General features: G+C 70.4%; 59 protein-coding genes (1 of these 59 running past the window's edge). 29 read left to right on the top strand and 30 right to left on the bottom strand.

Annotation, left to right across the window (positions count from 1 at the left end; all coding sequences use genetic code 11):
- Both murA and EER30_RS15910 read left to right on the top strand, forming a co-directional pair.
- A protein-coding gene (murA, locus tag EER30_RS15915; RefSeq protein WP_127501236.1) for a UDP-N-acetylglucosamine 1-carboxyvinyltransferase crosses the window boundary here: on the top strand, positions 1 to 535 show its 3' end. Its footprint begins 824 nt before the window's first position; 535 of the gene's 1,359 nt are visible here — the last part of the coding sequence; the start codon falls outside the window, past its left edge; it ends in the stop codon at positions 533 to 535.
- A 102-nt stretch (positions 536 to 637) separates the two neighbouring features.
- Positions 638 to 1,261 (top strand): DUF3043 domain-containing protein, encoded by a 624-nt coding sequence (locus tag EER30_RS15910; RefSeq protein WP_127501235.1) that lies wholly within the window; start codon positions 638 to 640, stop codon positions 1,259 to 1,261.
- A gap of 4 nt (positions 1,262 to 1,265) precedes the next feature.
- On the opposite strand, the gene EER30_RS15905 is transcribed toward EER30_RS15910, so the two are convergent.
- Positions 1,266 to 1,823 (bottom strand): helix-turn-helix domain-containing protein, encoded by a 558-nt coding sequence (locus tag EER30_RS15905; protein WP_127501234.1) that lies wholly within the window; start codon positions 1,821 to 1,823, stop codon positions 1,266 to 1,268.
- Positions 1,824 to 1,870: 47 nt separating this feature from the next.
- Between EER30_RS15905 and EER30_RS15900 the strand changes: the two genes are divergently transcribed.
- Positions 1,871 to 2,656, top strand: coding sequence for a class I SAM-dependent methyltransferase (locus EER30_RS15900; RefSeq protein WP_127501233.1), 786 nt, complete (start codon positions 1,871 to 1,873; stop codon positions 2,654 to 2,656).
- A gap of 3 nt (positions 2,657 to 2,659) precedes the next feature.
- Here EER30_RS15900 and EER30_RS15895 read toward each other — a convergent pair whose 3' ends face one another.
- Both EER30_RS15895 and EER30_RS15890 read right to left on the bottom strand, forming a co-directional pair.
- Positions 2,660 to 2,968, bottom strand: a complete 309-nt coding sequence (locus tag EER30_RS15895) for an AzlD domain-containing protein (protein WP_127501232.1) — start codon at positions 2,966 to 2,968, stop codon at positions 2,660 to 2,662.
- Positions 2,968 to 3,651, bottom strand: coding sequence for an AzlC family ABC transporter permease (locus EER30_RS15890; RefSeq protein ID WP_127501231.1), 684 nt, complete (start codon positions 3,649 to 3,651; stop codon positions 2,968 to 2,970). The genes EER30_RS15895 and EER30_RS15890 overlap by 1 nt, the downstream gene beginning before the upstream one ends.
- 66 nt (positions 3,652 to 3,717) lie before the next feature.
- On the opposite strand from EER30_RS15890, the gene EER30_RS15885 reads away from it, so the two are divergent.
- The 3 genes from EER30_RS15885 (at position 3,718) to EER30_RS15875 (ending at position 10,247) form a co-directional block, all read left to right on the top strand.
- The gene (locus EER30_RS15885; protein ID WP_127501230.1) at positions 3,718 to 4,272 is read left to right on the top strand and encodes a helix-turn-helix domain-containing protein; all 555 of its coding nucleotides are present in this window, start codon (positions 3,718 to 3,720) and stop codon (positions 4,270 to 4,272) included.
- 243 nt (positions 4,273 to 4,515) lie between these two features.
- The gene (locus EER30_RS15880) at positions 4,516 to 9,180 is read left to right on the top strand and encodes a WG repeat-containing protein (protein WP_127501229.1); all 4,665 of its coding nucleotides are present in this window, start codon (positions 4,516 to 4,518) and stop codon (positions 9,178 to 9,180) included.
- Between the two features lie 68 nt (positions 9,181 to 9,248).
- Positions 9,249 to 10,247, top strand: coding sequence for an aldo/keto reductase family protein (locus tag EER30_RS15875; protein ID WP_127501228.1), 999 nt, complete (start codon positions 9,249 to 9,251; stop codon positions 10,245 to 10,247).
- A 136-nt stretch (positions 10,248 to 10,383) separates the two neighbouring features.
- Here the strand turns inward: EER30_RS15875 and EER30_RS15870 are convergent, their stop codons facing one another.
- The gene (locus EER30_RS15870; protein WP_127501550.1) at positions 10,384 to 11,202 is read right to left on the bottom strand and encodes a site-2 protease family protein; all 819 of its coding nucleotides are present in this window, start codon (positions 11,200 to 11,202) and stop codon (positions 10,384 to 10,386) included.
- Positions 11,203 to 11,213: 11 nt separating this feature from the next.
- Positions 11,214 to 11,411, bottom strand: coding sequence for a hypothetical protein (locus EER30_RS15865; RefSeq protein WP_127501227.1), 198 nt, complete (start codon positions 11,409 to 11,411; stop codon positions 11,214 to 11,216).
- Positions 11,412 to 11,488: 77 nt separating this feature from the next.
- Here EER30_RS15865 and EER30_RS15860 point away from each other — a divergent pair, with 77 nt between their 5' ends.
- Both EER30_RS15860 and EER30_RS15855 read left to right on the top strand, forming a co-directional pair.
- Positions 11,489 to 13,369 (top strand): bifunctional adenosylcobinamide kinase/adenosylcobinamide-phosphate guanylyltransferase, encoded by a 1,881-nt coding sequence (locus tag EER30_RS15860; protein ID WP_127501226.1) that lies wholly within the window; start codon positions 11,489 to 11,491, stop codon positions 13,367 to 13,369.
- Positions 13,366 to 14,106, top strand: coding sequence for an adenosylcobinamide-GDP ribazoletransferase (locus EER30_RS15855; RefSeq protein ID WP_127501225.1), 741 nt, complete (start codon positions 13,366 to 13,368; stop codon positions 14,104 to 14,106). The genes EER30_RS15860 and EER30_RS15855 overlap by 4 nt, the downstream gene beginning before the upstream one ends.
- On the opposite strand, the gene gcvT is transcribed toward EER30_RS15855, so the two are convergent.
- Entirely contained in the window at positions 14,103 to 15,206 is a 1,104-nt protein-coding gene (gene gcvT, locus EER30_RS15850) for a glycine cleavage system aminomethyltransferase GcvT (protein WP_127501224.1), read from the bottom strand. The genes EER30_RS15855 and gcvT overlap by 4 nt on opposite strands.
- Before the next feature lie 140 nt (positions 15,207 to 15,346).
- Here gcvT and EER30_RS15845 point away from each other — a divergent pair, with 140 nt between their 5' ends.
- A complete protein-coding gene (locus EER30_RS15845; RefSeq protein ID WP_127501223.1) occupies positions 15,347 to 16,882 on the top strand; it encodes a leucyl aminopeptidase in 1,536 nt (511 codons plus the stop codon).
- 20 nt (positions 16,883 to 16,902) lie between these two features.
- On the opposite strand, the gene EER30_RS15840 is transcribed toward EER30_RS15845, so the two are convergent.
- Positions 16,903 to 17,220: a hypothetical protein gene (locus EER30_RS15840; protein ID WP_127501222.1), complete on the bottom strand. Its 318-nt coding sequence runs from the start codon at positions 17,218 to 17,220 to the stop codon at positions 16,903 to 16,905.
- A gap of 164 nt (positions 17,221 to 17,384) precedes the next feature.
- Here EER30_RS15840 and lpdA point away from each other — a divergent pair, with 164 nt between their 5' ends.
- The 6 genes from lpdA to EER30_RS15810 all read left to right on the top strand — a co-directional run bounded on the left by lpdA (position 17,385) and on the right by EER30_RS15810 (position 24,326).
- Complete coding sequence (gene lpdA, locus EER30_RS15835; protein WP_127501221.1) at positions 17,385 to 18,773, top strand: dihydrolipoyl dehydrogenase; 1,389 nt, start codon at positions 17,385 to 17,387, stop codon at positions 18,771 to 18,773.
- Between the two features lie 33 nt (positions 18,774 to 18,806).
- Positions 18,807 to 20,633 carry a 2-oxoglutarate dehydrogenase, E2 component, dihydrolipoamide succinyltransferase gene (gene sucB / locus EER30_RS15830; protein WP_127501220.1) on the top strand — a complete coding sequence of 609 codons (1,827 nt, stop codon included), beginning with the start codon at positions 18,807 to 18,809 and terminating at the stop codon, positions 20,631 to 20,633.
- A gap of 84 nt (positions 20,634 to 20,717) precedes the next feature.
- The gene (locus EER30_RS15825; RefSeq protein WP_127501219.1) at positions 20,718 to 21,626 is read left to right on the top strand and encodes a TIGR01777 family oxidoreductase; all 909 of its coding nucleotides are present in this window, start codon (positions 20,718 to 20,720) and stop codon (positions 21,624 to 21,626) included.
- A 30-nt stretch (positions 21,627 to 21,656) separates the two neighbouring features.
- Positions 21,657 to 23,504 (top strand): DUF6311 domain-containing protein, encoded by a 1,848-nt coding sequence (locus EER30_RS15820; RefSeq protein WP_240670048.1) that lies wholly within the window; start codon positions 21,657 to 21,659, stop codon positions 23,502 to 23,504.
- A 22-nt stretch (positions 23,505 to 23,526) separates the two neighbouring features.
- Positions 23,527 to 24,162, top strand: a complete 636-nt coding sequence (gene lipB / locus EER30_RS15815) for a lipoyl(octanoyl) transferase LipB (protein ID WP_127501218.1) — start codon at positions 23,527 to 23,529, stop codon at positions 24,160 to 24,162.
- The gene (locus EER30_RS15810; RefSeq protein ID WP_127501217.1) at positions 24,162 to 24,326 is read left to right on the top strand and encodes a DUF5808 domain-containing protein; all 165 of its coding nucleotides are present in this window, start codon (positions 24,162 to 24,164) and stop codon (positions 24,324 to 24,326) included. The genes lipB and EER30_RS15810 overlap by 1 nt, the downstream gene beginning before the upstream one ends.
- On the opposite strand, the gene EER30_RS15805 is transcribed toward EER30_RS15810, so the two are convergent.
- Complete coding sequence (locus tag EER30_RS15805) at positions 24,323 to 25,441, bottom strand: outer membrane protein assembly factor BamB family protein (protein WP_127501216.1); 1,119 nt, start codon at positions 25,439 to 25,441, stop codon at positions 24,323 to 24,325. The genes EER30_RS15810 and EER30_RS15805 overlap by 4 nt on opposite strands.
- A 29-nt stretch (positions 25,442 to 25,470) precedes the next feature.
- Positions 25,471 to 26,736 (bottom strand): aspartate--tRNA(Asn) ligase, encoded by a 1,266-nt coding sequence (gene aspS / locus EER30_RS15800; RefSeq protein ID WP_127501215.1) that lies wholly within the window; start codon positions 26,734 to 26,736, stop codon positions 25,471 to 25,473.
- A gap of 398 nt (positions 26,737 to 27,134) precedes the next feature.
- Between aspS and lipA the strand changes: the two genes are divergently transcribed.
- The 3 genes from lipA to EER30_RS15785 all read left to right on the top strand — a co-directional run bounded on the left by lipA (position 27,135) and on the right by EER30_RS15785 (position 29,462).
- Positions 27,135 to 28,031, top strand: a complete 897-nt coding sequence (lipA, locus tag EER30_RS15795; protein ID WP_127501548.1) for a lipoyl synthase — start codon at positions 27,135 to 27,137, stop codon at positions 28,029 to 28,031.
- Positions 28,032 to 28,204: 173 nt separating this feature from the next.
- On the top strand, positions 28,205 to 29,206 hold the full coding sequence (locus tag EER30_RS15790; protein WP_127501214.1) for a hypothetical protein: 1,002 nt from the start codon (positions 28,205 to 28,207) through the stop codon (positions 29,204 to 29,206).
- Positions 29,207 to 29,240: 34 nt separating this feature from the next.
- A complete protein-coding gene (locus tag EER30_RS15785; RefSeq protein WP_127501213.1) occupies positions 29,241 to 29,462 on the top strand; it encodes a hypothetical protein in 222 nt (73 codons plus the stop codon).
- A 352-nt stretch (positions 29,463 to 29,814) separates the two neighbouring features.
- Here the strand turns inward: EER30_RS15785 and EER30_RS49610 are convergent, their stop codons facing one another.
- Positions 29,815 to 32,772, bottom strand: coding sequence for a helix-turn-helix transcriptional regulator (locus tag EER30_RS49610; RefSeq protein ID WP_284699707.1), 2,958 nt, complete (start codon positions 32,770 to 32,772; stop codon positions 29,815 to 29,817).
- Between the two features lie 53 nt (positions 32,773 to 32,825).
- Entirely contained in the window at positions 32,826 to 33,011 is a 186-nt protein-coding gene (locus EER30_RS15775; protein ID WP_127501212.1) for a hypothetical protein, read from the bottom strand.
- Between the two features lie 180 nt (positions 33,012 to 33,191).
- On the opposite strand from EER30_RS15775, the gene EER30_RS15770 reads away from it, so the two are divergent.
- The gene (locus EER30_RS15770; RefSeq protein ID WP_127501211.1) at positions 33,192 to 33,884 is read left to right on the top strand and encodes a DUF4191 domain-containing protein; all 693 of its coding nucleotides are present in this window, start codon (positions 33,192 to 33,194) and stop codon (positions 33,882 to 33,884) included.
- Between the two features lie 155 nt (positions 33,885 to 34,039).
- Here the strand turns inward: EER30_RS15770 and EER30_RS15765 are convergent, their stop codons facing one another.
- Entirely contained in the window at positions 34,040 to 34,432 is a 393-nt protein-coding gene (locus EER30_RS15765; RefSeq protein ID WP_127501210.1) for an RDD family protein, read from the bottom strand.
- Between the two features lie 233 nt (positions 34,433 to 34,665).
- On the opposite strand from EER30_RS15765, the gene glnA reads away from it, so the two are divergent.
- On the top strand, positions 34,666 to 36,090 hold the full coding sequence (gene glnA, locus EER30_RS15760) for a type I glutamate--ammonia ligase (protein ID WP_127501546.1): 1,425 nt from the start codon (positions 34,666 to 34,668) through the stop codon (positions 36,088 to 36,090).
- A gap of 81 nt (positions 36,091 to 36,171) precedes the next feature.
- Here glnA and EER30_RS15755 read toward each other — a convergent pair whose 3' ends face one another.
- The 14 genes from EER30_RS15755 to EER30_RS15690 all read right to left on the bottom strand — a co-directional run bounded on the left by EER30_RS15755 (position 36,172) and on the right by EER30_RS15690 (position 45,938).
- On the bottom strand, positions 36,172 to 37,374 hold the full coding sequence (locus tag EER30_RS15755) for a tyrosine-type recombinase/integrase (RefSeq protein ID WP_127501209.1): 1,203 nt from the start codon (positions 37,372 to 37,374) through the stop codon (positions 36,172 to 36,174).
- The gene (locus tag EER30_RS15750) at positions 37,374 to 37,559 is read right to left on the bottom strand and encodes a helix-turn-helix transcriptional regulator (RefSeq protein ID WP_127501208.1); all 186 of its coding nucleotides are present in this window, start codon (positions 37,557 to 37,559) and stop codon (positions 37,374 to 37,376) included. The genes EER30_RS15755 and EER30_RS15750 overlap by 1 nt, the downstream gene beginning before the upstream one ends.
- The gene (locus EER30_RS15745) at positions 37,552 to 37,755 is read right to left on the bottom strand and encodes a hypothetical protein (RefSeq protein ID WP_127501207.1); all 204 of its coding nucleotides are present in this window, start codon (positions 37,753 to 37,755) and stop codon (positions 37,552 to 37,554) included. The genes EER30_RS15750 and EER30_RS15745 overlap by 8 nt, the downstream gene beginning before the upstream one ends.
- A 132-nt stretch (positions 37,756 to 37,887) precedes the next feature.
- Complete coding sequence (locus EER30_RS15740; protein WP_432417544.1) at positions 37,888 to 39,498, bottom strand: replication initiator; 1,611 nt, start codon at positions 39,496 to 39,498, stop codon at positions 37,888 to 37,890.
- 11 nt (positions 39,499 to 39,509) lie between these two features.
- Positions 39,510 to 40,532, bottom strand: coding sequence for a hypothetical protein (locus EER30_RS15735; protein WP_432417543.1), 1,023 nt, complete (start codon positions 40,530 to 40,532; stop codon positions 39,510 to 39,512).
- Complete coding sequence (locus EER30_RS15730; protein ID WP_127501206.1) at positions 40,529 to 41,011, bottom strand: Pycsar system effector family protein; 483 nt, start codon at positions 41,009 to 41,011, stop codon at positions 40,529 to 40,531. The genes EER30_RS15735 and EER30_RS15730 overlap by 4 nt, the downstream gene beginning before the upstream one ends.
- Positions 41,011 to 41,286 (bottom strand): hypothetical protein, encoded by a 276-nt coding sequence (locus EER30_RS15725; RefSeq protein ID WP_127501205.1) that lies wholly within the window; start codon positions 41,284 to 41,286, stop codon positions 41,011 to 41,013. The genes EER30_RS15730 and EER30_RS15725 overlap by 1 nt, the downstream gene beginning before the upstream one ends.
- Positions 41,283 to 41,963 carry a hypothetical protein gene (locus EER30_RS49690; RefSeq protein WP_349290872.1) on the bottom strand — a complete coding sequence of 227 codons (681 nt, stop codon included), beginning with the start codon at positions 41,961 to 41,963 and terminating at the stop codon, positions 41,283 to 41,285. Before EER30_RS49690 ends, EER30_RS15725 begins: the two co-directional genes overlap by 4 nt.
- On the bottom strand, positions 41,960 to 42,991 hold the full coding sequence (locus tag EER30_RS15715; protein WP_127501204.1) for a DUF6197 family protein: 1,032 nt from the start codon (positions 42,989 to 42,991) through the stop codon (positions 41,960 to 41,962). The genes EER30_RS49690 and EER30_RS15715 overlap by 4 nt, the downstream gene beginning before the upstream one ends.
- Before the next feature lie 119 nt (positions 42,992 to 43,110).
- Positions 43,111 to 43,500: a hypothetical protein gene (locus tag EER30_RS15710; RefSeq protein ID WP_127501203.1), complete on the bottom strand. Its 390-nt coding sequence runs from the start codon at positions 43,498 to 43,500 to the stop codon at positions 43,111 to 43,113.
- A 64-nt stretch (positions 43,501 to 43,564) separates the two neighbouring features.
- Positions 43,565 to 44,437 carry an FtsK/SpoIIIE domain-containing protein gene (locus EER30_RS15705; protein WP_205650258.1) on the bottom strand — a complete coding sequence of 291 codons (873 nt, stop codon included), beginning with the start codon at positions 44,435 to 44,437 and terminating at the stop codon, positions 43,565 to 43,567.
- A 14-nt stretch (positions 44,438 to 44,451) separates the two neighbouring features.
- Positions 44,452 to 44,892, bottom strand: a complete 441-nt coding sequence (locus EER30_RS15700) for a single-stranded DNA-binding protein (RefSeq protein ID WP_127501202.1) — start codon at positions 44,890 to 44,892, stop codon at positions 44,452 to 44,454.
- Positions 44,893 to 44,898: 6 nt separating this feature from the next.
- Complete coding sequence (locus EER30_RS15695) at positions 44,899 to 45,102, bottom strand: hypothetical protein (RefSeq protein ID WP_127501201.1); 204 nt, start codon at positions 45,100 to 45,102, stop codon at positions 44,899 to 44,901.
- Positions 45,102 to 45,938 (bottom strand): hypothetical protein, encoded by an 837-nt coding sequence (locus tag EER30_RS15690; RefSeq protein ID WP_127501200.1) that lies wholly within the window; start codon positions 45,936 to 45,938, stop codon positions 45,102 to 45,104. The genes EER30_RS15695 and EER30_RS15690 overlap by 1 nt, the downstream gene beginning before the upstream one ends.
- Positions 45,939 to 46,097: 159 nt before the next feature.
- Between EER30_RS15690 and EER30_RS15685 the strand changes: the two genes are divergently transcribed.
- A complete protein-coding gene (locus EER30_RS15685; RefSeq protein ID WP_205650257.1) occupies positions 46,098 to 46,808 on the top strand; it encodes a helix-turn-helix transcriptional regulator in 711 nt (236 codons plus the stop codon).
- Entirely contained in the window at positions 46,798 to 47,121 is a 324-nt protein-coding gene (gene cutA / locus EER30_RS15680) for a divalent-cation tolerance protein CutA (RefSeq protein WP_127501199.1), read from the top strand. Before EER30_RS15685 ends, cutA begins: the two co-directional genes overlap by 11 nt.
- 310 nt (positions 47,122 to 47,431) lie before the next feature.
- On the opposite strand, the gene EER30_RS15675 is transcribed toward cutA, so the two are convergent.
- The 3 genes from EER30_RS15675 to EER30_RS15665 form a co-directional block, all read right to left on the bottom strand.
- Positions 47,432 to 47,911 (bottom strand): helix-turn-helix domain-containing protein, encoded by a 480-nt coding sequence (locus tag EER30_RS15675; protein ID WP_127501198.1) that lies wholly within the window; start codon positions 47,909 to 47,911, stop codon positions 47,432 to 47,434.
- Positions 47,912 to 48,922: 1,011 nt separating this feature from the next.
- On the bottom strand, positions 48,923 to 49,330 hold the full coding sequence (locus EER30_RS15670) for a YkvA family protein (RefSeq protein WP_127501197.1): 408 nt from the start codon (positions 49,328 to 49,330) through the stop codon (positions 48,923 to 48,925).
- A gap of 37 nt (positions 49,331 to 49,367) precedes the next feature.
- Positions 49,368 to 49,673 (bottom strand): DUF4241 domain-containing protein, encoded by a 306-nt coding sequence (locus tag EER30_RS15665; RefSeq protein ID WP_240670047.1) that lies wholly within the window; start codon positions 49,671 to 49,673, stop codon positions 49,368 to 49,370.
- A gap of 78 nt (positions 49,674 to 49,751) precedes the next feature.
- Here EER30_RS15665 and EER30_RS15660 point away from each other — a divergent pair, with 78 nt between their 5' ends.
- The 4 genes from EER30_RS15660 to EER30_RS15645 are packed head-to-tail and all read left to right on the top strand — an operon-like array spanning position 49,752 to position 52,721.
- Entirely contained in the window at positions 49,752 to 50,396 is a 645-nt protein-coding gene (locus EER30_RS15660; protein ID WP_127501195.1) for a hypothetical protein, read from the top strand.
- Positions 50,397 to 50,438: 42 nt separating this feature from the next.
- A complete protein-coding gene (locus EER30_RS15655) occupies positions 50,439 to 51,047 on the top strand; it encodes a hypothetical protein (RefSeq protein ID WP_127501194.1) in 609 nt (202 codons plus the stop codon).
- Positions 51,044 to 51,988 (top strand): alpha/beta hydrolase, encoded by a 945-nt coding sequence (locus EER30_RS15650; RefSeq protein ID WP_127501193.1) that lies wholly within the window; start codon positions 51,044 to 51,046, stop codon positions 51,986 to 51,988. Before EER30_RS15655 ends, EER30_RS15650 begins: the two co-directional genes overlap by 4 nt.
- Positions 51,989 to 52,010: 22 nt before the next feature.
- Entirely contained in the window at positions 52,011 to 52,721 is a 711-nt protein-coding gene (locus tag EER30_RS15645; protein WP_127501192.1) for a DUF427 domain-containing protein, read from the top strand.
- Positions 52,722 to 52,728: 7 nt separating this feature from the next.
- Here the strand turns inward: EER30_RS15645 and EER30_RS15640 are convergent, their stop codons facing one another.
- The gene (locus tag EER30_RS15640) at positions 52,729 to 53,031 is read right to left on the bottom strand and encodes a GNAT family N-acetyltransferase (RefSeq protein ID WP_127501191.1); all 303 of its coding nucleotides are present in this window, start codon (positions 53,029 to 53,031) and stop codon (positions 52,729 to 52,731) included.
- Between the two features lie 119 nt (positions 53,032 to 53,150).
- On the opposite strand from EER30_RS15640, the gene EER30_RS15635 reads away from it, so the two are divergent.
- Genes EER30_RS15635 through EER30_RS15625 form a run of 3 tightly spaced genes read left to right on the top strand, consistent with a single transcriptional unit; the run spans position 53,151 to position 55,018 of the window.
- The gene (locus EER30_RS15635) at positions 53,151 to 53,930 is read left to right on the top strand and encodes a GNAT family N-acetyltransferase (RefSeq protein ID WP_127501190.1); all 780 of its coding nucleotides are present in this window, start codon (positions 53,151 to 53,153) and stop codon (positions 53,928 to 53,930) included.
- Positions 53,931 to 53,961: 31 nt separating this feature from the next.
- A complete protein-coding gene (locus EER30_RS15630) occupies positions 53,962 to 54,525 on the top strand; it encodes an ATP-binding protein (protein WP_127501189.1) in 564 nt (187 codons plus the stop codon).
- The gene (locus EER30_RS15625) at positions 54,500 to 55,018 is read left to right on the top strand and encodes a hypothetical protein (RefSeq protein ID WP_127501188.1); all 519 of its coding nucleotides are present in this window, start codon (positions 54,500 to 54,502) and stop codon (positions 55,016 to 55,018) included. The genes EER30_RS15630 and EER30_RS15625 overlap by 26 nt, the downstream gene beginning before the upstream one ends.
- Positions 55,019 to 55,100 lie beyond the last annotated feature (82 nt).

Below are 55,100 nucleotides of genomic sequence, written 5' to 3'. Positions count from 1 at the left end.
GATCGGCGGCGAGTGCGAGATCACCGACGAGCGGGTGGCCCGCCCGGGCGTGACCGCGGCCGAGGGCGGCATCAAGTTCTGGCACCCCGGCCACGAGCTGCAGGCGGTCGCGCTCGAGACCGACGTGCACCCGGGCTTCATGACCGACTGGCAGCAGCCGCTGGTGGTCGCGCTGACCCAGGCCCGCGGGCTGTCGATCATGCACGAGACCGTGTACGAGCAGCGGCTCGGCTACACCGACGCGCTCAACCAGATGGGCGCCACCATCCAGGTCTACCGGGACTGCCTCGGTGGCACGCCGTGCCGGTTCGGCCGCCGCAACTTCATGCACTCCGCGGTGATCGCCGGCCCGTCCAAGCTGCACGCGGCCGACCTGGTCATCCCCGACCTGCGGGCCGGTTTCGCCCACCTGATCGCGGCGCTCGCGGCCGAGGGCACCTCGCGGGTCTACGGCGTCGACCTGATCAACCGCGGCTATGAGGACTTCGAGGGCAAGCTGGCCGCCCTGGGCGCCCACGTCGAGCGGCTGGGCTAGCCGCAGCGGAAAACCGATGTAAAACCGTCGGAACCCTTTCCTTTTCATCACTATCAGCGGCGCGGTGTCATAGACATCGCGCCGCTTGGCTACTCTTCTGGGGTGCCCTCGCTTTTTCGCCGCAGCAAGACCGACGACGCCACTCCCGAGGTCCTCGAGGAGGAGGTGACGTCGGCCGAGCCGCGCCCCAAGGGCTACACCCCGAGCAAGCGGGAGCTCGGCGTGACCACGCCGAAGCGCTCGAACACCGGCCGCAAGGTCGGCACCGAGCCCGCCCCGGCCAACCGCCGCGAGCACATGAAGCAGATGCGCGAGCGTCAGCGGCAGGAACGCGCCGAGGCCTCCGCGGGCATGAAGGCCGGCGACGAGCGCTACCTGCTGGCCCGTGACCGCGGCGCCGAGCGGGGCCTGGTGCGCGACATCGTCGACAGCCGCCGCACCGTGGGCACCTGGTTCTTCGGCGGCGCCCTGATCGTGCTGATCGGCTCGACCGTGCGCATCCCGGCCGTGCAGCTCGCCAGCAACCTGCTCTGGCTGGTCCTCGCGGTCGGCGTGGTGGTCGACAGCGTGCTCATCGCCCGCAAGGTCAAGCGCCTGGTCAAGGAGCGCTACCCCAAGACCGAGCAGCGCCTCGGCTCGCTGCAGATCTACGGCGTGATGCGCGGTCTCACCTTCCGCCGCATGCGGGTGCCGAAGCCGAAGGTCGAGCTCGGCCAGAAAATCTGAGAGCTCAGCTCTCCGGGCCCAGGTGGCTGCGTCCACCCTCGTGATCGAGGATGCACAGCACCTCGGCCGGGCCCCCGTGCGCGCCGAACGCGTGCGGCACCATCGTGGAGAACTCGGCCGCCTCGTTCTGGCCGACCAGGATCGTACGATCGCCCAGGCGCAGCTCGACCGTGCCGGAGAGCACCGTGAACCAGTCGCGCCCGGGGTGCACCCGCAGCTCGCCGGGCACCTTGCGGGTGATGCGCATCTTGGCGACGGTCTGACCGCTGTCGCGTGACAGCAGCCAGGTCGTGATGCCCCGTTCCGGGTGGCTGTGCGGGCGGATCACCACGTCGTCGTCGGCGTCGGACTCGACGAGCTGGTCGATCGTGCTGCCCAGCGCGCGGGCGATCGCGGCCATCTGATCGAGCGCGATGCGGCGGTGACCGGTCTCGATGCGGCTCAGCGTCGACGGGCTCAGCAGCGAGCGGGCGGCGAGCTCGTCGAGCGACCAGCCGCGCGCCACCCGCAGCCCACGAATCCTCTGCCGTACGAGTGCCTCGAGATCGTGGTCTTGCTTCATACGCAAGATGCTATGCCTCAAGCGCAAGGCCGGGCTAGCGTCGGGGCATGGCTCACAACCACATGATCGAGATGCTCGACCTGGACGCCGAGGTCCTGCACGACTACCACCACGAGTTGATCGCCTGGGTCGGCCGCGAGGCCGTCGCCCACCCCCGCGTCGTCGACCTGGGCGCCGGCAGCGGCACCGGCGCGCTGGCGCTGGCCCGCGAGCTGCCCGGTTCTCGGGTCACCGCGGTCGACGTGTCCCCCGAGATGCTGGCCCACCTGCGCTCCCGGGCCGAGGCGGCCGGGCTGGGCGACCGCGTCGACGCCGTCGAGGCCGACCTCGACCAGCCGTGGCCCGACTTCGGCCCGGTCGATGTGGTCTGGGCCGCCTCGTCGATGCACCACATGGCCGACCCCGCGCGGGCGCTGGCCTCGACGTTCGCCGCGCTGCGGCCGGGCGGGCTGCTGGTCATCGCCGAGCTGGACTCGTTCCCGCGCTTCCTGACCGGCACGCCCGACGAGGCCCTGGAGGACCGCGGGCACGTCGCGGCGGACAAGCGGCGCCACGAGGCGGGCCTGCACATGCACGAGAACTGGGGCGACCGCATCCGGCAGGCGGGCTTCACCGGGGTGACCGAGTGGCACTTCGCCATCGACCTGCGGGCGCCGCTGCCGGCCGCCGCCGCGCGCTATGCCGCGGTCACGCTGCACCGCATGGTCGAGGGGCTGGCCGAGCAGCTCTCCGAGGCCGACCGGGCGGCTCTCGGCCAGGTCGCACACGGCCTGGCCGGTCGCGACGATCTCAGCGTCCGCACCGACCGTACGGTCTGGCTGGCTCGCCGCTGACGGTCAGTGCACCCCCGCGAGGCGTAGCAGGGCGGCTGTCGCGGCGGCCGCCACCACCACTACCACGAAGGGGGCGCGGCGCCAGGCCAGCAGCGCCCCCACGGCGACCCCGGCCGGGCGCGCGATGCCGGCGAAATCGCTGCCGGCCATGACCGTGGCCGTGACGGCGAGGGCAGCCAGCAGGGCGGTGGCGGCCATCGGCAGCAGGCGCTGCAGGGCGGCCGAGAGCTCCAGGCGCTCGCGCAGCAGCACGCCGCCGAGGCGCATCGTGTAGGTGCCGATGCCGAGAACGACGATGGCGACGACCAGCATCAGGCCTCCCTCCGCTTGAACCGGACGAGCGTGAGCAGGCCGACCAGGGCGCAGAGGACGGGCAGCCCGGCCGGGAGCACGGGTGTGGCCGCTACGGCGATGGCCGACCCGAGGAGCGCGACGACCCGGGTGGCCCGGTCGCGCAGCGAGGGCAGGATCAGGGCGATCAGACCGGCCGGGAAGGCGGCGTCGAGCCCCAGCGTCTCGGGGTCGCCGGTCGCGCCGCCGAGCAGCACGCCGAGCGCGGTGCCCAGATTCCACGAGGTGAACAGCGTTACGCCCATCAGCCAGTAGGTGCGCCGGCGGCGAGCCGGGTCCTTCTCGGCCAGCGTGAACGCGACGACCTCGTCGGTCATCAGGTGGCTGCCGACGATGCGGTCGCGCCACCGGGTGCCCATCGTGGTGCCGACGGCGAGGCCGAACGGGATGTGCCGGGCGTTGAGCAGCAGGCCCGCGAAGACCGCGGCGATCGGGTTGCCCGCCGCGATCAAGCCGACGGCCAGGAACTGCGCTCCCCCGGCGAAGACGACGGTCGACATGAGGAACGGCACCCAGGTCGGCAGGCCGTACGCGATGGCGATGGCCCCGAACGACGCGCCGATCGCCACCATGGCCGCGGCGATGGCGGCGGCGTCGCGCAGGAGCGCGCGGTCGGCTGAATGCGTTCGCTGTATCGTACGCATGGTTTGAAATAATGAACGATGCCACTACCGTTCGTCAAATCGAACGGATCGATCGACGGAGCGAACATGCAGCAGCCGGCGCCCCCGCTCGCCACCATCGCGGCCGCCCTTCGCCGCGAACGTGAACGGTCCGGCATCTCCCTCACCGAGCTGGCCCGCCGCGCCGGGCTGGCCAAGTCGACGCTCTCGCAGCTCGAGGCCGGCACCGGCAACCCCAGCATCGAGACACTGTGGTCGCTCGGGGTGGCCCTGGGCGTGCCGTTCAGCCGCCTGGTCGAACCGCCGCAGAATCAGGTGCGGGTCATCCGGGCCGGGGAAGGGCCACGGCTGCGGGCCGACGAGTCCGACTTCGTGGCCACCCTGCTCGCCGCCGGGTCGCCGCACACCCGGCGTGACATCTACGTGATGGAGCTCGAGCCCGGCCCGGCACGGGAGGCCGCCGCCCACATCCCGGGCAGCATCGAGCACATCGTGGTCGGCGCCGGGCGCATCCTCACCGGCCCCGACAGCGACACGGTCGAACTGGGGCCGGGCGACTACATCACCTTCCCCGGCGACGTGCCGCACCACTACGAGGCGCTCGAGCCGTCGTGGGCGGTGCTGGTGATGGAACACCGCTGATCACCGTGGGTGACCTTCGGCGTACGCCCATGGGTTCCTAGCGGTTGCGTACCCGACGATGGCCGGGAGCACATAGCCGGGTTCAAGGACGGCGGCTATGTTAATGGGCGGTCCGGCGGGCACCCGTCGCTGACCTCCATGCCAAGCTCTCCCCGGGTCCCGGACGGCCCGCCCTCTCGACCAGAAGTGGAAGTTCGCCGTGACGGAGCGTCGCCAATCGCCGGGCCTCACCCTGGGTGCCCGATGAACGGCTGGAGCTCCATGGGCGGCGACGGCTGGGGCGACCAGCCGGCCTGGGTCTACGAGATCACGTGGGAGTGGGAGCCGCAGCCCGGGCAGCGCTATCCGGGCGACCCGGGACGGCGCAAGGCCGAATACACCCCGGTGTACGAGGCCTCCGGCCATGACGCGCGGCGGGGCACCTCCTCGTCGCACGACGAGGGTCGCGCTCCGCAGGGGGGATATTCGCCCGGGCGGTCCGCGCCGCAGCAGCAGGGACATCCGGCAGCCGCGCCACGGCGTGAGGAACCGCTGTGGAACCGGCCGGGCGGATCGCTGCCCGAGCAGCGCGGCGACGAGCAGTGGGGACGCGGCACGCCCGACGAACACCGAGGGCGCAGCACGCCTGATCAGCGGCGCTCGGCGCCCGTCTACGGACGTCAGGCCGAGCCGCCGGCGGGGTCCTATCGCGACGCCGTGCAGCACCGTGAGGGGCAGGCACGCGAGGGCGGGCAACGACCGCCGCAGCACCGGCCGACCGTTCCGATCAACCCTGGGCACGGGCAGCCCGGCCCCTATCCGCCCGCCGGGCGCACGGCTCCGGTCTCGCCGGGCTCAGCGCCGGGTGGGCGGGCGACACCCGTTTCCCCCGCTTCGCCGGGTGTCTACGGAGCCGCGCGGCCGGCTGCCTCCGGTCCCTACTACGGGCGGCGACAATCGCCCGACGAGACACAGCCCGTGTCGCCGGCCGCCGGTGTCTACGGCAGCGCCCGGCCCGCGCCGGCCGACGCGTTCCCGTCACGGCCAGGTGCCCGGCCGGCTCCCGGGCAGCGCGACGGGCGCGAGGACGCGCCGTTCGACCTGCGCCCGGCGCCGCCCGAGCGCGGCACGCCCGCCCAGTCCCGGCCGGCCCCGCAGCCGACCCGGGTCACGCCCGCACGGCCCGACCAGCCCGCACCGGCCTACCCGGCGCCCACGTCCTCGCCGATTCCGCCGCAGCCCGCACCGCCGCAGCCTGTGTCCCCACAGCCGCCCCAGCCCATGTCGCCGCAGTGGGCCCAGCCTGCGGCCGCGCAGCCAGTTTCGGCGCAGCCACAGCCGCCCCAGCCCGTGTCCCCGCAGTGGGCCCAGCCCGCAGCCACGCAGCAGCCAGTTTCGGCGCAGCCACAGCCGCCCCAGCCCGTGTCCCCGCAGTGGGCCCAGCCCGCAGCCACGCAGCAGCCAGTTTCGGCGCAGCCACAGCAGCCCCAGCCCGTGTCCCCGCAGTGGGCCCAGCCCGCGGCCACTCAACCCATTTCGGCGCAGCCACAACCTGTCTCGCCGCAGTGGGTCCAGGCCCCGGCCGTGCAGCCCGTTTCGTCGAAGCCTGTGTCGCCCTACCCGGCCCAGGCCCAGCCGCCCCAAGCCCCTCACCCGGCCCAGCCCGCTGCGCCGGCTGGGCAGTCGTCGGCCGCGTACCAGGCCTCCGCCCCGCCGTCGGCGCCGACTTCGGCCCGGCCGGATCACACGGCCGCGAGCAGCGCGCAGCCGACCGTCGAACCGCAGGCGGCCGAGGCGCCCCGCCGCGGGTCGATCTGGGACCGCCCCGCCCCGAGCGAGGCCGCGGTCGAGTCGCGCCCGCAGCCCGTCTCGGCGGTGCCGGCGTCCGCGCCCCCGTCGCCCGCCGCCGGGAACGACGAGCCGCACGGCCTGGGTTGGCTGCTCTCCCAGAGTGGTCTGGGCGCCGTCACTCCGCTGCCGCCGCCGACCCCGCAGGCGGCCGCTGAGCCGCCCGTGGCGCACCCGGTCTCCGTCGAGCCCGTCATCGAGCCGATCTCGCCCGCCCCGGTCAGCTCCCAGCCCGCCGACGTGCAGCCCACCGACGCGCCGGCCGATGCTGAGCCGGTCGACGCCGAGCCGGCGGACGTCCCGCTCGCCGCGACCGAGCCGGTCGACGTCGAGCCGGCCGACGCCGAGCCCGCCGAGAGTCTGCCGGCCGCCGACGAGAACGCGTCGCCCCTGGAGCCGCTCGCTGACGACGCACGACCGGTCAGCGGCGCACCCGAGAGGCAGGACTGGTTCGCCCCCTCCGGTGCCCAGCCCATCGTCGTTCTCAACCGGCCCGAGAAATCCACAGCCGACCTCGACGACACGGCGCACGCCCCGACCGGCGAGGCGCCCGCCCAGTACTACGACGACCTTCCCTACACGAACTACGAGGAACCTCTCGCGGTCCAGACGATCGCCGTCACGACCGGCACGCCGGCTCCCGTCGAGCCGGTCTCCGCGCAGCCCGACGAGGCCGAGCCGATCGCGGAACAGCCGGTCCCGCACGAGCAGTGGACGCCCGTCGAGCCGGTCTCCGCGCAGCCCGACGAGGCCGAGCCGATCGCGGAACAGCCGGTCCCGCACGAGCAGTGGACGCCGGTCGAACCGGTCTCGGCCCAGCCCGTGCCGCTGGACTACGCGGACGAGCCGGCCGAGGTCGCGGCCCCGGTCGACCAGCCGGAACCGATGCAGCCGATCTCGGCACCGCCTTTCCTGGCCGAGCCGGTGTCCGCCCAGCCCTACGTGGCCGAGACGCCGCTGGCAGAACCGGAACCCGTCACAGCATGGCCGGCAGCGGTCGAGCCGGTCAGTGTTGCGCCCTCCGACGACCAGTCCGTCGTGGACGAACCCGCGATCGAGGAGCCGGGTCCCCCCGTGGCCGACACCGGCCCGTGGGACGACGACCGGCCCGCCGTGGAGTTCCACGCCGAGGCCGCCGCCGACGACGTCGAACCGGTCGAGGCCGAGCTGCTCGAGTTCGAGACCGCCGCGGGCGAGCGGGTCGTGGTGCACGCCTACCAGGCGGTTTCGTCCATCGACATCGTCGAGGACGCCGAACTCGTCGACGACGACCGTCGCGAGTCGGTCGCCGCCCTCGAAGCTCCTACTCCCGCCCTGGCGATCACAGCCGAGCCCGACCCCGAGCCGATCGCGCCCATCACAGAGCCGCTCGAACCCGTCGAAGAGCCGTTCGAACCCGTCGCGGAGCCGGTCGAGCCGATCGCGGAGCCGGTCAAGCCGATCGCGGAACCGGTCGAGCCGATCGCGGAACCCATCGAGCCCGTCGCGGAACCCATCGAGCCCATCGACAACATTGCCGACCAAGAGCTAGACCACGCGGACGACTCCCGGCCCGAGCCGATCGAGGACGCCGAGCCCGGCCAGGAGCAGGCGCAAGCCGACGAGATCGAGGACGAAGCTCCCGCTGAGACCCAGCCGGCGAGCGCGGCAGAGACCGTAGCCCCCCAGGAAGCCGACGATCACGCCACCGAGGCGACCGAGGGCGAGACGCGGGAACCGAGCCCTCCAGCGTACGAGATAAGAACTGAACCGATCCGCCAGCGGCGCGAGCAGCGGGCCGACGCGCGCAGCCGGCGTGACCCCGAGCAGATCCTCGCCGCCTATCCGGTCGCCTTCGACCCGCGGACGCTGCGTGAGCAGATCGAGGACGAGGAACCGATGTGGGTGGTCATCGACCGGCTCACCGACAAGCTCGAGTACGCCGAGCGTGACACCGACCGCGCGCGCCTGCTGAGCCTGCGCGCCGTGGCGTCACGCCTGCTGGGCGACCTCGACCCGGCCCTCGAAGACGCCCGGGAAGCGCTCGTCCACGCCGAGAAGGCCCAAGATCTGGTCCGTACGGCCACCGTCCGCGCCCGGCTGGCTCACGTGCTGCATTGGCGCGCCGAGTACGCCGAGGCCGACAAGATCTACGCGGAGGCCGACTCGCCCGAACTGCCCTCCCGGTTGCGGGCCGAGATCAACGAGCTGGCCGGCCGGTCGGCGTTCGAGCAGGGCCGCTACCTCGAGGCCGTGAACCACCTGGAGCACGCGCTCGACCTGCGCAAGGGTTCCGACCCCGACCTGGTCGAGCGCATCGAGCTGGCCCTCGACACGATCAGGGGCCGTACGACCGAGGGCTGGGGCCCCTATCCCCGCACCCGCGAGGAGATTCTGGGCAGTTCGGAGCCGTCGCGGCCGTTGCGGGAGGAGACGACCGGCTTGTTCGGCTATCCCGGCCTCATGCCGCCGACGTTCGCCCAGGCGCAGCCGTTCGCGGACGGGGTCGCGTGGGTGCGCCGGCCCGAGGCTCCGGCCTGGGAGCTGGCCGGACTCACCGGTGAGCTGCTCATCGACGCGTCGGCCGGTTATCGCGCGGCGGGCCGGTTCGCCGACGGGCTGGCCTGGGTGTCGCGCGACGACGCGGGCGGCTGGTTCGCGGTCGACAAGCAGAACCGGGTCATCGTGCCGGGCGGGTTCGAGGACGCGCGGCCCTTCCACAACGGGCTGGCGCTGGTACGCCGGGGCGGCTGGGGCGCGGTCGACCAGCACGGCCGCGTCGTGGTGCAGCCGCACTACCGGGCCTTCGCGACGATGTTGTTCGGCGGCGAGCCGGTGGACGGTTTCACCGAGGAGGGCCTCGCCGTGGTCGACGCGGGCGAGGTGTACGGGGTGGTCGACCGGGCCGGGAAGCTGCTGGTGCCCCCGACGCACGCCGCCCTGCTGATCCACCCCTCGGCGTTCCTGGTGGCCGACAAGTTCGGGCTGTGGGGCGCGCTGAACCGGGCGGGCGAGCCGCTGGTCGAGCTGAAATATCAGGACCGCAACGACGTGCTCGAGCGGATCGACGAACTCGTGACCGATCCCCGGCCCGTACTGTGAAGCGTTGTTGATCACTGAATTCGGGCTCCGGCGCTGACCGTGTTCCGCTCGCGGAATAGTGTCGGGGCATGGAGTTCCGTCATCTCGGCCGTTCCGGCCTGCTGATCAGCGAGATCGCGTACGGCAACTGGATCACCCATGGCTCCCAGGTCGAGGAGGAGGCCGCCGCCGCGTGCGTGCGGGCCGCCCTCGACGTGGGCATCACCACCTTCGACACCGCCGACGCCTATGCCGGCGGCCGCGCCGAGGAGGTGCTGGGCCGCGCTCTGAAGGGAGAGCGCCGCGCCGGTCTGGAGATCTTCACCAAGGTGTTCTGGCCGACCGGTCCGGGCCCGAACGACCGCAGCCTGTCGCGCAAGCACATCATGGAGTCGATCAACGCGTCCCTGGGCCGCCTGCAGACCGACTACGTCGACCTCTACCAGGCCCACCGCTACGACTACTCGACCCCGCTCGAAGAGACCATGCAGGCGTTCGCCGACGTGGTCCGGTCGGGCAAGGCGCTCTACATCGGCGTCTCGGAGTGGACCGCGTCCGAGATCCGGGCCGGTTGGGAGATGGCCCAGGATCTGAAGATCCCGTTCGTCTCGAACCAGCCGCAGTACTCGGCTCTGTGGCGCGTCATCGAGGCCGAGGTGGTTCCCACCTCGATCGAGCTGGGCGTCGGCCAGGTGGTGTTCTCGCCGATCGCGCAGGGTGTGCTGACCGGCAAGTACCAGGTGGGCAAGCAGCACCCGGAGGGCTCGCGCGCCACCGACGAGAAGTCGGGCGCCAACTTCATCTCGCGGCTGCTCAACGACGAGGTGCTGACGGCGGTGGCCCAGCTCAAGCCGCTGGCCGAGCAGGCCGGTCTGTCGATGGCCCAGCTCGCCGTGGCCTGGGTGCTGCAGAACGCGAACGTGTCGGCCGCCATCATCGGCGCCTCGCGCCCCGAGCAGGTGCGCGACAACGCCGCTGCCTCGGGCGTCAAGCTCGACGCCGACCTGATGAAGGCGATCGACGCGATCCTCGACCCGGTCGCGGAGCGCGACCCGGCCAAGACCCAGTCGCCCGCTCGGCGGCCGTGACATGGCTCCGCTTCGCTCCGCGGGGGCAGCCGCCCTTTAGGCCAATGACTTGAGCCCGGTTTCCGATGCCACAAACCCCGTGGCATCAGAAACCGGGCTCAAGTCATTGACGGCGACTGCCCTGGTGGCTGGGCGATTAATTCCAGAAGCGCATCAGTTCCAGGCCGAGCCTCGGCAGCTCTGAGAGCCCAAGGCGGTCGGTGATCCAGAAGACGACGTCGTAGAAGTATTCGCCGACCTTCGTCTGCCACAGCAGCAAAAACAGCAGAATGAAGCCGTACGGGGCGAAGAGGTTCCACGCCCGCTGGTAGGCCGGGCTCATCCACGGCGTGAGGATGCCGCCGCCGTCGAGACCCGGGATCGGCAGCAGGTTGAGCAGCGTCGCGGTCACCTGCAGGAAGCCGAGGGTGGCGAGGGCCGCCCAGAACTCCAGGTGCTCGCTCGCGCCGCCGACGACCGCCTGGCCGCCGAAAACCTCGAGCGTGGGCGCCGCGCCGATCAGGAACGGCACCGCGCACAGCAGTGCCAGCACCACGTTGGTGAGCGGGCCGGCCGCGCTGATCAGCGAGTCTTTGACGCGGCTGCGGATGTAGCGGTGGTCGACCCAGACCGCGCCGCCGGGCAGGCCGATGCCGCCCAGGATCACCACGACCACGGGCAGCACGATGGACAGCAGCGGGCTGGTGTATTTCAGCGGGTTGAGCCGCAGATAACCGCGGTCGGCCACGCTGCGGTCGCCGGAGAAGTAGCCGATGACCGCGTGCGCGTACTCGTGGAGGCAGAGCGAGATCAGCCAGCCCGAGACGACGAAGAGGAACACGTCGACCCGGACGTTGCCGAAGCCCGTCCAGGCCATCCAGCCGCTGACGGCGAAGATGGCGACGATGCCCACGAAGACCGGGCTCGGTATGAAGGCGTTGCGGGGGGTCCTGGTGGAGACCGGCTCGTACGTCACGTGACTGTCGCTCACTCGGCCGGGAGCAGACTCATCCGATAGTCGACCCGGTCGTCCTCGATCAGCACGACACCGGCGACTCCCTGCTCAGCCAGGGTCCGCCACTCCTGGCCGATCCACGACTCGGCGTCGGCCTGGCTGCTGAACGTCTCGGTTGGACCGGTCACCGTCTGACCCTCGACGTTCTCGTAGCGCCAACTCCACGGCATGCGCCGCCCCCTCACGTCCTGTCGGTGCCTCCACCCTACGGCGTCGGGCCGTGCGGCCCGGCTTTAAGGTACGGGGCATGTCCGATGATCGGTGGCACACGGTCCTGGTGCTCGGCGGGATCCGGTCCGGCAAGTCCGCTTTCGCCGAGGCGCTGGTGGCCGACGCGCCCAGGGTGCGCTATGTGGCAACCGCGGCCGGCGGTGAAGACGATCCCGAGTGGCTGGCGCGCATCGAGGAACATCAGCGGCGGCGCCCGCAGTCGTGGTCGACCGAGGAGACGGGCGCCGACCCGGCCCGGCTCACCGAGCTGCTGGCCGAGGCGAAGCCCGACGACACGCTGCTCGTCGACGACCTGGGCGGCTGGGTGGCCGGGCTGCTCGACCCGGCCCGGCAGCCCAACGACGACGAGGCCGACGTGGTGGCGCTGGCCACGGCGGTGGGCGCTACGGCGGCCCGCGTGGTGTTCGTGAGCCCCGAGGTGGGTCTGGCCCTCGTGCCGACCACGCCGGTCGGGCGCGCGTTCACCGACGCGCTGGGGTCGACCAACCAGGCCCTCGCCGAGGTCTGCGACCGGGTCGCGCTGGTCGTGGCCGGCCGCCCGGTGTGGCTGAAGACCGGCACCGGCACCCTTTCGGGCGACATTCCAGATCTGTCGGACAAGAGGGACGAGAGCAAGAACTCGGCAGTCGAGGCCGCTGATCGGACCGTGCCGATTCCGGCACCCAGTCTGGTCAGCCCGGTCGCGGCAACCGAGGTTGCCACGGTCGCTGAGGTCGCTGAGGTCGCCGACGTTGCCGCGGCCGCCGAGGAGCGCGACGACGCGACGATCGTGCTGCCGGTCGGGGCGGCCGGAGTGGTCTTCGAGCCGGGCATGGATCTGCCGCTGCCCGACGGCGACGCCGGTCCTGACGCGCGTGAGCGGCTGACGACCGTCGATTTCGCCGGTACGGGGCTGGGCCGGCTCTCCGAAGCGGTCGAGTTCGCCGCCGCCACGCAGGGCACGGTCACCCCGCAGCCCTGGTCGGCCGTGCGCGTGCTGCTGCTCTCCGGCCGGCACGCCGGTGGCGCCGAAGCCGGCGACGACCCGGAGGACGTGGAACGCCGCGTCGCCCAGGTCGAGAACGGCGAGGGTGTGCTGAGCCGCCTCGCCGGTTCGGCCGGGGCCGACATCGCCGTTCTGCGCACCGCGCCGGCCGCCGCGATCGAGGACGGCCCGGCCACCACCGACGACGAGGTCGAACGCGGCTTGCAGCAGGGCTGGCTGCTGGCCGACGCCGCCGCCACGGCCGGCAAGGACCTGCTCGTGATCGCCTCGATCGGCGTGGGGACCGACGCGGCCGCCACCGCCATCTCGGCCGCCACCACGGGCGCCGAGGCCGTCGCCATTCTTCCCCGGGTGCTGCTGCCCGGCGGCGTCTACGACGACGAGTCGTGGATGACGCGCATGGGCGTCGTGCGTGACGCGCTGCACCGCATCCGTCAGGAGCCGCGTGGCGCCAAGGACATCCTGCGTGAGCTCGGCGGCCCCGACCTGGCCGTGGCCACCGGCGCGCTGCTCGGCGCGGCGGCCCGCCGGCTGCCGGTCGTGGTCGACGGGCCGGTCGGCATCGCGGCCGGCCTGATCGCCCGCGACCTGGCCAGTCAGACCCGGCACTGGTCGCTGCTGGTCGACGCGGGCGACCTCGAGCTGGTACGCCAGGGTGGCGACGTGCTCGGGCTCAACCCCGTACTGGAGCTCGGTCTGGGTCTCGGTGAGGGCTCGAACGCGCTGGCCGCCCTGCCGCTGCTGCGCACCGCGATCGGGCTGGCCTCGGCGGTCGGGGTGCATCCGGCGATGCTGTCCGAGCACGGTGACGCGGGCCTGACCGACCTGATCGTGCCGAACGACGACGAGGACGTCGACTTCGCCGAGCCGGTGCCGGACGGGCCGGGCCCGGCGTCCACCACCCCGGAGTGAGTTTCGGCGCGGGGGTCCGGCTGTCGATCACCACGCTGACGGTCCTGCCGGTCCGTGGCGGGCGGGTCGACCGGCCGGCCGCCGCGGTGGCGATGAGTGTGGCGCCGGCCGTGGGCGCCCTGCTCGGCGTGATCCTGGCCGCACTTCTGTGGCTGCTGCGCGAGGCGCCCGCCCCGTCGCTGGTCGCCGGCGGCGTGACTGTCGCCGCCGCGGCCCTGCTGACCCGCGGCCTGCATCTGGACGGGCTGGCCGACACGGTCGACGCGCTCGGCTCCTACCGCCGGGGCGCGGCCGCCTTGGAAATCATGAAAAAGTCAGACATCGGGCCGTTCGGGGTCGCGGCGATCGCGCTCACACTGCTGCTCCAGGCGTCGGCGCTGACCACCCTGTCACTCATCGCGGTTGTGGTCGCCTTCGCGGCGGGCCGCGTGGCCGTGCCGCTCGCCTGCCGCCGCGGCGTTCCCGCTGCCCGCCCTGAAGGCCTGGGCGCGCTGGTCGCGGGCTCGGTGCCGCTACCGGTGGCTTTGCTCGGGGCGGCGCTCGTCACCGCGGCCGGGGCTGCGGCGACCCCGGACCGTCCGTGGCAGGGCCCGGTCGCCGTCGTCGTCGCGCTCACGGCGGTGCTCCTGCTGGTTCGTCATTGCGTACGCCGTTTCGGAGGCATCACCGGCGACGTGCTCGGCGCGACCGTGGAAGTGGCCACCACGGTCGCGCTGATCGGCCTCTCCCTGAGCTAACGGACGGACGGCTGCACGAACGGCGGCTTGACCACGCGGGCCTCGGTGCGCTTGCCGCGGATGTCGATCTGCACCAGGTCGCCCTCGGTCAGGCCGGCCGCCGTGTCGAGCAGGGCCAGCGCGATGCCGACCTTCTTGGTGGGCGAGAACGTCCCGCTCGTGGTCTCGCCGATCAGCTCGTCACCGGCGTACACGTGCATGTGGCCCCGGGGAATGCCCCGGCCGGTCAGCTCGAGCCCGCGCAGGGTGCGGCGCGGACCGGCGGCCTTCTCGGCGGTGAGCGCGTCGCGGCCCCAGAAGGCGGGCTTGCTCCAGCCGACGGCCCAGCCCGAGCGCGCCTGTACCGGGGTGATCTCGAGCGAGAGGTCCTGCCCGTGCAGCGGGTAGCCCATCTCGGTGCGCAGGGTGTCGCGGGCGCCCAGGCCGCAGGGGCGGACCCCGGCCTCGATCAGCGCGTCCCACACGGCGGCCGCGGCGTCCCACGGGACGACCAGCTCGTAGCCGTGCTCGCCGGTGTAGCCGGTGCGGCAGTCGATCAGCTCGCCGCCGCCGAAACGGGCGACCTCGAACGACATGTAGTCGTGCTCGGTGGGCAGGCCCAGCTTGGCCAGCACCTCGGCCGACTGCGGGCCCTGCACGGCGAGGACGGCCCAGTCGTGGTGCTCGTCGGTCACGGTCACGCCCTCGGGCGCGGCGGCGGCCAGGAGGCGTACGACCTCGGCGGTGTTCGCCGCGTTCGGGATGAGGAAGACCTCGTCGTCGGAGATCAGGTAGGCGATGAGGTCGTCGACCACGCCGCCGTCCTCGGCGCAGCAGAGCGTGTACTGGGCCTTGCCGGGCGCGATGCGGCCCAGGTCGTTGGTGAGGCAGGCGTTGACGAAGGCCGCGGCACCGGGACCCGTGACCCGGGCCTTGCCCAGGTGCGACACGTCGAACACGCCGGACGCCTCGCGAACCGCCGTGTGCTCCTTCAGGACGCCGCCACCCGCGTACTCCAGGGGCATCTCCCAGCCGCCGAAAGCGGCGAACTTCGCACCCAGCGCGATGTGGCGCTCGTGCAGCGGGGAACGGAAAAGGGCGTCGGGGGCGTCGGCAGACATGAGAGTGAACTTACCCGTGACCTTGACCTTGGTTAGAGTCGCGGGGACACCCCTCCCCCGGCGCTCGTCGGCCGGGGACCCACCGAACCAGCCGGAGCTCCCATGAGGCGCCCGGCCCCGAAGTCCCGCGGAGAGCTCGAGTGACCCAGCCCAGCCTCAGCCTGGTCGACACCGACCCGGCCGAATTAGCCGTCGACGCCATCGTCATCGGCCTGCACAGCCAGCCCGACGATGGTGGCGCCCTGCTGCCGGCCGCCGGGGCCGAGAGCATCGCCGCCGCGTTCGACGGCCGGCTGACCCCCACGCTGGCGCTGCTCGGCGCGAGCGGCGCGCCGGGCGAGGTGACCAAGCTGGCCACCCTCGGCACGATCTCGGCCCCGCTGGTGGTCGCGGTCGGCCTCGGTGACGAGCCGACCGGCTCGGCACCCGACCTCGAGACCCTGCGCCGGGGCGCGGGCGCCGCGGTGCGCGCGCTGGCCGGCAGCGGTACGGTCGCGCTGGCCCTGCCCCTGCCCGACGACGAAGACGCGCCCGGCGTGCTGCGCGCGATCCTCGAGGGCGCGCTGCTCGGCGGTTACAAGTTCGCCGGCTACAAGACCAAGCCCCAGCCGAACCGTCGTGACCCGGTCGCCGCGCTGCAGGTGCACGTGCCGGACGCCACCGACGCGGCCGCCGCGGCCGAGGTGACCCGGGCCGCCGCCGTCGCCCACGCGGTGCGCCTGACCCGCGACTGGGTCAACACCCCGCCCAACGTGCTGCGCCCGCCGCAGTTCGCCGACGCGGTGGTGGCCGCGGCCAAGGGCACCGGCCTACAGGTCGAGGTGCTCGACTTCGACGAGCTCAAGGCCGGCGGTTACGGCGGCATCGTGGCCGTGGGCCAGGGCTCCGAGGCACCGCCGCGGCTGGTGAAGCTGACCTACGTGCCCGAGGGCGTCGAGTCGCCCAAGAGGGTGGCGCTGGTCGGCAAGGGCATCACCTTCGACACCGGCGGCATCAGCATCAAGCCGGCCGCCGGCATGTGGGAGATGAAGTCGGACATGGCCGGCGCGGCTGCGGTCGGCGCGACCATACTGGCCGTCGCCGCCCTCAAGCCGCCGGTCGCGGTCAGCGCCTACCTGGCGATGGCCGAGAACATGCCGTCCGGCTCGGCCTACCGGCCCGGTGACGTCATCACGATGTTCAACGGCAAGCGGGTCGAGGTCTACAACACCGACGCCGAGGGGCGCATGGTGCTGGCCGACGCGATCGCGCGGGCCTGCGCCGACGGCACCGACTACGTGCTCGAGACCTCGACGCTGACCGGTGGCCAGGTCACCGCGCTGGGCAAGCGCATCGCCGGCCTGATGGGTTCGGACGAGGCGGTCGAACTGATCCGCTCGGCGGGCGCGTCGGTCGGCGAGCCGGCCTGGCCGATGCCGCTGCCCGACGAGGTCCGCAAGGGCATGGAGTCGGACATCGCCGACATCTCGCAGACGAACTCGAACCTCGACCGCGCCGGGCACATGCTGCAGGGCGGCGTCTTCCTGCGCGAGTTCGTCACCGAGGGTGTCGAATGGGCCCACATCGACATCGCGGGCCCGAGCTACCACACGGGTGAGCCGACCGGTTACTGGACCAAGGGCGGCACGGGCGTTCCGATCCGTACGCTCCTGGCCGCGATCGACCAGCTGAGCTGATGAGTTCCGGGAGCGCCGTGCTAGCCGCGGCGCTTCCGGCGCTCGTTGTAGTCACGCATGCGCTGCGGGTAACCCATGAGGCGTACGTCGTAGATGGGGACGCTGAGCTGATGGGCCCACCGCCGGGCGATCTCGGGAGTCTCGGTGCGCCGGCGCGTCCACTCGCCGTCGTGCGCGACCAGCAGCACCGTGGTCTCGGTCACGTTCGTGCGCGGCTCGATGAATGCCTCGACCCCGCGCCGCGTACGCACGAACTCCGCGAGATACTCAAGATCGGCACGGTCCACCTGCCGGCCGGCCGCACGTTGCGGCTCCCGGCGGCGCCGAAACCAAGCCACGCCCGCTCCTCACGCTCATTTGCGGCAAGAGTACGTCGTGCGGGCTCGCCCGTGGGGAACCTGACTGCATCGATCGGTTCCACAAGTGACAAGATGGCATGGACAGACTGTGACCGTTTCCATTGTGTGACCCACAAGGCAACGACGCGAACACTGGAGTCAACGTGAGCCAGCCGAACGGCGGAACTTTCGACATCGTCATTCTCGGCGCCGGCAGCGGCGGCTACGCGGCCGCCCTGCGTGCGGCCGAGCTCAACCTCTCCGTCGCGCTGATCGACAAGGCCGAGCTGGGAGGCACCTGCCTGCACCGCGGCTGCATCCCCACCAAGGCGCTGCTGCACGCCGCCGAGATCGCCGACCAGACCCGCGAGAGCGAGCAGTTCGGTGTCAAGGCCGACCTGGTGGGCATCGACATGGCCGGTGTCAACGCCTACAAGGACGGCGTGGTCGCGCGCCTCTACAAGGGCCTGCAGGGCCTGCTGAAGCAGGAAAAGATCACGCTGGTGCAGGGCGCGGGCAAGCTCGTCGCCAAGGACACCGTCGAGGTCGACGGCCAGCGCTACACCGGCCGCAACGTCATCCTGGCGACCGGCTCCTACTCGCGCACGATCCCCGGCCTCGAGATCGACGGCAAGCGGGTCATCGCCAGCGAGCACGCTCTCAAGCTCGACCGCGTGCCCTCCTCCGCGATCGTGCTGGGCGGCGGCGTCATCGGCGTCGAGTTCGCCAGCGTGTGGAAGTCGTTCGGCGCCGACGTCACCATCATCGAGGCCCTCCCCCGCCTGGTCGCAGCCGAGGACGAGGAGATCTCGAAGACGGTCGAGCGCGCCTTCCGCAAGCGCAAGATCAACTTCAAGGTCGGCAAGCCGTTCGAGAAGGTCGAGCACACCGAGAACGGCGTGCGGGCCACGATCGCCGGCGGCGAGACCGTCGAGGCCGAGGTGTTGCTGGTCGCGGTCGGCCGCGGCCCGACGACCGCCAACCTCGGCTACGAGGAGCAGGGCGTCACCCTCGACCGGGGCTTCGTCATCACCAACGAGCGCCTGCACACCGGCGTCGGCAACATCTACGCCGTCGGCGACATCGTGCCCGGCCTGCAGCTCGCGCACCGCGGCTTCCAGCAGGGCATCTTCGTCGCCGAAGAGATCGCGGGCCTGAAGCCGGCCCCGATCGACGAGGCGGGCATCCCGCGCGTCACCTACTCCGACCCCGAGGTCGCCTCGGTCGGCCTGACCGAGACCAAGGCCAAGGAGCAGTACGGCGCCGACAAGGTCTCGACCTACAACTACAACCTCGGCGGCAACGGCAAGAGCCAGATCCTCAAGACCGCCGGCTTCGTCAAGCTCGTCCGGCTCAACGACGGCCCGGTGCTGGGCGTCCACATGGTCGGCGCGCGCATGGGCGAGCTGGTCGGCGAGGCTCAGCTGATCTACAACTGGGAAGCTTTCCCGGAAGAGGTCGCCCAGCTCGTCCACGCCCACCCGACGCAGAACGAGGCGCTCGGCGAGGCGTTCCTGGCCCTTTCCGGCAAGCCCCTGCACGCACACAGCTGATCCCCGTTACAAGCGGTTAAGGAGTTCTGAGACATGCCGGTATCGGTCACCATGCCGCGGCTGGGTGAAAGCGTCACCGAGGGCACCGTCACTCGCTGGCTGAAGCAGGAGGGCGAGCGGGTCGAGGCTGACGAGCCACTGCTCGAGGTCTCCACCGACAAGGTCGACACCGAGATCCCGTCGCCGGCCGCGGGTGTGCTCACCCGGATCGTCGTCGGTGAGGACGAGACCGCCGACGTCGGCAGCGAGCTCGCCGTCATCGCGGGCGACGGCGAGGACGCCGGTTCGTCGGCCCCCGCCCCGGCCGCCGCGGCCCCGGCCCCCGAGCCCGAGCCCGAGCCCGCCGCCACCACCCCGTCGACCGAGAAGCCGGTCGAAGAGGAAGCCCCCGCCCCGCAGACGGCGGCCCCGTCGGGCTCGGCCGAGGGCACCGCGGTGAAGATGCCGGCGCTCGGTGAAAGCGTCACCGAGGGCACCGTCACCCGCTGGCTCAAGGCCGTCGGTGACCCGGTCGAGGTCGACGAGCCGCTGCTCGAGGTCTCCACCGACAAGGTCGACACCGAGATCCCGTCACCGGTCGCGGGCACCCTGCTCGAGATCAAGGTGCAGGAGGACGAGACCGCCGACGTCGGCGCCGACCTGGCCATCGTGGGTGTCGCGGGCGCGGCCCCGGCTCCCGCAGCCGCCCCGGCCCCCGCTCCCCAGCAGGCGCCGGCCCCGAAGCAGGAAACCGCGCCCGAGCCGAAGATCGATTCGGCGCCGGCCCCGCAGTTCTCCCCGGCGGGCGAGTCCTACGCCGACCCGGCCCCCGAGGCCGAGATCGCCAAGGACCCGGTCGCGGCCGAGGCCGCCGCCGAGCCCGCCTCGCCGTCGAAGCCGCGCGTCGAGACGGCCAGTGCGAACGGCGCCGGCGACGCCGGTTACGTCACCCCGCTGGTGCGCAAGCTGGCCGCCGAGAAGGGCGTCGACCTGTCGGCGCTGACCGGCACCGGCGTCGGCGGTCGCATCCGCAAGCAGGACGTCATCGACGCCGCCGAGAAGGCCGCCGCCGCCCAGGCCGCGCCCGCCCCGGCGCAGCAGGCGGCTCCCGCGGCCGCCAAGGCCGCCCCGGCCGCCAAGCCGGCGCCGAGCCCGCTGCGTGGCCGCACCGAGAAGCTGACCCGCACCCGCGCGACGATCGCCCGTCGCATGGTCGAGTCGCTGCAGGTCTCGGCGCAGCTCACCACGGTCGTCGAGGTCGACGTCACCCGCATCGCCCAGCTGCGGAACAAGGCGAAGGCCGACTTCCTGGCCAAGAACGGCGTCAAGCTCAGCTTCCTGCCGTTCTTCGCCCTGGCCGCGGTCGAGGCGCTGCGCCAGCACCCGGTGGTCAACTCGTCGGTCGACGTCGAAGCCGGCACGGTGACCTACCACGACGCCGAGCACCTGGCCGTCGCGGTCGACACGCCGAAGGGCCTGATCGTTCCGGTGATCAAGGACGCCGGCGACCTCAACCTGGCCGGCCTGGCCAAGCGGATCGCCGACGTCGCCGAGCGCACCCGCAGCAACAAGATCGGCCCGGACGAGCTGTCGGGCGGCACGTTCACGCTGACCAACACGGGCAGCCGGGGCGCGCTCTTCGACACGCCGATCATCAACCAGCCGCAGGTCGGCATCCTCGGCACCGGCTCGGTCGTCAAGCGCGCGGTCGTTATCGACGACCCCGAGCTGGGCGAGATCATCGTGCCGCGGTCGATGATCTACCTTTCCCTCAGCTACGACCACCGGATCGTGGACGGCGCCGACGCCGCCCGCTTCCTGGTCACGTTGAAGGACCGCCTCGAGGGCGGCCACTTCGAGGGCGACCTCGGCCTGGCCTGATTTTTCTGACGCGAGGGAGCGTCCGGGTTCGCCCGGGCGCTCCTTTCGTTTTGAACGGGTTCACAACGGGGCATGATGAGGACCATGCGGATCCTGATCTCCGGCGCGTCCGGGTTCCTCGGCACGCGGCTCGTCGAACAACTCAAGGGCGACGGGCACGAGGTGACCCGGCTGGTGCGCCGGCCCGCCCAGGCGCTCGACGAGGCCAGCTGGCAACCCGCCCAGGGCCAGATCGATCCGCAGGTGGTCGCCGCGGCCGACGCCGTGATCAATCTCTCGGGCGCGAACGTCGGCGACAAGCGCTGGACCGCCCGCTACAAGAGCACGCTGCGCTCGAGCCGGGTCGACACCACCGGCACGCTCGCCCGGGCCATCCACAAGCTGCCCCAGGCCGACCGCCCGCGCACGCTGCTGCAGGGCTCGGCCGTCGGCTGGTACGGCGACACCGGCGACAACGCGGTCACCGAGGAAGCGCCGGCCGGCACCACGTTCCTGGCCGACCTGTGCCGGGTCTGGGAGGCCGCCGCCCGCCCGGCTGAGGACGCCGGCACCCGCGTCGTGCTGCTGCGCACCGGCATCACCCTCGACAGCCTGCTCAAGCCGCTGCTGCCGGTGTTCCGCCTCGGCGGCGGCGCCAAGATCGGCGGCGGCCGGCAGTGGATGCCCTGGGTCCATACGCCCGACTGGCTCGCCGCGGCCGGGTTCCTGCTCGAACGCGAGGACATCTCCGGCCCGGTCAACGTCGTCGGGGCCGAGCCGGCCACCAACGCCCAGTTCACCAAGGCGCTCGCCGCCGCGGTCAACCGCCCGGCGCTGCTGACCGTCCCCGGCCCGGCGCTCTACGTGGCGCTGGGCGAGCTGGCCGGCGAGTCGCTGCGCAGCGAGCGGGTCGTCCCGGCCGTCCTGCAGCGGGCCGGATTCCGCTGGACCTACCCGACGATCGACGTCGCGCTGCGGGCCGCGGCCACACGCGAGAAGACGGCCACGCGGTGATTGTCAGCTCCGCTTGCTAACCTGCGGCTGATGTCCGTCGCCGCTCCCACCACCACGTCCGCCGCGGACGAGCCACCGTCCTCCACCGCCGAACCGGCGGCCCGGCGGTGGCGCTCACATCTGTTCGTCGCGCTCGTCGCCCTGGCCCTCGCGATCTACGTGATCAGCCGCCTCTGGCGCGACCCGTTCCAGCACGCCGTGGCCGACAACGTCGGCGATCAGGCGTTCTTCGAATGGGTCCTGTCCTACGGCGTGCACCTGCTGCACCACGGCGGCGACCCGTTCTTCACCGACCTGATGAACGTGCCCGACGGCGTCAACCTGGCCGCCAACACCTCCATCACGGTGTACGCGCTCGTGTTCGCCCCGCTCACGATGCTGGCCGGCCCGCAGGTCAGCTTCCTGACCATCCTCACGCTCAATCTGGCCGGCTCCGCTTTCGCGTGGTACCTGTTCCTGGCCCGCTGGATCACCCGCCACCGGGCCGCGGCCGCGCTGGCCGGGCTCTTCTGCGGTTTCGCGCCCGGCTTCGTGGCCCACGCCAACGGCCATCTCAACTGGACGTCGGGCTGGATCGCGCCGCTGGTGCTGTGGCGGCTGCTCAAGATGCGCGACACCGCCCGCTGGCTGCCGAACGGGCTGATCCTGGGAATCGTGCTGGCGCTCGGCTTCTCGATCGCCGCCGAGGGGCTCTTCTTCACCGCGCTGGCCGGCGGCGTGTTCGTGATCACGTGGGCGCTCGCCAAGGTCAACCGGGCCGAGGCGCGGGCGGCCCTGCCGAAGTTCCTGGCCGGGCTGGGCGTCACCGCGGTGGTGGCCGGCTTCCTGCTGTCGTACCCGCTCTATATGCACTTCGCCGGGCCGCAGACCTTCAAGGGCACCGGATTCAACCAGCGCAACTACTCCGAGGACCTGCTGTCCTTCTTCGCCTTCAGCGACCGTTCCCTGGCCAGCGGGGCGGGCCTGTCCAACAAGCTGGCGCCCAACCCCACCGAGGAGACGAGCTTCTTCGGGCTGCCGCTGATCGTGCTGGTGGTGGCCTCGCTGGTGATGCTGTGGCGGCGGGCCGACGAGCGCCGGCGCTCGACGCTGCGCGCCCTCATGGTGGTCGGCGGGGTCTTCCTGCTGGTGTCGCTCGGCCCGCGGCTGCAGGTGGGCGGCTTCAACACCGACGTCCCGCTGCTCTACGCGCTGCTGCAACACCTGCCGCTGTTCGACGCGGCGCTGCCGCTGAGGTTCGCGCTGGTGCTGGTGGGCGTGTTCGGTGTGGTTCTGGCGATGGCCACCGACCACGCGCTCTACCGGTCCCCCCGCCCGCTGTTCGCGATGGGGCTGGTGCTCGCGCTGGTGCCGATCTTCCCGCTGCCGCTCCACTATCGGCACCGGGCGCCCGAACCGCGGTTCATCGCCGACGGCACCTGGGAACGGTACGTGAACGACGGCGGGGTCATCAGCGCCTTGCCGTTCGCCATCAACGTGGCCGCCGACGGGCAGCGCTGGCAGGCGTACACGATGGCTCGTGCCGGCAAGGAGTTCCGCATTCCCGGCGGCTATTTCCTCGGCCCCGACGTGCGGGGCAAGGAGGGCGAGGGCCGCATCGGCGCCGTGCCCAGGGCCACCGACTGGCTGTTCCTGCGGGCCGGCTTCTACGGCTACCTCGCCGACCTGAACAACGGCGACCGGGCCACCGCGCGCGCCGACTTCGAACGGTGGAACGTGCAGGCGCTCTTCCTGCCCGACGAGATCTCCGGTCCGCAGGGGCCGCTGTTCCGCTCGGCGGTCGAGATCACCGCGACCGAGCTGCTCGGCCCGCCCGAGCGCGTCGACGACGTGCTGGTGTGGCGCATCCGTCCCGGTCTGGACCCGGTCGACCGCTGAGGAGGGGACTACCGTGGAGCCCGTGACAACTTCCACCCTCACTGTCCTGCGACCCGGCCTGGTCGATTACCGCGAGGCCTGGGACGAGCAGCGACGCCTGCACGACGCCGTGGCGGACGGCGTCCAGCCCGACACGGTCCTGTTGCTCGAGCACCCCAGCGTCCTCACGGCCGGCAAGCGCACCGAGCCCGCCGACCTGCCGATCGACGGCACCCCCGTCGTCGAGGTCGACCGCGGCGGCAAGATCACCTGGCACGGGCCGGGTCAGCTCGTCGGCTACCCGATCCTCAAGCTCGCCGACCCGATCGACGTGGTCGCCTACGTCCGCCGCACCGAGCAGATGCTCATCGACGTCTGCGCCGAGTTCGGCGTCGAGGCCGCCCGCTCCGAGATCAAGGGCCGCAGCGGCGCCTGGGTCCTGGCCGACGACCGCGGCCCCGACCGCAAGATCGCGGCGATCGGCATCCGGGTCGCGCGCGGCGTCACCCAGCACGGCTTCGCCATCAACGCGAACTGCGACCTGGCCGAGTTCGACCGGTTCACGCCGTGTGGCATCCGCGACGCCGGGGTCACCTCGCTCGCGGCCGAGCTCGGCCGTGACGTGACCGTGGCCGAGGTGCTGCCGGTCGTCGAGAAGCACCTGACTACCCTGCTCTGATGCCTCTTTATCGAGACCCGCAGGACAAGCGCGTCTTCGTGCCCAAGCGTGGCGGCGGGGTGGCCCTCAACTTCGGCCACCCGGTCGCCTGGGTCATCCTGGTCTGCACCACGATCCTGCCCCTGGCCATCGTCATCGGCATGACCATCGCCGTGCTCGCCTAGGAGCCGGCCTGCCAGACCGTGATCGTGACGTCGGGGCGCTCGCAGCCCAGATAGGGTCCGGCGACCGAGCAGGCGCGGGGCAGCGTCAGCGGCAGCACGCCGACGACCCGGCCGTCGGTCAGGCGGGTCACTGTCGTGCGGCCGCGTTCGGGGTGCAGCACCAGGTCGCCGACGGGGGCGCCACGGCCGAAGTCCCGTACGAGCCGGCCGGTCGCCAGGTCGAGCTGCGCCGAGTGCCCGTCCTCGTCGCTCGCCACGCCGTCCGGACTGATGATCATCCATCTCGGGTCGCTCCAGCGCACCGACCCGTCGGCCGGGTCGAGCGCCGACATGCCGGTCAGGCCGACCGCGCAGAGCAGGCCGCCGCAGTCGAGCACCCCGTGGGCCGAGACGAAGGCCAGCCATTCCTGCTTCAGGTCGGCGAGACGATAGGCCGCCAGGTGATCGTCGCCGAACACGAGCAGCCGGCCGCCGAGCACCTGGGCGCTCAGACGAGGCAGATCGAGATCTCCGCGTACGGTCTCCGTCCCGTCGGCCGCGTCGAGGACCGTCACACCGCTCGGGTCGTCGAAGACCACGACGCGCGAGTCGCCCGAGGTGTACGACCCCACCGGCCGCTTCCACAGCTCGCGGCCGGTCCGTAGGTCCAGCACCCGCAGATCGCTGCCCTCGGGGGTCCACGTCATCAGGTTCCCACCGAGCAGCTCGGCCAGCGGGGAATCGAGCGTGCGCCACCGCAGCTCACCCGTGCGCGCGTCGAGGACGGCAACCGCCCCCTCACCGGCGTCGACGATCAGCGCGTCCCCGGCCAGGGTGAGCCGCTGCCCCGGATTGACGCTCGTGCTCCACTGCGGACAGCCGGCGCACAACGCGTGCGCCTCGGCTCGCCCGTCCAACCGCACGAGGTAGAGCGCCTCCTCGGTCAGGAGACTGGCCGAGACCCCCCGCCCGTCGATGGTGAGCACCGGCGTGAGCCCGTCGCGGCCCGGTGCCGCCGCCCCACCGGCCAGCGCGAGGACCAGCACGGCGACGGCGGCCGCCCAGTAGCGGCGGGGTCGCCGAGGCCGCGCCGGTGTCTCCATCGGCGGCGGCGCGTGATCGAGGTCGATGAGCACGATTCGGACTCTACGACCCGCCTCACACGTCAGGGGGTGACGCGATGCAGGTCCCGGGGGAAAGCGGTGACCTCGCGGACGTTCGCCGTTCCGGTCAGGCGGCCCACGAACCGTTCCAGCCCGATGGCCCAGCCGCCGTGCGGAGGCATGCCGTACCGGAAGGCGTCGAGATAACCCGCGTACGGCTCCAGCGGCTCCCCCGCCCTCCCGAGGGCTTCGACGTAGTCGTCGTAGCGGTGCAGACGCTGGCCGCCGGTCACGATCTCGAGCCCGCGGAAGAGCAGGTCGAAGCCGTTCGACCACTGCGGGTCGGCCGGGTCGGGGTGGGTGTAGAACGGCCGCTTACGCATCGGATAGCCGGTCACGTAGACGAAGTCCGATCCGTGCTCGCGCAGCGCCCACTCGCCCAGCGCCCGCTCGTGCGCCGGCGCCAGGTCGGGCTCGTCGGCAGGCGCTCCGGCGATCCGCAGCGCCTCGCTGAAGTGCACGGCGGGGATCTCCGACGGCACCCGCGGGGTAGCGAACCGCGCACGCGCCGTGATGGTGGCCATCATGACGGTGAGCGTGCGGGTGAGGGTGGCCATCACGTCGCGGTGGTCGTCGATGAACCCCATCTCGGCGTCGAGCGACGTGTACTGGGCCAGGTGCCGCGCGGTGTCGCTCGGTTCGGCGCGGAAGACCGGGCCCACCTCGAAGACCCGCTCGAAGACGCCGACCATCACCTGCTTGTAGAACTGCGGCGACTGGGCGAGGTAGGCCGGCCGGCCGAAGTAGTCGAGGGCGAAGACGTTCGCGCCCGACTCGGTGGCCGACGCCACGATCTTCGGCGTCTGGATCTCGACGAAGCGCTGCTCGCTCAGCGCCGCCCGGAACCCGGCCGTCGCCGCCGCCGCGATGCGCAGGCTCGCCCGGCGGGCCGGATGCCGCAGCGCGAGGGCCGCGTGGTCGAGCTGGGTGGGCAAAGTGGCGCCCAGCGCCGGACGGTGCAATTCGAACGGTAACGATTCGGTCACTGTGGAGAGCGCCCGGATCGTCGGCCCGGTGAGCTCGATCCCGTCCGGAGCCTGGTCGTTGGGCGTGACCGTGGCGGTCACGGCGACGACGCTCTCCTCGGTGAGCCCTTCGAGCTGGGCCCGCGTCGCCGGGTCGTCCACAACGACCTGACTGAGCCCCTCGGCGTCGCGGACGATGAGGAACGCCACCGATTTGAGCAGGCGGCGGCGGTGGATCCAGCCGGCGACGGTCACGGTCTCGTGAACGTGGGCCTTGAGACGGCTGGAGAGGATGCGCTGCATGGTGTCGACCTCCTGGAGAAAAGCTGCAACGCGGCCCCAGGGAGGTGTGGGCGAGCGGGATCCTCGCGGTGCCACCACACCTTCGCGCCACTGGGCTCAACCGACCCGCGGGCGCCTCTTGTCATGCTCGGCTCAGGAGTGTCTTCACGCCCCGGCGCACGGGCCACCTCACAGCGATCGGTGGCTCTCTCGGCCGGCGGGTCGGGGCGTTACTCGGTTCCCTCACTGCCGTGGGCGGCACGTTAACAGCAGGCGACCAGGGCGCGAAAGCGAATTGACCCGTACGATGTGACGGCGGTCACAGAACAGGTTCAAGTGAGCCTCGTCGCCCCTGTCTAGGCAGGGACCCTCGCAGGCGTAACCTCGACCCCGTGACTATCGCTCCAGAGGGCCGCCGCATGCTGCGCATCGAAGCGCGCAACGCCGAAACTCCCATCGAGCGGAAGCCGCCGTGGATCAAGGTCAAAGCCAAGATGGGCCCGGAATACACCCAGATGCGCGGCCTCGTGCAGCGCGAGGGCCTGCACACGGTGTGCCAAGAGGCCGGGTGTCCCAACATCTACGAATGTTGGGAAGACCGCGAGGCGACCTTCCTCATCGGTGGCGACCAATGCACCAGGCGCTGTGACTTCTGTCAGATCGACACCGGCAAGCCCGCCGAGTTCGACGCTGACGAGCCCCGCCGCGTCGGCGAGTCCGTCGCGACGATGGGCCTCAAATACGCGACCGTCACCGGCGTGGCCCGCGACGACCTGCCCGACGGCGGCGCGTGGCTCTACGCCGAAACGGTCCGCCAGATCCACAAGCTCCAGCCCGGCTGCGGCGTCGAGCTGCTGATCCCCGACTTCAACGGCGAGCCCGAACAGCTCGCCGAGGTCTTCGGGTCGGCGCCCGAGGTGCTGGCGCACAACGTCGAGACGGTCCCGCGCATCTTCAAGCGCATCCGTCCCGGCTTCCGCTACGAGCGCTCACTCGACGTCATCACCCAGGCGCGCGCCGCCGACCTGGTGACCAAGAGCAACCTGATCCTCGGCATGGGCGAGGAACGGGCCGAGATCTCCCAGGCGCTGCGCGACCTGCACAACGCGGGCTGCGAGCTGGTGACCATCACGCAATACTTGCGCCCGACGCCTCGCCACCACCCGGTCGAGCGCTGGGTCAAGCCCGAGGAGTTCGTCGAGCTGAAGGAAGAGGCCGAGCAGATCGGCTTCGCCGGCGTCATGAGCGGCCCGCTGGTCCGCTCGTCCTACCGCGCCGGCCGCCTCTACAAGCAGGCCCTCGAGGCCCGCGGCTGATCCCGATCTCCACCTGATGCCCCGGCCCTAAGGCCGGGGCATCACCTTTTCGCCCCTCGCTTCCCCGATCTCCCCTCGCTTCCCGCCTCCGGAGGGCCTTGTCCTCAGCAAGTCGGACATGTCAGCCGATGCTGTGGAACGAGGGGAGCGAACGCAGCGAGGGAGGTCAGCCAGTGCGCCGGTTCATGTTCCTGCTCGCCGCGGTGGCAACGCCGGCCACCACGTTCGGTGCCCCCGTGGCCCTGGCCGCCGCGGCCGAGACCTGCGTCGGCGCGTCGTCAGCCACCTACCGCCACACCTTCAACGGTGGCAACGGCCGCGCCACGATCACCGCCGTACGCCCGCTCTGCCCTGGTCAGACCCAATCGTTCGGCTTGATCGCGTACACGGCCGGCGCCCCCGGAGGCAACGCGGGCCAGTTCACCTACTCCAGCGACCGCGCGTCCATCACCTCGGCGGCCCGCAGCGTCACCCTCGACGTCGTGGTCCCGCCCTGCTTCGCCCAGGTCGTCGCCGTCACCGGCACCGAGCTGCTCGAAGAGGTCACCAGCGCGGCCAACCCGTACGGATCGAAGACCTTGGGAGCCCCGGGCAGCCGCTCCTCCGGCCCCCAGGCGCTCTACACGGGCGGCTCGGCCGAGTGCGCGCCCGCCCCCAAGGTCACCTTCACCAACGCGTGCGACGGCTCCTACACGGCCACGCTCGCCAACGGCGCGACCGCCAACGTCAACGCCGCGTTCCTGATCAGCGGCCGCCTCACGCGCCTGGCTCCCGGCCGCTCCAAAACGGTCCGCGCCCCCGCCGGCGGCACCCTGACGATCAGAGACAACACCTTCACCACGTACGTCGGGAGCTGGCGCCCGCCCGAGGCCGGCTGCACCACCACACCGGCGCAGCAGCCCACCGCCCCCGCCGCCGCTCTTCCGACCCGGGCCGTCACCGCCGCACCGGAAGCTCCCTCGGCGGCGGCCGCTCCCACCGCGACCACCACGACCGACGCCGGAGATGCTCCCGCCATGTTCGCGCCACCCACCGCCACCGCGACCGCCGAGGCCGCCACCGCCGCCCGTGGCATGAGCACCGGCAGCATTCTCGCCACCTCCATGGGCCTTCTCCTGATCGGCGGCGGCGGATTCCTGCTGGTCCGCGTGCTCCGCACGATCCGCGAGCCGTAGGGCCCACGAAAACGGGTCCAGGGTCGCCTCAGCGTTGCGTCCCGGCGGCCGCGTCCACCTGATCGACAGCCACCACGACGCCGAGCTGCCCGGCCACGTCCAGAACCGGATCCTCAACGACGGCCGCGAGTTCCGCATCGTGAAGCGCTTCTGGCAGCCAACGGAACTGACCGCCGCGGTAGCCCCACTCGGCTGGCACCTGACCGCCCACGTAAGCCCCAACAGCCACATCCTCCACGCCGAGGCGCGGCTGTAGGGGACAGCCACCGAACGCCGTCGGCGGCCTTCGACTTCGCTGCGCACTGTGCTGCGCCGCCTCCCGGCGATAACCTCGGGCGATGAGCCGGTCGGAGTGGGTGGTCGTGCAGAGAAGCGAGGGCGGCGTGTCCACCCGGGAGTGGCATCGCCACTGGGAGCGTTGACTGCGAAGCTGGGGCATCGACTGGTATCCCTTCGAGCCCGGTGAAGTCCGGTTCGATCTCTACCGCGTCCAGCGACCGGACGGAACCTTCGGCTGCAACCAGGTGCGATCGGTGCAGGCACACGCCCTGCGCCGGCTCGGCATCAAGCCACCGGCGTTGCCGGCCGCCGGATCTGGCTCGCGAGGTTCAGTCGTTTAGCAGGCCGAGGCGGCGGGCGACGGCGGCCGCCTCGCCGCGGTTGGTGACCTCGAGCTTGGCGATGATGCGGGAGACGTGGACGCTCGCCGTCTTGGGTGAGATGTAGAGGTCGGCGGCGATGCGGCTGTTGCTGTGGCCCTCGGCGACCAGGCGCAGCACCTCGCGTTCCCGCGCGGTCAGCACCTCGTCGCGTTCGGCGGCCGGCGCCGACGACCGGATGCCCAGCCGGCGCGAGAGGGTGTCGGCCGCCTCGATCAGCGGGGTCGCGCCCAGGGCCGTGGCGATCGCCAAGGCTTCCGCGATCGCCTCGGCCGGATTCGCCCGCTCACCGTAGGCCGCAGAACTCGAGCCGGCGGCGGCGGAACGAGAAGCGGCGCCCGCCGGGGAACGGGAAGCGGCCCCCACCGAGGAACGCGATGTGCCGTCGGCCGAGCCCCGGGCAGCGGCCTGCGCTTCGGCCAGGCCCAGCAGGGCGCAGGCCAGCTCGTGCCGCTGACCGTCGACCCGCCACGCCTCGACGGCCTCGCGCCAGCGGGCCTCGCCGCCGTCGAGCAGGGCTCGCACGTGGGCCGCGAACGCGATGTCGGCCGGGTAGCGCTGGGGCAGCCCAGCGGCCGCGGCGGCGACCGACGCGGTCAGGCCGGCGTCGGCGGCCCGGGTCGCGGCGCGGGCCGCGTTGGCCAGGATCGACCAGCCGTAGCGCGGGAGCAGGACCAGAGCCGGGTCGGTCAGGGCGGCGCCGGCGGCCTCGGCGGCGCGGGCCGGGTCGGGGTCGTCGAAGGCCGCGAGGATGCGCAGATCGAGGGTGGCGAGGCGGCTTTCGTGGCTGAGGTAGGGGCGGCGCAGGAAGGCGACCGTGCGGCTGACCAGGGACTGCGCGTCGTCGCGGCCGCGGGCCAGGCGGATGCGGGCGCGCAGGCGCAGCCACGGCAGCGCGAGGGTCTCGGGCGGGTCGAGGCGGGCGGCCTCGGCCAGGCGGAGGTCGGCCTCGTCCCAGCGGCCCAGGGCGATCAGCGCCTCGGCGTGGTTGGCCAGCAGGTAGACGCCCGTCGTGCGGCCGACGCCGATGCGGCCCGCGTCGGGCAGGCCCTGGGCCGCGGCGGCGGCTGACTCTTCGTAGCGGCCAAGCTCGAACAGGGTGTCGGAGAGGTTGACCAGGCCGCGGGTGAAGCTCGGGAAGTCGCCGACGACGCGGGCACGCTCGACCGCGTCGGTGATGATCGGCAGAATCTCGGAGGCCTGGCCTCGGCCGGAGCACGACGATCCGTACGCGACCTCGGCCGTCACGATCGCGGCCAGGTCGCCCTGTTCGGCGGCGTCGGCCAGCGCGATCTGGGCGACCTCGATGGCGCGGTCGTAGTCGATGCCGCCGTAGAGGTGGGCCAGTTCGGCCAGCAGGCGGACCCGCTCGGCGCCACGCGGGGCTGCGACGAGAAGCCGGAACGCGTCGTCGCACTCGGGGGCGCCGTCGGACTTGCCGGCGTTGCGCAGCAGCTTGGCCCGGCGCACGAGCAGACGGCCGGCTCGCAGCGGCTCGTTCTCGACGTCGAGGTCGCTGAGCGCGGCGCGCGTGAGGCTGAGGGCGCGCATGTGCTCGCCGGAGTCGATCGCGGCCAGCGCGGATTCCTCGAGCAGGTCGAGGTGGCCGAGCCCGAGCAGGGTCTCGGCGTCGGCGACCTCTTCCCAGAGCCGCAGCACCCGGTCGAGCAGCGAGGCCTGTTCCCCGTACGCGAAGCGCAGTTTGGCCTCGTCGGCGGCGATCTTGGCGGTGATCAGGGCGCGCGGGTGGTCGTGGGCCGCGTGCCAGTGGTGGGCGATCTCGGCGGCGGCCCGGCCCATCGCGACCAGGTGGGGCTCGGCCTCGACGGCCCGGGCGTAGCGGCCGTGCAGCCGGGCGTGCTCGCCGGGCAACAGGTCGTCGTGCACCGCCTCGCGCACGAGGGCGTGGCGGAACTCGTAGCCCCCGTCGCCGTCGACGACGACCACGAGCTGGGCGGCGACGATGACGCGCAGGGCCGACTCGAGGGCCGCGTCGTCCATGCCGGCGACGCGGGCGAGCAGCTCGTGGCCGAACCGCGTGCCCCCGACGGCGGCCACCCGCAGCACGCGCTGGGCCGGCTCGGGCAGCAGGTCGACCCGGGACAGCAGCAGGTCGCGCAGGCTGGTCGGGATGTCGGCGCAGGCCGGGTCGGCCGCGCCGGCGAACTGTTCGATGAAGAACGGGTTGCCCTGGGAGCGCTCGTTGACCGTGTCGACCACGCGCGGGTCGGGCTCGGCACCGAGCAGGTGGCTGAGCATCTCGGCGGTGCCCTCGCGGTCGAGCCGGTCGACCTCGAGACGCAGCACGCCGCGCACCCGGTCGAGCTCGGCCAGGAAGGGCCGCAGCGGATGGCCGCGGTGCAGCTCGTCGGTGCGGTAGGTGGCGACCAGCAGCAGGTGGGGCAGCCGGGCGCCGCGCACCAGAAAACCGATCAGGTCGCGGGTGGAGCGATCGGCCCAGTGCAGGTCTTCGAGCACCAGGACGACCGGCTGCTCGCTGCTCAGGCGCTCGAGCAGGGCGGCGAACGCCTCGAAGAGCAGGCCACGGCGAGCGTCCTGCTCGGGCGGCGGGCCCAGCTCGGGCAGCAGGCGGGCCAGCTTGTGCTCGTGGCCGCCGAGGATCTCGAGGCCCTCGGCGCGCACCAGCTCGCGCAGCGCGCCCGCGAACGGGGCGAAGGGCAGGCCCTCTTCGCCCAGCTCGAGGCACTGGCCGGAGAGCACCCGGACCCGGTCGCCGGTGAGGTCGCGACAGAATTCCTCGATCAGACGGGTCTTGCCCACCCCCGCCTCACCGCCGACCAGCACGGTCGACGGCTCGGCGTGGCGGGCTCGTTTCAGCGCGTCGCGCAGCGCGGCGAGGTCGGCCTCACGACCGACGAGCACCTCGCTGTGAGCCTGCGCCGTCATGAGGTCGAGCATGCCATGCGGGTACGACAGAAATCGCTCCGCGAGCGCCACGGTCACGCCGTGACGGCAGCGTGGCCGGCCTGCTCTCCCCGGGACCGGCGCGGCCAGCGGCCGAAGCGGCTCACACGGGTCGAGCCGGCCTCGCGCGCGGCCCGCGTCGAAGCGGCGTGCCGGGACAGCTCAGCGGCGCGCTGGCGGTGGATGTCGAGCATGGCCTGCGGGTCGTTGTACGGGAACATCGTGGGCTCCTTCGAGGCGAAGAGTCGGTGCTTGCTGACCTGAACTCTTCGCGGGAAGGCCCCCCGCGCGCATGGGGAAGCTGCCCCATATTGGCGGCGCCACCCCCCTTACCCACCGCTGAGCCACGGGTAAGGAGGGGGTCCGCGTAAGACGTACCCGTCCCACTACACTTTCGAGTTATGGCAAAACCCCAGGAGAAGGTGTCGTTCGGCACGCGCCTGAAGCAGATCGGGCAGGTGTTCTCGTTCACCGCGAAGCAGGACAAGTGGTTCGTCCCGCTGCTGGCCGCGGCCGTGCTCATCCCGCTGGCCCTCACCGTTCTCCTGATCCTGCTCGGCTTCGGCTGGATCTACCTGCCGATCGGCATCATGGTCACCCTGCTGGCCGCCGTGATCGTGCTGAACCTGCGGTCCAACGCGGCGATGATGAACGCGGCCGAGGGCCAGCCCGGCGCCGCCGCCTCGCTGATCGAGAACATGCGCGGTGACTGGCGGGTGCGTCCGGCGGCCGCGTCGACGACCCAGTTCGACATGGTGCACGTGGTGATCGGCCGGCCCGGCGTGATCCTGCTGGCCGAGGGCAACCCCCAGCGCGTCCGCAGCCTGCTCGGCCAGGAGAAGAAGCGTCTCTCCAAGGTCATCGGCAACGCGCCGCTCTACGACTACGTGATCGGCAGCGAGGACGGCCAGCTCCCCGTCCGCAAGGTGCGCTCGACGATGATGCGCCTGCCGCGCAACCTCACCGGCAAAGACGTGAACGCCCTCGACAAGCGTCTCGGCGCGCTGATGGCCCGCCCCCAGATGCCCAAGGGCGCGATCCCCAAGAACATGCGGCCGACCAAGGGCGCGTTCCGCCAGCAGCGCCCGCGCTGAGCTCCGACAAAGACAAGCGCCGACAAAGACATAAGACCTACTTCAGGCGTACGACCCCAAGCGCGCGACGCGTTCGAGGCGTTCGCCGAAATCGACCGCTTCAACCGAAGACCCCTCCCGGCCGTACGCGGGAAGGGTCTTCGGTCTTTGCGGGGTCAGCGGCGGATCACGACCGAGCGGGCAGCGCGATCGTGCAGGCCGCGGCCGTTGCTGTCGTTGATCAGAGCGGGGATGACCAGGGCCAGCAGGACGGCCCGGACGATCCCGCGGAGCAGGCCGATCGCGCCACCGTCCGCAATGGAGATCACGCGCAGGCGCAGCACGGCCATGCCCGGAGTCTGGCCGAACAGGCCCAGGAAGAACGCGTTGACCAGCACGAAAACCCCGAGCTGGGGCCACGGGTTGGCCCGCAGATCATCGACGAAAAGGCCGGCCACGATCGTGCAGAGGAGCCAGTCGATCGCCAGGGCACCCAGCCGCCGGCCGAAATTCGCCATCGGGACCGTGGTGAGATCAACCGGGCCGTACGGTGCCTTGCTGCTTGCCATAGGCCCAGCGTAACCGGCCCGGAATCGCCGACCCGGCGCGCGGGCGGCGGCTTCGCGGTAACGTCGCCTTGATCGCGACCTAGGCCCGGCACGAGTACATCACAGTGCCCGTAACACGACGGAAACAATCGGGATACGCCTGGGCAACTCCGGCCCCATAGCGTCGCGACCAGCTTAACCATGCGGCGGTTCCACGCCGCCCCGGTATCGGAATTCTGTGCCAGGAGGACGTGTTGTTCGCCAACCCCGAGGAATTGCTGCGATACCTCAAGGACGAGGACGTCAAGTTCGTCGACGTACGGTTCTGTGACCTGCCCGGTGTGATGCAGCACTTCAACATGCCGGTCGAGTCGTTCGACGACAGCGTCGTCACCGACGGCCTCGCCTTCGACGGGTCCTCGATCCGCGGGTTCCAGGCCATCCACGAGTCCGACATGATGCTGCTGCCGGACGTCACCACGGCCTTCATCGACCCGTTCCGCATCCAGAAGACGCTGGCGCTGAACTTCTTCATCCACGACCCGTTCACCCGCGAGGCCTACTCGCGTGACCCGCGCAACGTGGCGAAGAAGGCCGAGACCTACCTGGCCTCCAGCGGCATCGCCGACACCGCCTACTTCGGCGCCGAGGCGGAGTTCTACATCTTCGACTCGATCCGTCACTCCACCTCGGCCAACGAGTCGTTCTACTACATCGACTCGATCGAGGGCGCCTGGAACTCGGGACGCGAGGAAGACGGCGGCAACAAGGGCTACAAGACCGCGTACAAGGGCGGCTACTTCCCGGTCTCGCCGCTCGACCACTACAGCGACCTGCGTGACGCGATGGTCCGCCGCCTGATCGACGTCGGCTTCACCGTCGAGCGCTCGCACCACGAGGTCGGCACCGCCGGCCAGGCCGAGATCAACTACAAGTTCTCGACCCTGCTGCACGCCGGCGACCAGATGCAGATGTTCAAGTACATCATCAAGAACACCGCCTGGGAGCACGGCAAGACCGCCACGTTCATGCCGAAGCCGCTGTTCGGCGACAACGGCTCGGGCATGCACACCCACCAGTCGCTGTGGCTGGGCGGCGAGCCGCTGTTCTACGACGAGACCGGCTACGCCGGCCTGTCGGACACGGCCCGCTGGTACATCGGCGGCCTCCTGCACCACGCGCCGTCGCTGCTCGCGTTCACCAACCCGACCGTCAACTCCTACCGGCGCCTGGTGCCCGGCTACGAGGCCCCGGTCAACCTGGTCTACTCGCAGCGCAACCGCTCCGCCTGCACCCGCATCCCGGTGACGGGCAGCAACCCGAAGGCCAAGCGCGTCGAGTTCCGCGTGCCCGACCCGTCGAGCAACCCCTACCTGGCGTTCTCGGCCCAGATGATGGCCGGCCTCGACGGCATCAAGAACAAGATCGAGCCCCCGGCCCCGATCGACAAGGACCTCTACGACCTCCCGCCGGAGGAGTGGGGCGACGTCAAGCAGGTCCCCGGCTCGCTCGACGCCGTTCTGAACAGCCTCGAGAACGACCACGAGTTCCTGACCGCCGGCGGCGTCTTCACCGACGACCTGATCTCCACCTGGATCGACTGGAAGCGCGCCAACGAGATCGACCCGGTACGCCTCCGCCCGACCCCGCACGAGTTCGAGATGTACTACAACGTCTGACCGTCACTAGGCCCTTGACCAGCGAAAACAGCCGCTGGTCCGATCTTGGGCACAACGTGGGCACAGATTGAGGAACGGCGGTCATGCTCGGCCCCTGGTCGAGGTGGCCGCCGTTTCGCGTTGCCCGAGCGCGCCATCGACCAGGGAGCGCGTGCGGTCAAGCGCGTCCGGCCATTCGTGCACGTACTCGTTGAGCGTCACCGTGGGTGTCGAGTGGCCAAGCGCCAGTTGCACCGTCTTGACGCTCGCACCAGCGTGGATCAGCAGAGTCGCGTAGTAGTGCCGGAGCCCGTGGAATCCCCACCGCATCGGCAACCCCACCTTCGCCCGCACAGGCGTCCAGGTTCGCGAGAACGTCGATGCGATCACGGGGTTGCCGTCAGCACCTCTGAACACCAACGCCGCCGGTCGTCGCACCGGACGCCGTGGGTCCGTGTCGTCGTCGATCTCAACCGGGGCACCAGTGCCCTCCAAATGTTCGCGGAGAGCCGCCGCGACAACATCCGGCAGCTCTACCGTCCGGACGCTGGTCTTGGTCTTCGGCCGACCGAGATACGGCGGCCGGCCCTTGTGTGACTTGAGCTGCTGCCGGACCGACAACTCCGCCCGATCAAAGTCGATGTCTTCGATCTCCAGGCCGAGCACCTCTCCCAGCCTCAGCCCACAACCGGCTGCCACGTAGACGGCCGCTGAGAGGCGAGCTGGCATGAGTTCCGCCAACCGGTGCACCTGCTCGGGTGACGGGATGACCCGCTTACCACGGTCGACGACGGGTAGCCGGATGTCGGTGCAAGGCGAGATGCCGATGAGCCGGTCGCGGACCGCCAGGCTGAACATCGCGTTCAGATAGCCGTAGACCACCCGCAGCGTGGTCGGCGCTAGTACAAGACTGCGGTCCCGCACCCATGCCTGCACCTTGCTCCGGCGAACCTGCCCGATCTGCAGCTGTCCGAGGCCCGGCAGGATGTGCAGGCGAATGGCGTGCTCGACCCGGATCGCCGTGCTTTCGATATGCAACTGGCTCTCTCGCCACTGCTCGGCGAGAGAGCTGACGGTGGCCCTTCCTGCCCGATCGTCAATGTACTGGCCTCGGCTGACGTCGGCCCGGACGTTTGCGTCGAAGAGTTCCGCATCGACCTTGCGTTCGAACAGGCGTTCGCGCGCCTGCCCCTGGTCATCGTTCCAGCGGACTCGCCACCGTTTGCCCCGGCCGTGTCGCTTCGATGGCAGCCGTTCCCGGTTCGGACCGCGCGCCCTTAGGTACCAAAGGTCGTCGATAGGCATCAGGCTGCCTGCCTGTAGTACCAGTCTCGGACCTCGGCCGGGTCGTAGCGGATGTAGCGCCCAACCCGCCGACCTGGCGGACCGGTGCGGCGATGCCGCCACTGGTAAAGCGTGGCCACCGGAATCCCGAGGTATTGCGCAGTGCGTTCGATGGACCAGAGATCGTCGGATTGCGAGTCAGTCATCTCGGGGAACCTCCTTCACGGTGAGGTAGACACGGATGTCGTTGCGGTAATCGGCGGGATGGGTACTGGTTCGGCAGACGGTGCGGTCGCCAAGCGTCCGCCTCAGGTGGGCAATCAGATAGGCCTTCTGCTCGGCGACGACATCGGGACGTCCGATGAGACGGACCGACAGCAGGGGCCGGGTTCGAACTGTCACAGGAGTGTTTCCTTCCAGGTTTGGGCGCTGAGAGACACAGAGAAGGCTCGGGACCGGCCGGGGGTGGGTTCACCTATCGCTGTGGAGTTGTCAAAGAACGCCGTCAGGGATTGCTTGACGGTGGATCGCGGGTCAGGCCGCTGTGGTGGTTAGGTACTGCCTGGCGGCCTGCTGGTGGTCACGGGCGAGCGCTGAGGAAGTATTGGCGAGCATCGCGTCAGCCGGGGTCCGCCATCCGGAGCCGACGAACTCCAGGAAGTTGACGACGAGTGTGGTCGGCTCGGCCACTGGTTCGCCCGCGTCGGGGCCGGCCGTTTCGGTGCGGCGGAAGACGACGCGGTTGTGGCGGAGCAGGGCGAAGGTGATCGAGTAGCGGCGGCTCTTGGTGAGGAAGTGGCCGCCGAAGCCGAGCATGTGTGCCCACCGTCGCAGCCGTCGCCATTCACGGGGCCGCCCGAGGATCCAGCACGCCTCCACCAGTCGTTCGGTGTGGGTGCCGTCGGGATCGGCGTAGACGTTGACCGTCTCGTCCGTCAGTCGAGTTGAGGCGTGGCCGGTGACCTCGGTCGACTTGGTGGCGTACTTGGCCAGGTAGGCGGCGACCTGGGCGTCTGTGACCTCACCGGCCCCGGCCACGGTGATCACCTTGGTGAGGACCTGCTCGCCCCAGCCGATCCGCCAGCCGCCGGGCGCGGCCGGGTGCGGTTCGGTGGCGAAGCTGACCGTCCGGGCCGCGTGGTCGATCGCGTCGACCAGGTCGGCCGCGTCGATCCCGGCGGGGGGCGCGACGATCGCGGCGGGGTCGGTTGGGTCGAGGCCGTCGAGCCGGACGATGGCGTGGAAGTGCACGACGCCGCGCCGTTGCATTTCGGCTGCCTTGCCGAACGACAGCCGTACGGGCGGGACCATCCGTACCTTGCCGTTGCCGGAAACCTTTGCCACGTAGGGGATTCCGCGTGCGCGGCAGAGCCGCCGCACATACCGGTTGACCGCGATCGTGGTGCGCCGCCACAGCTCGCCCGCGCTGAGGTTCCAGACGGCTTGAGCGTCGTGGTCGTAGCAGTCAAGGCACAGCGGTGTGCCGAGGTTGCGATCGGTTGCGGCGTGGCGGGCGAAGCACACGAGCCGGACACCGTGCGGGCAGACCGAGATGTCGCGGCGGGCGTGGCACGGTTCCGGGCGGCAGTCGCAGTCGGTGCGCCGGGTGCAGGTGTGCCGCTTCACGGCGCGGGTGTGGACCTCACCGAAGCCGGGCGCGGTGAACGTCGGGAACACGGCCGGATGGTGGGCGACCTGCTCCGGGACTCCCTTGCCGCCGATCAGGCCCGAGCGGACGACTTGGTAGGCGTCGCGCTGGTACAGCTTCGAGCAGGACGGGCACACTGATTCACGGCGGTTGCCGCAGGGCTTGTAGATGACCCCGTCCGGCATGTCCGCGGTGGCACGTTCGGCGAGCAGCCGTCCGGTGGCGGCTTCGATGGTGGCGATGGTTCCGGCCAGCCGGACCGGCCGCACGCATGCGGAAGCCGGTTTGACGTGGGCTAGCCAGGCGTCATAGTCGGGGCGGGCGGCGCGGGCGACCGCCTGCTTCTGCAGGTCGGCCGAGCGGACCCACCACGAGGGGGCGGCCGTAAGAGTTCCTGCTGCAGAGGGTGACCTCGCGGGGGTCGGCAGGAGATTTTGCGGTTGCGGCTCGACGCTGGGGGCCGTACCCGAAGCGGTTGCTTCGGGTACGACGCTCAACGTGGAGACGGTCACCGGTGGGCCTTCACAGGCTTGCCGTTGACGGTCGGCGTGTGCTTGGTGGGGCTGTCCGGTTCGAGGTCGAGCACGGCCAGGGCCTGGGCTGCGGTCTCGGAGTTCACCCGGAGACGGGCGGCGAGCTGTCCGGCTTTGATCGGTGTGCCGTGTTCGGTGCGGTACTGCATGGCGGTCTCGCGGGCCTTGACCAGCACGGCCGGGTCGACGGTGTACGGCAGAGGCAGCTGTGCGGGCTCCAGCTCGGTGACAGGGTTGTCGGTGGCGGGAGCGGCCAGCGGCTCAGCCGCGCGTGTCGGCGCGGTCGGGCGGGGCTTGGTCTTCGAGGCGCTTGCAGTGGCCGGCCGAGTGGCGGGCGGTCGCAGCGGGAGTTTCGCCGGGTCCCGGGGGATCCGAGGGGCAACCTGGGCCGGGGTCGGCACGGGTTCGGGCCGGGGGGCCGGCACGGGTTCCGGCGTCACTGCCGGTTCCGTGGTCGGCTCGGGTTCGCCTACCGGTTCCGGCGCGGTGGTGCTGTGTGCCGGGGCGGCGGGCGGGGCGACGACCGTGATGGGGGTCGACGCCAGGGTGGTCAGGGATTCGATTGTGTGGGCGCGTTCCGCCGTCGCCAGCAGGGCGGCGGAGGAAATCACCATCAGCCCGTCGACAGCAAGCGGGCCGAGCACACAGGTGATGGGGTCCTCGCCGTAGTACTTGAGGAGCCCGGACAGGTGCCGGTAGGAGACCAGGGCAGCGACGAACGCGACGGGGGTCAGACCACCGAAGCGCAGCAGCTGCCAGCCGAGCCCGGAGGGCCAGGCCACCCGGGTCAGGATCTCGGTGCCGACGAACAACGCCAGCGGCCAGAACACGGCACCGATGACGGCACCGAGCTTGGGTGACCACTCCGCCGCCAGCGCCGGAGCCAGGCTCGCGGGCGGGACGTAGGAGTGAGCGATGTTCGCGGCGATCGACACTGTGCCGCCGAGGACGGCACCGATGTAGGCCCAGCCACGACCAGTGATCACCATGGCGGTCACCGGCCGAGGTTGGCGAGGATCGCCGTCAGCAGCGCGAAGGCCAGGGCCACGCCGAGCGAGTCGACGGCCAGGCGGACACGCTGATATTTGGTCCGGGCGCTGCGCGCCATCGCGTACAGGTGCGCGACGCGCTCCTGTACGTCGGAGACGGCGTGCAGGTCCGTGTGGAGCTTGCTGGCGTCGGGCGCGGCGGCCCAGCGCAGGAAGCCGTGGTTACCGTTCAGGTTCGGCCGGATGGCCAAGCCGAGCAGCACCAGCGCGACACAGAGCATGTCGGCCGCGATCGCGGCGCTGACGGCCGACGGGCCGTGCAGATGCGCCTTGGACACGATCACGGTGCCACCGGTCAGGGCAGCCAGGGCGAACCCGAACAGGATGGACGCTTTGGTGTCCACCCGGGCGATCTGAGCCTGCACGTCAGCCATCGGCTGCGCGGTCGAGTCAGCCGCCGTGTTGATCTCGTAGTTGTGAATGGTCATCACGACCGTCCCGAAGGGCGGGCGGGATCGGTGCGCAGCAGACTGAACGACACCTGCGCGTTGACGAATCCGTGTTCCTTACGCAGCCATTGCTTGACGCTCGCGACGTCGTCCATCGTCTGGATCGGCCGCGAGCGGTGCAGCTCCATCTCCGCCGTGCGGATGCTGGAACCCGAAAACTCGGTGATGGCCAGGTAGTAGTGGAACCGGAATGCCGGTACGGTGCCCTCCGTCGTGGCGGGGGCGGGGTTGGTGTTGGGTCGGCTGTCAGTCATCGGGACACGTCCTTTCCGGCGAGGTCGAACAGCGACCGCGCCTGATAGCCAGGTGTGGTCGGTGGTTCGGGCCTCGCGCGCCGGGACGCGCGGGTGACCTTGGATGCGTTGGCTTTGAGCAGGTCTTCCATCTGCTCGCCGGTGAGTCGGGCGACCGCTGCCCGGTCCTCCCCACGCCGCCGCCGCAGCAGCGGACGCACAGTGGCGTTCGTGGGGCAATCGAGGACCCCGTCGGGGTAGCGGAAGCCGCATCCCGGGCACACCGAAGCGGCCGGGATACCAGGGTGGTGATCGGCGAACACCTGCACGAGGTCCGCCACCGAGACATGCAGTCCGGCGTCAAGAAGGCGCCGATCCAAGGTGCCCCGGCTGGTCCGCTCGCCGTAGCGCTGCTGCGCGGCCTGCTTGCTGATACCAAGCCGACCGGCGATCTCGGACCACGAGTAGGAGTAAGGAGCCTTGCGCAGTCCGGCGACGGCAAGGCGGGTCACCGCGTCGACCTCGCTGGACAGCTGCGAGAGCGAAGCGAGGGCCTCAACATCACCAGCGGCGACGCGCGAGCCGTAGGCCCGCAGAATCCGGCGCGTGAACGCGTCGAACGCGGCCGTTTCCACCTGACGCTTGGCCCGCTTACGCGGCTTCGGCGTCAAGGCAGGCTTGACGGTGTTCTTGGTCATCGGACGTCACCGCCGTCCGAGTCAGCGTCGTCTGCCGCGACTACCTCGGCGCACGACATCGCCCGTCGGCCGGGCCAGTCCGAGCGCTGGCAGTACGGGTAGCCGCCCGGAGCGCCGCAGAACAGGCAGTCGACGAAGTTGTGCCCGTCGTCGCTGTCCTGGTCGGTGGCGACAGCCGCAGCTTCGCCGAGTTCAGCGAAGGCTCCGCCAGGAAGCAGCCCGCCGATGACGGCGGCCACGTCGGCGTTGAGCTGATCGATCGCCTTGAGGGCGTCGATCAGCTCGTCGGCCGGCCGGGTCGCCGCGTCGCGCAGCACGTACAGGACGTCGTCGAGACGGCGTCCTTTGGCGTCGTTGAACTCGTACGACTCGCTGCCGTTCTCGGCCAGCAGATACCGGTCCAAGTGCAGCACGGCGGCCTCGAAGTCGAGGAAGCCGGGCGAGTCGAAGTGTTGCGCCGGGGCGTCGACCGGTCCGCCGTAGCAGACCATGCCGATCGCGCCGACCATGTCCGCCGGGGGTGTGAAGATCCCGGTGGTGGCGTCGTAGTACGCGCCTTGAGTCCAGCCGTGCCGTTGCAGGTACAGCGCAGCCGAGCGCAGCACCCGTCCGGTGACCTGATCGTTGGTTGCGGTGACCAGGTCGACCGGGCACGACGACGGCGGCTCGGCCGGGCCGTTGCTGCTCGGCCGGATGTCGGGCCGGGCCACGCTCACGCAGGCGGAGCACAGCGGCTCGTTCCACGTGCGCTTCCACGGCAGCGCGTTCCCGCAGACCTCGCACCAGCCGCTGACCGCGACCCACGCGACCGGCTCTTCAGCCGGGGCCGGGGTATCGAGGGCGGCGATGCCGGTTTCGGTCGGTTCGAAGGTGACCGTGTCATCGACCGGGTTGCCGAGGGCCGCCGACAGGCGGGCACGGATGCCGACGCCGCCGGGGACCTTGTCGAGCAGGTCGAAGAACCGGGGGTGCTTGGCCGGCAGGCCGGGTTCCGGAGCAGTGTTCTCCGGGTTTTGGGTAGGGTTCATGACGCCGACTCCTTCCATCGGAACGGGGTTGGTGAAGGGGCGGCGGCACCGATCTGCTTTCCACGGCTGAGTTCGGTGTCGTCCGCTCGGACCTTGCGGCCCGGGGTTGTTGGTGCTGGTCAGTGCATGTGCTGCACGATGGTGATGCAGCGGTGGCCACCCGCCGCGAGCGCGCCCGCGAACAGCAGGACCACGGGGACGGCGAGGACGCCGAGACCCGCGATGGTCCACAGCCACCAGCCGCCGATGAACACGACGACCAGCAGCACCAGGCCGACGAGGGCGCCGAAGCCGAGCCAGAACCGGCGAAACTTCTTGTCGCGCTCTTTGATCTCGGCCTGGCGGATCTGCCACTTCAGGTACAGCTCGGAGTTGCGCTGCTTCTGCCGGATGATCTCGGCCGCGTTCAGCAGCCCGTACCTTTGCAGGTCCGACTGCATCGCCGGGTCCACGTAGTGGATAGTCCGGACCGGCTGCACCAGCCGCTCGGGGAGATTGCGTCGGGCCATGAGAGCGGCCCTCCTTCCGTGGATCGGTTTGTCCGCCCGGGATTCCGGGAGGCTTGTGGACGCGTCAGGCCGCCGCCGGGACGGGCCGAAGTTTCCGGCCGTCGATCGGCGGAGCAATGGCGCGCAGGGTGGCCGCGTAGTCGGCGATGGCCGCGCAGACGAGGTCATCCAGGTACGCGGTCTTGATTAGTTGCGGGCTGCCGCCTTCGGCGATGAGCAGACCCGCGCCGGGGTTGTTCGGGCTGATGCTGTTCGCAGTCCAGCCCTGATTAGCCCAGCCATGCCCGAGGACGATGTCCGACGAGCTGTCATTGGTGCACCGTCCGGCGAACCGCCACGCGAACAGATCCCGCAACGAAGTGGGGATGATGTCCGAGGACGGCCGCTGGGTGGCGGCGATGACGATGATGCCGACCGCCCGGCCCCGGGCGACCAGGTCACGCAGCAGCGCCGCGAACTCTTCGCGCTGCTTCTTGTCCCCGGTCGTGGCCGAGTAAAAGGCGATCTCGTCAATGACCACCACGTACGGCAGGAACGTATCGTTCGGGGTGATCTTCCGGCGCTTGCACGCCAGCAGATACGTGTACCGGCGATCCATCATCGTCTGCAACCGCGTGAGCAGGATGTTGGCCTTGACGATGTCCGGGCCGACGAACGCGTCCGCACAGCCGCGCCACTGGCCCAGCTCGACCTGCTTGCCGTCGAGCAGGCACAGCCGGCAGTCCAGCGACAGCGCGGCGTGCGCCACCAAGGCGTTGAGCAGCGCCGACTTTCCCGCCCCCGGTTCCCCACCGATCAGCATGTTGCGGTAGATCAGCGGGACCCGGACCGGCTGGCCGAACTCATCGATCCCGACGTGCACCGGATCGAAAATCGACAGGGCCGGGCCGAGCTCGACCGCACCGTCGGCGGTCTCAGCAACCAGGACAGGAGACACGACTTATCCCCCTGTCAGGCCGCCGCCGGAGCCGCGGAGGCCCAGGCGTCGTCCGGCACGGTTTCCGGGGTGAACCCGTCGCCGCCCTTGCGGTTCATGCGGGTGACCTTCGCCTGAGCGAAACGCAGGCTCGGGCCGATCTCGTCGACGTCCAAGCCATACGCGGAGCGCTTGTCGCCTTCCGGGGTCTCCCACCGCGACAGCCGCAACCGGCCCTGCACGATGACCCGCGTGCCCTTTTGCAGCGACTCGGCGATGTGCTCGGCGATGTCGCGGAACGCGGTACACGCCATGAACAGCGGGTCGCCGTCCTTCCACTCGCCCGACTGCCGGTCGAGGGTGCGCGGGGTAGAGGCGATCGTGAACTTCACCATCGCCGTGCCGTTGGGCAGGAACCGCAGTTCTGGATCGGCGGTCAGGTTGCCGACCATCGTCATGCTGGTTTCGTTCGCCATTGCTGGTTACTCCTTGTCTTCCGACTTCGAGGCGCTGGCTTTCAACACCTCGCGGGCTTGATCCAGAGCGGTCGACAACCGCTCGATGTCCGCTGCGCGGACATACAGCGACAGATGTCCGAGGCGGATCCAGACCTCGCTGTCGTGGCGCATCGGCTCGATCTCCGCTGGACTCTCAGAGATGCCGATCACCACGGCTTGAACCGTCATCACCGACCACCCCGACGGGACGGTTCCGGTGCCGGCTCTTCGATGTCGGCCAGCTCCAGGCCGACCGGCGGCACGGCCGGAGACACCGGCACGTCCGCATCGGTGTTGCGCAGGCTCGGGATCAGCAGCGCCAGCGGCGAATCGATCCGGCCGCTCAGCGGGTCCCGACGGGCGATGTCGACGCGCAGTAGCGCGGCGTACCGCTCCGACGCGGGAGCTATCCGCACCTGCCTGGCGATACAGGCCACCGCGATCAGCGACGCCCTACCTTCCAGGTCCTCCAGCGACAGGCCCGGCCGCAGCCACAGCCACACCCGCTCACCAGCGAGCGTCGGACGGGCCCACAGCAGCAGCGGCAACGCCGCCGGACGGCCACCGGTCACCCGCACCTGCGAGCGGACCAGCGTCGCGAAACACAGCCGCAGCCGGTGACGAACCACCAGACACCACGACCACGCCCACACAAACCGACGCGGCCGACGCGGCACGAACACCACGCCCGCCACCGCCACCAGCACAGCCAAGGCCACCCACCAGGCCGCCGTATGCGCCAGCGCGACCCAGCCACCGGCCACGACCACCGAGGTTGTGATCTCGAACGACCACCACCACAGCGCCCGCAACACCGGCCAGACACGCACCAGCACCGCCGCCAGAAACGCGCAGACCGCGCCAACCAGCGCGCCCCACACCACCGCCAGCAGCAGCGGATAGAACACGCTCAGCACCGCAGTCACCAGCACGTCCAACGCCAGACCCACGACCAACGCCGTGACCCAGGCACGCCGCGCGTACCACTGCGACACCGGCGGCTCGACAATCGCGAACTCGCTCACCGGCGATCTCTCGAACAGACTTCCTGACATCCGTCCTCCCCAGATGCAGTCTTTGACGCACTCAGAGGACTTTCTAGTCCTCATCAGGTGCCCTATGAGTCCCACAATCCGCCCTAGTGGTCCGCTTGTCAAGGACTAAAAAGCCTCTACACTTGAGAAGTGAGCACCGAGGACATGGAAAACGTGACGGGGGCGGCAATCCGCCGCCGCCGCACGGAGCTGGGCCTATCTCAAGCGCAGGTCGCAGAGGCGTCAGGCGTGAACACCCGGCAGATACGCAGGTACGAGGCTGGCGAGCAGCAGCCGTTACTCTCCGTGGGCATCGCAATCGCGCGTGCTCTGCGCATGAACGTCTTGGAGCTGGTGGGCGACCTTCCAAGTCACCGCGTCGACCTGACCGGCGAGTGGTGGATGAGTTGGCAGACCAGCAACGACGGCAGCGATCAAGTCACTGCACAGACGGTCCAGTTCATGCAGCAGGACGACCTCATCGCCATACAGACCACGTCGCGCGGAACCGTGAACGACCCAGGGGGGACTCGGGTGCCCCTCACCCTCGAAGAGGGGGGGTATCACTGGCGCGGCGAGCTGCGACTGTGGGACAACCGCCTGCTTATCGGCTGGTACGCCGCAAACGATGGTGGCGTCGCGTCGAAGGGCAGCCTCTATTTCGGGCTCCACACACATGGCGAAGACGCACGAGGCATCTGGACCGGAACCAGCCACGATGGCGACCTCCTATCGGGATGGGGCGCGCTCGGCAAGTCCGAGGAGCAGGTCGTGCGACTCGTCAACGACCTCAAGAGCACACGAGGGATCAAGGCACTGCGAACCGCAGCAACATTCGAAGGAGAGCCCGATGACCAGTGAACACGTCGTAGTCCTGACTACAACGCCGTCTGAAGAGGAGGCCAGCAAGCTCGCTCACGAGCTGGTCGAAGCCCGACTAGCCGCATGCGTGCAGGTAACCTCACCCATCCGGGCTGTCTACCGGTGGAAGGGCGAGATCTACGACGAGCCCGAGTGGCAACTGTGGATCAAGACCGCCGCTGACAGGGTCAACGACCTCAAGGCCTGGCTTCCCGAGCACCACAGCGGTGAGGTTCCGGAGCTAATTGTCCTGCCCATCACGGGCGGCTGGGAACCGTACTTGGACTGGATCGTGGCCGAAACGCGCTCCTGAACGCAACACCGCCACGACCGCTACGCAGAAGCTGGCTCCCCGTTACGGGAGCCAGCTTCTGCGTCTGGGTAACCAGTTGATCAGCTACCGACCCTGGACCTGACGCGGGCCACACCCAGCCACCGTCGGTGAGAACTTTCTCTACATCTTCAAGGCGCGGCAGGGAATCGACGCCTCTCGCCTTCGGCTCCGGCGTCGACCCTGCTGCGCATGCGAAACTTTGGCAGAACACGACGAAGCCCGGCTATCCGCGAATGGGAAGCCGGGTATCACTTTGGGCCGCTACGCCCTTTAGGTCGCTCGAAGCCCCCTAGGTGGAAGGCTTCTCGCCGGAATTCTGAGCTAGCGCAACCAGCTCGTCCGCCAGTTGAAGCAGGCGCTCCTCAGCACGTTGTCGCTCGGCAAGCATCATCCGGATGATTTGGAGCTTCTTCTCTGCCGGCAGGTTGCTCCGATAGATCCTCTCTACCGCATCATCCATCACCGGCACAGCGGCGTGACCCCGCTTCTCAACTTCCTCCGACGTGGTGGCGCTTGCCGAGTCGCCATCTTCGAGCAGTCGCGCAATCCTGCCGGACGTCCACTGCAGCACCCTCTCAATGGCGGCATGGTTATTGGCAAGAATTACCCGATTGCCCCCTTCGAGCGCCATCCAGGTCCCGCGCGCTACTCCCGCCTGGTCGGCAGCCGCGCGCAGACTGAGCCCAAGGTCCAACCGTCGCTGTCGAACCGTGGCAGCCAGATCCTGCTGCCGCTGCCATCGCTCAGGGTTGTTCAACTTGGTGACCATGTGGTCAAGTATGGCACGCATCAGCTTGGAATGGCTCAAGCTCGTACGTGAAGATGCGCCTCAGCCGGTCCGGCGGGGTTCACTGTTGTCTAAGATGGCGCATCTTGGTTCATCTTGGTACTGTGCTTCTCGTCCCATCGAGCCCTCCGCCTCACCGAGTTGGGTGCATCGGATGGTTCCCAACCCAGGTGAGTAGGAGGAGCACGACATTGGACACGGCACCAGACCTGCCAGCATCGGCGCCAATCGGGCCTGAGCTAGACGACCCTGCCGACAGAGCCATATCCGGACGTAACGCGGTCATCCTTGCGTACATGAAGTACGGGGCTCCACTCGTCGCGACCGTAGGAGCAGTCGTCATCGCGTTCATCTCGCAGCGTTGATGATCTGACGGCGAGTGGTCTGCGAGCTATTCGCCGCCGTCGCCAAGGCACGCCAGCAGACGCTGGGAGCCTCATTCGCATCCTACGGGTCAGACACTTCGTGGACGATCACGCTTCAACTCAACCCCTGCCTCCGGCGGGCAGGGTCTCCGACCCTGCACCCCGGGATCAGCCTCCGGCGGTCGCTCGGGGAAAGGCTTCCCGTCACGCGCCGGAGGCAATCAGACCGCGCTGCCGACCGCAAGCGGTGGAGCGTGCCTGCGGTCGGCAGCGCGGCCCGATTGGGCTGCGCCCGCGCGACGGGAAGCCTCGGACCCCTTCGTCTGGTTAAAGATCGCTGGGCACAGCTAGGGCACAGATCAGCCCAAGAAGTAGCGTAAAACGACGGCAATCGATGACAGGCATCGGAGCAGCTCAAAGGCTTAAACAGTCGCGTTTCCGCAGCTAGCAGATCGACCTTGATTGGTTCGAGATGTACTACAACGTCTGACCCCAGCGGCTCCACGCGCTGATCGGAACTCGGGAAACGGCGGTCACCTCCGGCTCACAGCCGGGGTGGCCGCCGTTTCGCGTTCCCCGCGTGCCCCGCCGTCCATGACGCGTCGGCGGCCCCGCCGTGCCGGGGATGTCAGCGGTCGAGGCCGGCGAGGCGCCTGAGGACGACGAAGCCGTCGTCGCTGCCGGGCCAGTGCCGGCGGACGGCGTCAAGGCCGGCCCGGCGAACCACGGAGCGAAGCACGGCGGCGATGATGATCGCGTCGTCGGCGTAGCCGAGGACGGGGATGAAGTCCGGGATCAGGTCGAAGGGCATGGCCAGGTAGGCGAGCAGCAGACCGAGGCGAAGGCGGACCCCGTGGGGCAGGGTCGAGTCGGCGGCCAGGCGACGCAGGAGCCGGAGCAGGTCCGGTAGCAGCCGGAGGGCTTCCTTCAGCCGCGCGGTGTCGGGCTTGAGGATCAGCAGCGCCACAACGAGGGCGATCCAGGTCAGCAGCAGGGCTGCCGCGACGCTGATCAGCGTCTGCCAGTACCAGGCCATGCCGACGTTCCCTCGTCACCAGTCGCGGATGTCGGCGTCATCCCCGCCGATTCCCGCGCGGTTCGGTCGTGACTCCCGCGCCGAGACCCACGCCAACCGCATGCCGGCAACCATAGGTCAGCCCGGCTCTACGACGCCCCAACTGCAGCGCGGCGACCCGGCGCTGCGGCACCGCCAACCAGGCCCGCAGCGGGTAGCGGCCGGGCTCCACCGCGTCCAGGAACGGTTCGGTGCTCGGCATGAGCGGGTCGCACCCCACGACCTGGCCCGTCGGCAGGTGCACCGTCCCGAGTTCGTGGCGTTCGAGGCCGGGGTCGGAAAGCAGGAGGTCAAGATCAGGCACAGCGCAGGCTATCGAGCCGCCGGGAACCGGACGTGAGCGGGCCTCACGAGGGTTACGATTCGGCATAAGGGGGTGCATATGCCGCGTACGCCAGTGAATCTGCCGAGGCGGATCGTGATCGCCTGCCTGGCGGTCGGCGCGCTCGTGTTCATTTTCGCGTTGCTCTCGGACTATCGGAGCTACTACACGAACAGCGTCGCCTTCCCGCGGGCCGGGCTTGTCGCGATCTTCGTGGCGGTCGCGGGTGCGGTTCTCGCGGCGGTGATCCGGGGGCTGTCCGGCGGGAACGCGACCTTCGAGCAGTGGATCGGCCGTACGGTGTCCTGCGCGGTGCTCCTGACACCGGCGGCCCTGGTGCTGACCCGGGCGTTCCGTCCCGACTTCTACGAGACCGTCGACTGCGGAACCCTGGTCGGGAACCACCGTCCGCCCGGGCCGGGGTTCGCCGATTTCCGGGCGGCGTGCGAGTCGGAGGCTCAGCAGCGGCTGATCGCGGTGGTGATCCTGGCCGCGGCCGGTTGCGTCTCCGCCGCCGGGTACGGGTGGTGGCTGCGCCGCCGGCACAGCCGCGTCGAGGCGCTGGAACCGGAACCGGCGGTGATGGACGCGACAGAGGCAGAGCCGGTCCGGAAGGAGCCGGCACCCCGGACGGAACGAGTGAAATCACCCCGTACCGAGTTGCTGGCCAAGCCGGAACCTAAACCGGTGGAGCCTGCTGAGTAAGAACACAGGGCAGTCGACCGTTCCGGCGGCGACGATTGGCCCATGACGCTCGTCGGCGTGCCGCTCATCGCGCTGGCGGCCGCGCTGACCGTGCTGGCCGCGGTGATCACCGTCCGCGGCTGGGGCCGCCGTGGGTGGTTGCGCCGCACGGCGAGCGTGCTGCTGGTCGAGGCGCTGCTGGTCGTCACCGCGGGTCTGATCGTCAACCGGTGGGAGCGCTTCTACCCGTCGTGGGACGCGCTGCGCGGCGACACCGGCACGATCGCGGTCGCCGAGCCGCCGACCCCGGGACTTCTCGATGAAGAAGGACGGGATTTCGTCTGGCGCCCGCCGGGCTTGAGCGCCTGGCATCTAGCCGAACCGCCCACCATCGTCCTGCCCGACGACTACCACGACCGGCCCGACGTGACCTTCCCAGTGGTGGTCGACTTCAACGAACCGCCGAAGGCCACCCCCGACGCCGTCATCGTGGCCCTCAAGCCCACCGCCCGCACGACCGCCGAAGCCCTCCGCACCCTCCCCGCCGAGCTGCGCCGCGACCTGCGGGTAACCACCACCGACTGGGCCGTGGAAGGCAACGGCCCGCTCCCCCGACGCCCGGTCGACGCCCTGCCCCCCGCCCTCGCCCCACCTTTACGGCTGCCTTCATGAGCACCGTCCTGTCGCTGGCCGCGGTGCTGCTGACGGCCGTCCTGCTCGCCACTGTCTGGAACCGATCGCGACCTGTAGCCCGTACGGGATTGGCCGTCTTGTCGTTGATCAGCGTCGCCGCAGCCGCCGGGGTGCAGGTCAATCGCCTCACCGAGATCTTCCCGAGCGTGGTGAAGGACGACCCCGGCGGCAGTCAGCTACGCATGGTCACCGTGCCGGGCGCGCTGACGCTTCCCATGTACGTCTATCTGCCCGCCGCCTACAACACCGGCTCCGACCGCTACCCGGTGATCACGGCGTTCCACGGTTTTCCCGGAACCCCCGAGTTCTGGCTGCGTGACCTCGACGTCCAGTCCGTCCTCGATCGCGAGATCGCCGCCGGCCGGATGGCCCCGACCGTGGTCCTCTTCCCCAGCCAGACCCCCGATCCCCTGCGCGACACCGAGTGCACCGACATGCGCGACGGCCCGCAGGCCGAGACCTACCTGACCGTCGACGTGCCCGCCTATGCGAAGGCCCACTTCCGAGTACGCCCCGACGCCGCCGGATGGGGTCTGACCGGATACTCGGCCGGGGCGTTCTGCGCGATCAACCTGCTGCTGCGCCACCCGGACAAATACGCCGCTGCCGCGAGCCTGTCCGGATATGCCGCGCCCGGGATCGACATCGACGACGGCTCGCAGAACACGACCAACAATCCGCTCTGGCGGCTGCGAAACCTTCCCCAACCCCCGGTCGCGCTGTGGCTCGGCTGGGCCGGCGACGACCTGGAATCGGCCCACGAGTCGCAAGAACTGGCGGCGTCAGCCCGTACGCCCCTGGAAGTCACCACCGCGGTCGTCAAGCGCGGCGGTCACAACAGCACGGTCTGGCGGCTGATGGAGGCGCCCGCGTTCGACTGGCTCTCCGCCCGGCTCGCGCGACCTCTTACCGTCGCGTAGCCCGAGGGTGTATGCCAGAGAGATGTACGAGTTCAAGGGCCCCGAGACGGTCATCGAGCCGACGCCGCGCCGCGTGCGAGTCCGCCTCGGCGGCACCGTCGTGGCCGACAGCGTCCGCGCCCTGCTCCTCGACGAGATCAGCGAGCACGGCTTCCCGACCTACTTCATCCCGTACGACGATGTGCGGCCGGACGTGCTCGTCGAAGGCACCGGGAGCAGGTGGTCGGTGGTCGCGGACGGCCGCAAGATCGAGGACGCGGCATGGTCCGACGACCGGTTCGACGAGCTCAAGGGCCGCGTGACGTTCTCGTGGGAGAGCCTCGACTGGTACGAGGAGGACGAACGCGTCCACGTGCACGCCCGCTCGCCGCGCCACCGGGTCGACGCTCTGCACGCCTCCCGCCGCGTGCAGGTGTTCATCGACGGGCAGGAGGTGGCGAACAGCGTACGGCCGGTGTTGCTCTTCGAGACGCACCTGCCGCCCCGCTACTACCTGCCGTTCGCCGACGTGCGCACCGACCTGCTGACCGCCAGCGAGACGGTGACGCGATGCCCGTACAAGGGGGTCGCCCGCTACTGGTCGCATCCGGCCCTGACCGACGCGGCGTGGAGCTACCCGGCGCCGATCGCCGAGCAGCCGAAGATCCGGGACCTGCTCTGCTTCTACAACGAGCGCGTCGACCTGCTCATCGACGGCGAACCCCAGGAGCGGCCGGTCACGCCCTTCTCGTGAGCGCGGGCTATTTCACGCGCCGGTGCGAGCGGGCGACGATCTTGTCGTACTCCTTGTGCTCGTCGAGCCAGCTCGCCAGGAACGGGCAGATCGGCACGACCGTACGCCCCCTGGTCCGGGCGTCGTCCATCGCCGTGCGGGCGAGCAGGCCGCCCACGCCGTGGCCCTCGAAATCGGGCTCGACCTTGGTATGGGTATAGGCGACGACGTTGCCGGTCACCTGATAGGTGATCACGCCGGCCAGGGTTCCGTCGTCGTCGCGCGCCTCGAAGCGGTCCTTCTCGGGCACGTCGGTCACCGTAATCGTCACCCCACCATGATTCCACGACGATCCGCGCAGCTCGTGGCCCAGGCGTGGCGCTCGTCGCCACCGGCTCGGCCTCTGAAAACCGGTTGCCCGCTCGGCTCGATCGCTGCACTGTGGCCCGCGTGACCAACCACCTTCTTGCTGCGTACGACGATCAGCTTCGCACCGACGCCGAGACGCCGGGCGCGGTCTCGGTCGCCCGGCAGGGCCCGCTGCGCCTCGTGACCTTCCCCGGCGGCCGTGGCTTCATCACCTATCGCGATCTGGGCGGGGCCGATGCCGGCGCTCTGGTTCCCGCGGCCCTCGCCCACTTCCAGGATGATCCGGCCATCGGTCAGGTCGAGTGGAAGACGCGGGGGCACGACCACGCGCCGGGGCTGCACGAGGCGCTGCTGGCGAACGGCTTCGTTCCGGAGGAGCCCGAGTCCATCATGATCGGTGAGGCGAAGCTGCTGGCCCTCGACCTGTCGCTGCCCGAGGGCGTTACCCTGCGGCAGGTCACGGACGAGGCCGACGTCCGCGCGATGCTCGAGATGCAGCACGAGGTCTTCGGCGACCCGCTGACCGAGGACGAGGTGGAGTCCCTGCTGCGCCGCGTCGCCACCGACGACGAACTGGAACTGTGGATCGCCGAAGCCGAGGGGCGCGTGGTGAGCGCGGGCCGTTTGGAGCCCGTACGCGGAACCGACTTCGCCGGGATCTGGGGCGGCGCAACCCGTCCGGAGTGGCGTGGCCGCGGAATCTACCGAGCCTTGACCGCCGAACGGGCCCGCTCAGCTCTGCGCCGCGGCAAGACCTACATCAACAGCGACTCCACCGAGTACTCCCGCCCGATCCTCGAACGCTCCGGCCTCGTCAAGGTCTCGACGACGACCCCGTACGAATGGCGCCGCGACTCGTAGTTCCTAGGTCACCGTCGGTACGGTGTGGCCTATGTCGGTGCTGCGGCGGTACGGCTGGTGGTGCGGCGTGCCCGCGGTCGTCGCGGGTGTGGCAGCGTGGGCCGCGCTGGCCGACGACAAGGACGGCTGGACGGTGGTCGCCGCCGCGCTGGCCGGCGCGGTGGGCGCGTTCGGTCCGACGGTGGCGGATCGCATCGCGTCCAGGCGCGAGTCACGACGGGTGCGTGCCGATTCAGTCGAGGCAGTGCGCGTCGCCGACTTGCCGAAATCGGTGACCTGGCTGCTGCGCCCGGATCAGCAGGTGGTGCCGTTCTTCGGTCGAGGATGGCTGCTGCAGCAATTGGAGACCTGGGCAGCCGACCCCGACGCAGTGGCGGTGCGGCTGCTGACTGGTGCGGGCGGGGTCGGCAAAACCCGTCTGGCGAGGGAGTTCACTTCGCGGCTGGCTGGGTGGAGATGTGCGTGGATCCATCCGGAGGCCGAGTCAGAAACAGCGGATTCGAGTGGTGACCAGCTGTTCCGAGCAGGAACGGATTCGAGTGTTCACCGGGCTCAGCAGGGAGCAGGCCGTGCGGGTACTGACGGTGCTGGGTAGGGCCCGAGTCCATCAGCCTGATGCGGACGCAGTAATCGATGCCGCGCTTGCGGCGGATATACCGCGCATGATGGAGGCAGTCGTCGCCGCAGGTGTGCAGTTTCCCGGCGTGTTCACACCACGAGCAGTCCGCCTGCTGGAACGTGCCAAGATTGACCCCGAGTGGGCGCGGGACGTGGCCAAACGCGTGCCATATCCGTCGCTCGAACTCGCCAAGCTCGCTTCAGCGTTGACTACCCACATTGTCGATGGCTTTACGGTCGACACATCCGTCGTTGACCGCGCGCGATGGATATCCGAGCATGCGTTGCGTCTGGGCGGGGTAGGTCGACGAGCCGAAGCGCTGGCGGCAAACCAGGAAGTCGTTGACCTGCGCCGGGAACTCGTCGGCCTCAACCGCGCCGCCCACCTGCCCAGCTTGGCCAGGGCGGTGCTCAATCTTGCAGGCAGACTAGCCCTGGACTTCGCACATGGTGTTGGACTGCCGTTATAGCCAGCGGGGTCGGGTGGGGTCGACTTTGAGGTGGGTGAGGAGTTGGGCTTGGAGCCATCCGGGGGTGGGGATTTTGGGTGGT

It is taken from the genome of Actinoplanes solisilvae, from assembly GCF_003999975.1.
Taxonomy (GTDB): domain Bacteria; phylum Actinomycetota; class Actinomycetes; order Mycobacteriales; family Micromonosporaceae; genus Actinoplanes; species Actinoplanes solisilvae.
Note: the sequence above shows the minus strand (reverse complement) of the source record. Positions and strands in the feature narration are given on the sequence as shown.

Excerpts from the sequence above, each read along its gene's own strand:
- EER30_RS15905 (WP_127501234.1), bottom strand. The coding sequence starts at position 1,823 with ATGAAGCAAGACCACGATCTCGAGGCACTCGTACGGCAGAGGATTCGT.
- EER30_RS15900 (WP_127501233.1), top strand. The coding sequence starts at position 1,871 with ATGGCTCACAACCACATGATCGAGATGCTCGACCTGGACGCCGAGGTC.
- EER30_RS15895 (WP_127501232.1), bottom strand. The coding sequence starts at position 2,968 with ATGCTGGTCGTCGCCATCGTCGTTCTCGGCATCGGCACCTACACGATG.
- EER30_RS15890 (WP_127501231.1), bottom strand. The coding sequence starts at position 3,651 with ATGCGTACGATACAGCGAACGCATTCAGCCGACCGCGCGCTCCTGCGC.
- EER30_RS15885 (WP_127501230.1), top strand. The coding sequence starts at position 3,718 with ATGCAGCAGCCGGCGCCCCCGCTCGCCACCATCGCGGCCGCCCTTCGC.
- EER30_RS15880 (WP_127501229.1), top strand. The coding sequence starts at position 4,516 with ATGAACGGCTGGAGCTCCATGGGCGGCGACGGCTGGGGCGACCAGCCG.
- EER30_RS15875 (WP_127501228.1), top strand. The coding sequence starts at position 9,249 with ATGGAGTTCCGTCATCTCGGCCGTTCCGGCCTGCTGATCAGCGAGATC.
- EER30_RS15865 (WP_127501227.1), bottom strand. The coding sequence starts at position 11,411 with ATGCCGTGGAGTTGGCGCTACGAGAACGTCGAGGGTCAGACGGTGACC.
- EER30_RS15860 (WP_127501226.1), top strand. The coding sequence starts at position 11,489 with ATGTCCGATGATCGGTGGCACACGGTCCTGGTGCTCGGCGGGATCCGG.
- gcvT (WP_127501224.1), bottom strand. The coding sequence starts at position 15,206 with ATGTCTGCCGACGCCCCCGACGCCCTTTTCCGTTCCCCGCTGCACGAG.
- sucB (WP_127501220.1), top strand. The coding sequence starts at position 18,807 with ATGCCGGTATCGGTCACCATGCCGCGGCTGGGTGAAAGCGTCACCGAG.
- EER30_RS15825 (WP_127501219.1), top strand. The coding sequence starts at position 20,718 with ATGCGGATCCTGATCTCCGGCGCGTCCGGGTTCCTCGGCACGCGGCTC.
- EER30_RS15820 (WP_240670048.1), top strand. The coding sequence starts at position 21,657 with ATGTCCGTCGCCGCTCCCACCACCACGTCCGCCGCGGACGAGCCACCG.
- EER30_RS15810 (WP_127501217.1), top strand. The coding sequence starts at position 24,162 with ATGCCTCTTTATCGAGACCCGCAGGACAAGCGCGTCTTCGTGCCCAAG.
- aspS (WP_127501215.1), bottom strand. The coding sequence starts at position 26,736 with ATGCAGCGCATCCTCTCCAGCCGTCTCAAGGCCCACGTTCACGAGACC.
- lipA (WP_127501548.1), top strand. The coding sequence starts at position 27,135 with ATGCTGCGCATCGAAGCGCGCAACGCCGAAACTCCCATCGAGCGGAAG.
- EER30_RS49610 (WP_284699707.1), bottom strand. The coding sequence starts at position 32,772 with ATGACGGCGCAGGCTCACAGCGAGGTGCTCGTCGGTCGTGAGGCCGAC.
- EER30_RS15775 (WP_127501212.1), bottom strand. The coding sequence starts at position 33,011 with ATGTTCCCGTACAACGACCCGCAGGCCATGCTCGACATCCACCGCCAG.
- EER30_RS15770 (WP_127501211.1), top strand. The coding sequence starts at position 33,192 with ATGGCAAAACCCCAGGAGAAGGTGTCGTTCGGCACGCGCCTGAAGCAG.
- EER30_RS15765 (WP_127501210.1), bottom strand. The coding sequence starts at position 34,432 with ATGGCAAGCAGCAAGGCACCGTACGGCCCGGTTGATCTCACCACGGTC.
- EER30_RS15755 (WP_127501209.1), bottom strand. The coding sequence starts at position 37,374 with ATGCCTATCGACGACCTTTGGTACCTAAGGGCGCGCGGTCCGAACCGG.
- EER30_RS15750 (WP_127501208.1), bottom strand. The coding sequence starts at position 37,559 with ATGACTGACTCGCAATCCGACGATCTCTGGTCCATCGAACGCACTGCG.
- EER30_RS15730 (WP_127501206.1), bottom strand. The coding sequence starts at position 41,011 with ATGACCATTCACAACTACGAGATCAACACGGCGGCTGACTCGACCGCG.
- EER30_RS15725 (WP_127501205.1), bottom strand. The coding sequence starts at position 41,286 with ATGACTGACAGCCGACCCAACACCAACCCCGCCCCCGCCACGACGGAG.
- EER30_RS49690 (WP_349290872.1), bottom strand. The coding sequence starts at position 41,963 with ATGACCAAGAACACCGTCAAGCCTGCCTTGACGCCGAAGCCGCGTAAG.
- EER30_RS15715 (WP_127501204.1), bottom strand. The coding sequence starts at position 42,991 with ATGAACCCTACCCAAAACCCGGAGAACACTGCTCCGGAACCCGGCCTG.
- EER30_RS15710 (WP_127501203.1), bottom strand. The coding sequence starts at position 43,500 with ATGGCCCGACGCAATCTCCCCGAGCGGCTGGTGCAGCCGGTCCGGACT.
- EER30_RS15700 (WP_127501202.1), bottom strand. The coding sequence starts at position 44,892 with ATGGCGAACGAAACCAGCATGACGATGGTCGGCAACCTGACCGCCGAT.
- EER30_RS15695 (WP_127501201.1), bottom strand. The coding sequence starts at position 45,102 with ATGACGGTTCAAGCCGTGGTGATCGGCATCTCTGAGAGTCCAGCGGAG.
- cutA (WP_127501199.1), top strand. The coding sequence starts at position 46,798 with ATGACCAGTGAACACGTCGTAGTCCTGACTACAACGCCGTCTGAAGAG.
- EER30_RS15675 (WP_127501198.1), bottom strand. The coding sequence starts at position 47,911 with ATGGTCACCAAGTTGAACAACCCTGAGCGATGGCAGCGGCAGCAGGAT.
- EER30_RS15670 (WP_127501197.1), bottom strand. The coding sequence starts at position 49,330 with ATGGCCTGGTACTGGCAGACGCTGATCAGCGTCGCGGCAGCCCTGCTG.
- EER30_RS15660 (WP_127501195.1), top strand. The coding sequence starts at position 49,752 with ATGCCGCGTACGCCAGTGAATCTGCCGAGGCGGATCGTGATCGCCTGC.
- EER30_RS15655 (WP_127501194.1), top strand. The coding sequence starts at position 50,439 with ATGACGCTCGTCGGCGTGCCGCTCATCGCGCTGGCGGCCGCGCTGACC.
- EER30_RS15650 (WP_127501193.1), top strand. The coding sequence starts at position 51,044 with ATGAGCACCGTCCTGTCGCTGGCCGCGGTGCTGCTGACGGCCGTCCTG.
- EER30_RS15645 (WP_127501192.1), top strand. The coding sequence starts at position 52,011 with ATGTACGAGTTCAAGGGCCCCGAGACGGTCATCGAGCCGACGCCGCGC.
- EER30_RS15630 (WP_127501189.1), top strand. The coding sequence starts at position 53,962 with ATGTCGGTGCTGCGGCGGTACGGCTGGTGGTGCGGCGTGCCCGCGGTC.